Source organism: Stenotrophomonas sp. OVS01A, from assembly GCF_019969775.1.
GTDB lineage: Bacteria > Pseudomonadota > Gammaproteobacteria > Xanthomonadales > Xanthomonadaceae > Stenotrophomonas > Stenotrophomonas indicatrix.
Map to the genome: position 1 here is coordinate 1,531,475 of NZ_JAHXYV010000001.1, position 55,231 is coordinate 1,586,705.

General features: G+C 65.6%; 55 protein-coding genes (1 of these 55 only partly in view). 27 read left to right on the plus strand and 28 right to left on the minus strand.

The genetic code is table 11. The annotated features are described in order from the left end of the window. The 3 genes in view from LC407_RS07190 to LC407_RS07200 are tightly spaced (at most 50 nt apart) and all read left to right on the plus strand, a layout consistent with a single transcriptional unit that may run on beyond the window. Positions 1–5,339 carry the 3' portion of a glycoside hydrolase family 94 protein gene (locus LC407_RS07190; RefSeq protein ID WP_223482497.1) on the plus strand. 3,373 nt of this gene lie to the left of the window's left edge, so only the last 5,339 of its 8,712 coding nucleotides appear in the window; its start codon lies off the left edge, out of view; its stop codon occupies positions 5,337–5,339. Further along, positions 5,336–5,596 carry a hypothetical protein gene (locus LC407_RS07195; RefSeq protein ID WP_223482498.1) on the plus strand — a complete coding sequence of 87 codons (261 nt, stop codon included), beginning with the start codon at positions 5,336–5,338 and terminating at the stop codon, positions 5,594–5,596. The genes LC407_RS07190 and LC407_RS07195 overlap by 4 nt, the downstream gene beginning before the upstream one ends. Positions 5,597–5,646: 50 nt before the next feature. Further along, complete coding sequence (locus LC407_RS07200) at positions 5,647–6,132, plus strand: hypothetical protein (protein WP_223482499.1); 486 nt, start codon at positions 5,647–5,649, stop codon at positions 6,130–6,132. A gap of 71 nt (positions 6,133–6,203) precedes the next feature. On the opposite strand, the gene LC407_RS07205 is transcribed toward LC407_RS07200, so the two are convergent. The 3 genes from LC407_RS07205 to LC407_RS07215 form a co-directional block, all read right to left on the minus strand. Then, positions 6,204–7,073: a trypsin-like serine protease gene (locus tag LC407_RS07205; RefSeq protein WP_223482500.1), complete on the minus strand. Its 870-nt coding sequence runs from the start codon at positions 7,071–7,073 to the stop codon at positions 6,204–6,206. Positions 7,074–7,374: 301 nt separating this feature from the next. Next, complete coding sequence (locus LC407_RS07210) at positions 7,375–7,956, minus strand: hypothetical protein (RefSeq protein WP_139784898.1); 582 nt, start codon at positions 7,954–7,956, stop codon at positions 7,375–7,377. A gap of 69 nt (positions 7,957–8,025) precedes the next feature. Next, positions 8,026–9,198: a serine hydrolase domain-containing protein gene (locus LC407_RS07215; protein WP_223482501.1), complete on the minus strand. Its 1,173-nt coding sequence runs from the start codon at positions 9,196–9,198 to the stop codon at positions 8,026–8,028. 272 nt (positions 9,199–9,470) lie between these two features. Between LC407_RS07215 and LC407_RS07220 the strand changes: the two genes are divergently transcribed. Further along, positions 9,471–10,403 carry an ABC transporter six-transmembrane domain-containing protein gene (locus tag LC407_RS07220; protein WP_059064265.1) on the plus strand — a complete coding sequence of 311 codons (933 nt, stop codon included), beginning with the start codon at positions 9,471–9,473 and terminating at the stop codon, positions 10,401–10,403. 15 nt (positions 10,404–10,418) lie between these two features. On the opposite strand, the gene LC407_RS07225 is transcribed toward LC407_RS07220, so the two are convergent. The 4 genes from LC407_RS07225 to LC407_RS07240 are packed head-to-tail and all read right to left on the minus strand — an operon-like array spanning position 10,419 to position 13,299. Further along, positions 10,419–10,802 (minus strand): nuclear transport factor 2 family protein, encoded by a 384-nt coding sequence (locus LC407_RS07225; protein ID WP_223482502.1) that lies wholly within the window; start codon positions 10,800–10,802, stop codon positions 10,419–10,421. Positions 10,803–10,851: 49 nt separating this feature from the next. Further along, positions 10,852–11,538, minus strand: a complete 687-nt coding sequence (locus LC407_RS07230; protein ID WP_223482503.1) for a hypothetical protein — start codon at positions 11,536–11,538, stop codon at positions 10,852–10,854. Between the two features lie 43 nt (positions 11,539–11,581). Beyond that, the gene (locus tag LC407_RS07235) at positions 11,582–12,448 is read right to left on the minus strand and encodes an MBL fold metallo-hydrolase (protein ID WP_223482504.1); all 867 of its coding nucleotides are present in this window, start codon (positions 12,446–12,448) and stop codon (positions 11,582–11,584) included. Further along, on the minus strand, positions 12,445–13,299 hold the full coding sequence (locus LC407_RS07240) for an MBL fold metallo-hydrolase (RefSeq protein ID WP_025874531.1): 855 nt from the start codon (positions 13,297–13,299) through the stop codon (positions 12,445–12,447). The genes LC407_RS07235 and LC407_RS07240 overlap by 4 nt, the downstream gene beginning before the upstream one ends. Positions 13,300–13,398: 99 nt before the next feature. On the opposite strand from LC407_RS07240, the gene gcvA reads away from it, so the two are divergent. Continuing rightward, the gene (gene gcvA / locus LC407_RS07245) at positions 13,399–14,310 is read left to right on the plus strand and encodes a transcriptional regulator GcvA (RefSeq protein WP_202968387.1); all 912 of its coding nucleotides are present in this window, start codon (positions 13,399–13,401) and stop codon (positions 14,308–14,310) included. 14 nt (positions 14,311–14,324) lie between these two features. Here the strand turns inward: gcvA and LC407_RS07250 are convergent, their stop codons facing one another. Both LC407_RS07250 and LC407_RS07255 read right to left on the minus strand, forming a co-directional pair. Continuing rightward, positions 14,325–15,233 carry a methylenetetrahydrofolate reductase gene (locus LC407_RS07250; RefSeq protein ID WP_025874529.1) on the minus strand — a complete coding sequence of 303 codons (909 nt, stop codon included), beginning with the start codon at positions 15,231–15,233 and terminating at the stop codon, positions 14,325–14,327. Next, the gene (locus LC407_RS07255) at positions 15,233–16,147 is read right to left on the minus strand and encodes a LysR family transcriptional regulator (RefSeq protein ID WP_025874528.1); all 915 of its coding nucleotides are present in this window, start codon (positions 16,145–16,147) and stop codon (positions 15,233–15,235) included. Before LC407_RS07255 ends, LC407_RS07250 begins: the two co-directional genes overlap by 1 nt. Positions 16,148–16,322: 175 nt before the next feature. Between LC407_RS07255 and msuE the strand changes: the two genes are divergently transcribed. The 3 genes from msuE to LC407_RS07270 are packed head-to-tail and all read left to right on the plus strand — an operon-like array spanning position 16,323 to position 19,021. Further along, on the plus strand, positions 16,323–16,904 hold the full coding sequence (msuE, locus tag LC407_RS07260) for an FMN reductase (RefSeq protein WP_025874527.1): 582 nt from the start codon (positions 16,323–16,325) through the stop codon (positions 16,902–16,904). Between the two features lie 58 nt (positions 16,905–16,962). Beyond that, positions 16,963–17,940: a DUF1852 domain-containing protein gene (locus LC407_RS07265; RefSeq protein ID WP_025874526.1), complete on the plus strand. Its 978-nt coding sequence runs from the start codon at positions 16,963–16,965 to the stop codon at positions 17,938–17,940. Between the two features lie 40 nt (positions 17,941–17,980). Beyond that, complete coding sequence (locus LC407_RS07270) at positions 17,981–19,021, plus strand: methionine synthase (RefSeq protein WP_223482505.1); 1,041 nt, start codon at positions 17,981–17,983, stop codon at positions 19,019–19,021. A gap of 116 nt (positions 19,022–19,137) precedes the next feature. Here the strand turns inward: LC407_RS07270 and LC407_RS07275 are convergent, their stop codons facing one another. Then, a complete protein-coding gene (locus tag LC407_RS07275) occupies positions 19,138–20,142 on the minus strand; it encodes a PHB depolymerase family esterase (RefSeq protein WP_025874524.1) in 1,005 nt (334 codons plus the stop codon). Between the two features lie 87 nt (positions 20,143–20,229). Continuing rightward, on the minus strand, positions 20,230–21,633 hold the full coding sequence (locus LC407_RS07280; RefSeq protein ID WP_080148741.1) for a GntP family permease: 1,404 nt from the start codon (positions 21,631–21,633) through the stop codon (positions 20,230–20,232). 181 nt (positions 21,634–21,814) lie between these two features. Between LC407_RS07280 and LC407_RS07285 the strand changes: the two genes are divergently transcribed. From LC407_RS07285 to LC407_RS07300, 4 genes are all read left to right on the plus strand, one after another. Next, the gene (locus tag LC407_RS07285) at positions 21,815–23,989 is read left to right on the plus strand and encodes a TonB-dependent receptor (RefSeq protein ID WP_223482688.1); all 2,175 of its coding nucleotides are present in this window, start codon (positions 21,815–21,817) and stop codon (positions 23,987–23,989) included. A gap of 11 nt (positions 23,990–24,000) precedes the next feature. Continuing rightward, positions 24,001–24,879 (plus strand): alpha/beta hydrolase, encoded by an 879-nt coding sequence (locus tag LC407_RS07290; protein WP_218787535.1) that lies wholly within the window; start codon positions 24,001–24,003, stop codon positions 24,877–24,879. Further along, positions 24,876–25,361 carry a MaoC family dehydratase gene (locus tag LC407_RS07295; RefSeq protein ID WP_223482506.1) on the plus strand — a complete coding sequence of 162 codons (486 nt, stop codon included), beginning with the start codon at positions 24,876–24,878 and terminating at the stop codon, positions 25,359–25,361. Before LC407_RS07290 ends, LC407_RS07295 begins: the two co-directional genes overlap by 4 nt. 69 nt (positions 25,362–25,430) lie before the next feature. Beyond that, positions 25,431–28,763 carry a PAS-domain containing protein gene (locus LC407_RS07300; protein WP_223482507.1) on the plus strand — a complete coding sequence of 1,111 codons (3,333 nt, stop codon included), beginning with the start codon at positions 25,431–25,433 and terminating at the stop codon, positions 28,761–28,763. A 7-nt stretch (positions 28,764–28,770) separates the two neighbouring features. Here LC407_RS07300 and LC407_RS07305 read toward each other — a convergent pair whose 3' ends face one another. Further along, positions 28,771–29,445 (minus strand): response regulator transcription factor, encoded by a 675-nt coding sequence (locus tag LC407_RS07305; protein WP_223482508.1) that lies wholly within the window; start codon positions 29,443–29,445, stop codon positions 28,771–28,773. 88 nt (positions 29,446–29,533) lie between these two features. On the opposite strand from LC407_RS07305, the gene LC407_RS07310 reads away from it, so the two are divergent. Together LC407_RS07310 and LC407_RS07315 are read left to right on the plus strand one after the other, a co-directional pair. Next, positions 29,534–31,378 (plus strand): D-(-)-3-hydroxybutyrate oligomer hydrolase, encoded by a 1,845-nt coding sequence (locus tag LC407_RS07310; RefSeq protein WP_223482509.1) that lies wholly within the window; start codon positions 29,534–29,536, stop codon positions 31,376–31,378. 25 nt (positions 31,379–31,403) lie between these two features. Continuing rightward, a complete protein-coding gene (locus LC407_RS07315; RefSeq protein ID WP_223482510.1) occupies positions 31,404–33,065 on the plus strand; it encodes a fatty acid--CoA ligase in 1,662 nt (553 codons plus the stop codon). A gap of 26 nt (positions 33,066–33,091) precedes the next feature. On the opposite strand, the gene LC407_RS07320 is transcribed toward LC407_RS07315, so the two are convergent. Beyond that, positions 33,092–33,544, minus strand: coding sequence for a MerR family transcriptional regulator (locus LC407_RS07320; RefSeq protein WP_080148736.1), 453 nt, complete (start codon positions 33,542–33,544; stop codon positions 33,092–33,094). Between the two features lie 174 nt (positions 33,545–33,718). Here LC407_RS07320 and LC407_RS07325 point away from each other — a divergent pair, with 174 nt between their 5' ends. Both LC407_RS07325 and LC407_RS07330 read left to right on the plus strand, forming a co-directional pair. After that, positions 33,719–34,654 carry an NAD-dependent epimerase/dehydratase family protein gene (locus LC407_RS07325; RefSeq protein WP_223482511.1) on the plus strand — a complete coding sequence of 312 codons (936 nt, stop codon included), beginning with the start codon at positions 33,719–33,721 and terminating at the stop codon, positions 34,652–34,654. A 16-nt stretch (positions 34,655–34,670) separates the two neighbouring features. Further along, complete coding sequence (locus tag LC407_RS07330; protein WP_154880411.1) at positions 34,671–35,366, plus strand: type 1 glutamine amidotransferase domain-containing protein; 696 nt, start codon at positions 34,671–34,673, stop codon at positions 35,364–35,366. A gap of 61 nt (positions 35,367–35,427) precedes the next feature. Here LC407_RS07330 and LC407_RS07335 read toward each other — a convergent pair whose 3' ends face one another. After that, positions 35,428–36,009 carry a TetR family transcriptional regulator gene (locus LC407_RS07335; RefSeq protein ID WP_223482512.1) on the minus strand — a complete coding sequence of 194 codons (582 nt, stop codon included), beginning with the start codon at positions 36,007–36,009 and terminating at the stop codon, positions 35,428–35,430. 144 nt (positions 36,010–36,153) lie between these two features. On the opposite strand from LC407_RS07335, the gene LC407_RS07340 reads away from it, so the two are divergent. The 3 genes from LC407_RS07340 to LC407_RS07350 are packed head-to-tail and all read left to right on the plus strand — an operon-like array spanning position 36,154 to position 39,161. Further along, positions 36,154–37,251, plus strand: a complete 1,098-nt coding sequence (locus LC407_RS07340) for an alkene reductase (RefSeq protein ID WP_223482513.1) — start codon at positions 36,154–36,156, stop codon at positions 37,249–37,251. Between the two features lie 46 nt (positions 37,252–37,297). Then, positions 37,298–38,086, plus strand: a complete 789-nt coding sequence (locus LC407_RS07345; protein ID WP_223482514.1) for an SDR family oxidoreductase — start codon at positions 37,298–37,300, stop codon at positions 38,084–38,086. A gap of 52 nt (positions 38,087–38,138) precedes the next feature. After that, entirely contained in the window at positions 38,139–39,161 is a 1,023-nt protein-coding gene (locus LC407_RS07350) for an NADP-dependent oxidoreductase (RefSeq protein WP_080148734.1), read from the plus strand. Positions 39,162–39,227: 66 nt separating this feature from the next. Here the strand turns inward: LC407_RS07350 and LC407_RS07355 are convergent, their stop codons facing one another. Next, positions 39,228–39,386, minus strand: a complete 159-nt coding sequence (locus LC407_RS07355) for a hypothetical protein (RefSeq protein ID WP_223482515.1) — start codon at positions 39,384–39,386, stop codon at positions 39,228–39,230. Between the two features lie 239 nt (positions 39,387–39,625). On the opposite strand from LC407_RS07355, the gene LC407_RS07360 reads away from it, so the two are divergent. Beyond that, the gene (locus tag LC407_RS07360; protein ID WP_223482516.1) at positions 39,626–40,030 is read left to right on the plus strand and encodes a hypothetical protein; all 405 of its coding nucleotides are present in this window, start codon (positions 39,626–39,628) and stop codon (positions 40,028–40,030) included. A gap of 99 nt (positions 40,031–40,129) precedes the next feature. On the opposite strand, the gene LC407_RS07365 is transcribed toward LC407_RS07360, so the two are convergent. From LC407_RS07365 to LC407_RS07390, 6 genes are all read right to left on the minus strand, one after another. Continuing rightward, positions 40,130–40,489, minus strand: a complete 360-nt coding sequence (locus tag LC407_RS07365; RefSeq protein WP_100436328.1) for a hypothetical protein — start codon at positions 40,487–40,489, stop codon at positions 40,130–40,132. 80 nt (positions 40,490–40,569) lie between these two features. Next, positions 40,570–42,144, minus strand: coding sequence for a CocE/NonD family hydrolase (locus tag LC407_RS07370; protein WP_223482517.1), 1,575 nt, complete (start codon positions 42,142–42,144; stop codon positions 40,570–40,572). 124 nt (positions 42,145–42,268) lie between these two features. After that, positions 42,269–43,540 carry a carbohydrate porin gene (locus LC407_RS07375; protein WP_223482518.1) on the minus strand — a complete coding sequence of 424 codons (1,272 nt, stop codon included), beginning with the start codon at positions 43,538–43,540 and terminating at the stop codon, positions 42,269–42,271. Continuing rightward, positions 43,537–44,934, minus strand: a complete 1,398-nt coding sequence (locus LC407_RS07380; RefSeq protein WP_033831150.1) for a cytochrome c — start codon at positions 44,932–44,934, stop codon at positions 43,537–43,539. Before LC407_RS07380 ends, LC407_RS07375 begins: the two co-directional genes overlap by 4 nt. Next, entirely contained in the window at positions 44,931–46,571 is a 1,641-nt protein-coding gene (locus tag LC407_RS07385) for a GMC family oxidoreductase (protein ID WP_032974706.1), read from the minus strand. Before LC407_RS07385 ends, LC407_RS07380 begins: the two co-directional genes overlap by 4 nt. Positions 46,572–46,617: 46 nt before the next feature. Next, on the minus strand, positions 46,618–47,151 hold the full coding sequence (locus LC407_RS07390; RefSeq protein ID WP_223482519.1) for a sorbitol dehydrogenase family protein: 534 nt from the start codon (positions 47,149–47,151) through the stop codon (positions 46,618–46,620). Between the two features lie 247 nt (positions 47,152–47,398). Here LC407_RS07390 and LC407_RS07395 point away from each other — a divergent pair, with 247 nt between their 5' ends. Further along, positions 47,399–47,641: a hypothetical protein gene (locus tag LC407_RS07395; RefSeq protein WP_223482520.1), complete on the plus strand. Its 243-nt coding sequence runs from the start codon at positions 47,399–47,401 to the stop codon at positions 47,639–47,641. Positions 47,642–47,694: 53 nt separating this feature from the next. Here LC407_RS07395 and LC407_RS07400 read toward each other — a convergent pair whose 3' ends face one another. Then, a complete protein-coding gene (locus tag LC407_RS07400; protein ID WP_051501596.1) occupies positions 47,695–48,141 on the minus strand; it encodes a DUF1579 family protein in 447 nt (148 codons plus the stop codon). 151 nt (positions 48,142–48,292) lie between these two features. Continuing rightward, positions 48,293–48,748 (minus strand): BLUF domain-containing protein, encoded by a 456-nt coding sequence (locus LC407_RS07405; protein ID WP_223482521.1) that lies wholly within the window; start codon positions 48,746–48,748, stop codon positions 48,293–48,295. Between the two features lie 175 nt (positions 48,749–48,923). Between LC407_RS07405 and LC407_RS07410 the strand changes: the two genes are divergently transcribed. The 5 genes from LC407_RS07410 to LC407_RS07430 all read left to right on the plus strand — a co-directional run bounded on the left by LC407_RS07410 (position 48,924) and on the right by LC407_RS07430 (position 51,271). Next, positions 48,924–49,193, plus strand: coding sequence for a hypothetical protein (locus LC407_RS07410; protein WP_223482522.1), 270 nt, complete (start codon positions 48,924–48,926; stop codon positions 49,191–49,193). Between the two features lie 145 nt (positions 49,194–49,338). Then, positions 49,339–49,836, plus strand: coding sequence for a DUF892 family protein (locus LC407_RS07415; RefSeq protein WP_032974702.1), 498 nt, complete (start codon positions 49,339–49,341; stop codon positions 49,834–49,836). A gap of 74 nt (positions 49,837–49,910) precedes the next feature. After that, on the plus strand, positions 49,911–50,198 hold the full coding sequence (locus LC407_RS07420) for a hypothetical protein (protein ID WP_059064233.1): 288 nt from the start codon (positions 49,911–49,913) through the stop codon (positions 50,196–50,198). Positions 50,199–50,302: 104 nt separating this feature from the next. Then, the gene (locus tag LC407_RS07425) at positions 50,303–50,557 is read left to right on the plus strand and encodes a hypothetical protein (RefSeq protein WP_051501597.1); all 255 of its coding nucleotides are present in this window, start codon (positions 50,303–50,305) and stop codon (positions 50,555–50,557) included. A 120-nt stretch (positions 50,558–50,677) separates the two neighbouring features. Further along, positions 50,678–51,271 (plus strand): isochorismatase family cysteine hydrolase, encoded by a 594-nt coding sequence (locus LC407_RS07430; protein WP_223482523.1) that lies wholly within the window; start codon positions 50,678–50,680, stop codon positions 51,269–51,271. On the opposite strand, the gene LC407_RS07435 is transcribed toward LC407_RS07430, so the two are convergent. The 3 genes from LC407_RS07435 to LC407_RS07445 form a co-directional block, all read right to left on the minus strand. After that, positions 51,241–52,053: a DNA-formamidopyrimidine glycosylase family protein gene (locus tag LC407_RS07435; RefSeq protein WP_223482524.1), complete on the minus strand. Its 813-nt coding sequence runs from the start codon at positions 52,051–52,053 to the stop codon at positions 51,241–51,243. The genes LC407_RS07430 and LC407_RS07435 overlap by 31 nt on opposite strands. Further along, entirely contained in the window at positions 52,046–52,810 is a 765-nt protein-coding gene (locus LC407_RS07440; protein WP_223482525.1) for a DUF72 domain-containing protein, read from the minus strand. The genes LC407_RS07435 and LC407_RS07440 overlap by 8 nt, the downstream gene beginning before the upstream one ends. A 124-nt stretch (positions 52,811–52,934) precedes the next feature. After that, positions 52,935–53,282, minus strand: coding sequence for a hypothetical protein (locus LC407_RS07445; RefSeq protein ID WP_025874492.1), 348 nt, complete (start codon positions 53,280–53,282; stop codon positions 52,935–52,937). A 464-nt stretch (positions 53,283–53,746) separates the two neighbouring features. On the opposite strand from LC407_RS07445, the gene LC407_RS07450 reads away from it, so the two are divergent. After that, positions 53,747–54,487, plus strand: coding sequence for a DNA/RNA non-specific endonuclease (locus LC407_RS07450; protein ID WP_223482526.1), 741 nt, complete (start codon positions 53,747–53,749; stop codon positions 54,485–54,487). Positions 54,488–54,568: 81 nt separating this feature from the next. Here the strand turns inward: LC407_RS07450 and LC407_RS07455 are convergent, their stop codons facing one another. Next, a complete protein-coding gene (locus LC407_RS07455) occupies positions 54,569–54,799 on the minus strand; it encodes a hypothetical protein (protein WP_099842541.1) in 231 nt (76 codons plus the stop codon). Then, on the minus strand, positions 54,796–55,227 hold the full coding sequence (locus LC407_RS07460) for a VOC family protein (RefSeq protein ID WP_032974687.1): 432 nt from the start codon (positions 55,225–55,227) through the stop codon (positions 54,796–54,798). The genes LC407_RS07455 and LC407_RS07460 overlap by 4 nt, the downstream gene beginning before the upstream one ends. Positions 55,228–55,231: the final 4 nt, after the last annotated feature.

A 55,231-nucleotide genomic window follows, 5' to 3' on the forward strand; every position in this document is an offset into this window, starting at 1 on the left:
GCGGCAACCTTGCCGGCCACCTGCTTACCCTGCGCCAAGGCCTGCTCGCGCTGGTGGATGCGCCGGTGCTGGCGCCGCACACGTTCGATGGCCTGGCCGATACGCTGGGCGTGCTGGAAGAGGAGCGGCAGCGTCATCGCGCCGACGATGCGCCGCTGGTCGAGGCGCTCAATCATCTTCGCCAGCGCTTGGCGTCTACGCGTGTCGACCGTCCCGTCGGGACGGCGCAGTCGCTGGCCCGTCTGCAGGAACTGGCCGGTCTGGCCGACGCCGTGCTGCTGCAATGGCCGGCACCGCCCTCGCCCGAAGACGGTGAGCTGCATTGGCCGGCGCTGTTCGCCGCCGAATGCCATGCCGCCCACGCCTCGCTTGCCGATATCCCTGCCGATGCCAGCGCGGCCGTCGATGCACCGGTGCCAAGCCTGCGTCAGTTGGCCGCCCTGCCCGGTACGGCCGGCGCGGACGCGCGCGCGCGCATCGAGCAGCTGCAGGACCTGGCGCACCGCGCCGGGCAGTTCTCGCTGATGGAATACGGGTTCCTGTTCTACCGTACCCGCAACCTGCTTTCGATCGGCTACAACGTAGACGACCACCGCCTCGACAACAGCTTCTACGACCTGCTGGCTTCCGAAGCGCGGCTGGGCGCGTTCGTTGCCATTGCGCAGGGCCAGCTGGCACAGGAAAGCTGGTTTGCGCTCGGCCGCATGCTCACCGAGGTCAACGGCACGCCGACACTGCTGTCATGGAGTGGCTCGATGTTCGAGTACCTCATGCCGCAGCTGGTGATGCCCAGCTATCCGGACACGTTGCTGGACCAGACCGCACGGCACGCGGTCGAGGCACAGATCGTCTACGGCCGTACGCTGAACCTGCCATGGGGCGTATCCGAGTCCGGCTACAACGCCGTCGATGCCCGCCTGAACTACCAGTACCGGGCGTTCGGCGTGCCCGGATTGGGGCTCAAACGCGGCCTTGGGCAGGATCGGGTCATCGCGCCCTATGCCAGCATGATGGCACTGATGGTGGCGCCGGAAGCGGCCTGCCAGAACCTCCAGGCGCTGCAAGAACTGGGCTTCTGCGGGCGTTTCGGCATGTACGAGGCGATCGACTACACGCCCACCCGGGTGCCGCCGGGACAGGATCACGTCCTGTTGCGTTCGTTCATGGCCCACCATCAGGGCATGGGCCTGCTGTCGCTGGATTACCTGTTGCGCGACCAGCCGATGCAGCGCCGCTTCCTTGCCGATGTCGAGTTCCAGGCGACCTTGCTGCTGCTGCAGGAACGTATCCCGCGCGTGGGCGTGTTCCATCCCCATGAGGTCGAAGCGCTTGGCGAGCACTCGGCACTGGCCGAGCACGAGACGTCCCTGCGCGTCCTGCGCGACCCGGGTGGCCCGCGCCCGGAAGTGCAGCTGCTGTCCAACGGTCGCTACCACGGCATGCTGACCCATGCCGGCGGCGGCTACAGCCGCCACGGCGACCTGTCGCTTACCCGCTGGCGCGAGGACGGTACCACCGATGCATGGGGCACGTTCTGCTATCTGCGCGACGTGGACAGCGGCGAGTTCTGGTCTGCCGCCTACCAGCCCACCTGCGTGGCAGTGGACAATTACGAGGCGATCTTCTCTGACGCCAAGGCGGAATTCCGCGGTGTGCGCCGCGGCTGCGAGAGCCACCTGCAGGTCGCCATCTCCGCCGAGGACGACATCGAGCTCAGGCGCCTGCGCCTGACCAACCGCAGCCGTCGCCCGCGCACGGTGGAGATCACCACCTATGCCGAAGTGGTGCTGGCACCCGCCGCGGCCGACGATGCGCACCCGGCCTTCAGCAACCTCTTCGTGCAGAGCGAGATCCTGGCCGCAAAGCAGGCGGTGCTGTGCACGCGCCGGCCACGTTCGCACGACGAGGTGCCGCCGTGGATGTTCCATCTGGTGGCGGTGCACGATGCGGAGGTGGTGGCGATCTCCTATGAAACCGACCGTGCGCGCTTCCTGGGCCGTGGCAACACGCCGCGGACGCCGCAGGCATTGACCACCGATGCCGACCTGTCCGGCACCGATGGCTCGGTGCTGGACCCGATCGTGGCCATCCGCGTCCGCGTGGTGCTTGAGCCCGAGCAGACCGTACAGCTGGACATGGTGTATGGCATCGGCGCCAGTCGCGGCGGTTGCGAAGCACTGGTGGACAAATACCGTGATCGCCGCCTGGCCGACCGCGTCTTCGACCTGGCCTGGACGCACAGCCAGGTGGTGCGCCGGCAGATCAACGCAAGCCAGGCCGAGGCCTCGCTGTACGAGCGCCTGGCCAGCCACGTGCTGTATGCCGGTCCGCTGCTGCGCGCCGGTGCAGGTGTCCTGCAGCAGAACCAGCGAGGACAATCCGGGCTGTGGGGCCATGCCATCTCCGGTGACCTGCCCATCGTGCTGCTGAAGGTCACCGACGCGGACAACGTGGAACTGGTCCGGCAACTGGTGCAGGCGCATGCCTACTGGCGCCAGAAGGGCCTCAACACCGACCTGGTCATCTGGAACGACAGCAAGGCCGGCTATCGGCAGGAGCTGCAGGACCAGATTCTGGGGATGGTGGCCGCCAGTTCGGAGACCGGCCTGCTCGACCGCCCCGGCGGCATTTTCGTGCGGCCGGTGCAGAACATGACCCACGAGGACCGCATTCTGTTGCAGGCGGTGGCACGGGCGGTCATCAGCGATGAAGACGGTACGTTGGTCGCGCAGGTGGGGCGTCAGCCGTTGCCTCCGCGACGGATCCCGGCCCTGGTGCCGCAAGCGCTGCAGCAGGAGCTGGCCCTGTCGATGGAGGCGACGCCCGGGCTGCCCATCGTTGCCGACCTGGGCCCGGAGCCCGGACTGCCGCCGAGCGCCGAGCACGACGAAGAAGTGGACGACCCGTGGCCTTTCCTTCCCTACCGCGGCACCGGCCGATTCGACAACGGCGCCGGCAGTTTCAGCGAGGACGGCCGCGAGTACGTGGTGGTGGTACGCGAAGGCGCGCCGACGCCGGCGCCATGGGCCAACGTGATCGCCAACGCCCGCCTGGGCACGGTCGTCAGCGAGAGTGCGCCGGGCTACACATGGTTCGAGAATGCACACGAATTCCGCCTGACGCCCTGGCTCAATGATCCGGTGTCGGACACTGGCGGCGAAGCCTTCTACGTGCGCGACGAAGACACCGGTCGTGTCTGGTCACCGATGCCGCTGCCGCGCCGTGGCACCGGCGCGTACCGTACGCGCCATGGCTTCGGCTACACGGTCTACGAGCATGTTGAAGACGGCATCGCCAGCGAATTGTGGGTCTTCGTCGACGTCGCCGCGCCGCTGAAGTTCTCGGTCCTGCGGCTGCACAACCTGTCGGGCCGGCCACGGCGGTTGTCGGCCATCGGCTACGTTGAATGGGTGATGGGTGACCTGCGCGCGAAGTCGCGCATGCACGTACTCACCGAACGCGACCCGCAGAGCGGCGCGCTGCTGGCGCGCAACACCTACAGCACCGACTTCGGCGGCCGGATGGCCTTCTTCGACACCGATGCCGATGGCTGCGGCTGGACCTGTGACCGACTGGAGTTCATCGGCCGCAACGGCAGCCTGCACGCACCGGCGGCGCTGCGTCGCGAGCGCCTGGATTCACGGCTGGGTGCGGGCCTGGATCCCTGCGCGGCGATCCAGGTGCCGTTGCTGCTGGCTGCAGGCGACCGCAGCGAAACGACGTTCCGCCTTGGCGCCGGGCGCAACCGCAAGGAAACGCTGGCGTTGGCACGAAGCCGCCAGGGCGCCCATGAAGCCATCGATGCGCTGGACGCCGTGCGCATCCACTGGCGCAACGTGCTGGCCACGGTGCAGGTGCGCACGCCAGACCCGGCGCTGGACGCACTGGCCAATGGTTGGCTGGTCTACCAGACGCTGGGCTGCCGCTACCTGGCACGCAGTGGCTACTATCAATCAGGCGGTGCGTTCGGTTTCCGCGACCAGCTGCAGGATGCACTCGCCCTCGTGCACGCTCGCCCGGACCTGACCCGCGAGCACCTGCTGCTATGCGCTGCACACCAGTTCACCGAAGGCGATGTGATGCACTGGTGGCACCCTCCGCAAGGTCGCGGCGTGCGCACCCGCTGTTCGGACGATTACCTCTGGCTGCCGCAGGGCGCATGCCGCTACCTGGAGGTTACCGGCGACGCCAGCGTGCTGGACGAAGTGGTCGGCTACATCGAGGGGCGCGCGGTGACACCCGAAGAGGAAGGGTATTACGACATGCCCACGCCTTCGACGCAGCGCGGCACGCTGTATGCGCACTGCGTGCTCGCGCTCGAGCGCGGTTGCCGCTTGCTCGGCGAGCGCGGCCTGCCACTGATGGGCAGCGGGGATTGGAACGACGGCATGAACCGCGTCGGCGACCAGCAGCGCGGTGAAAGCGTGTGGCTCGGCTTCTTCCTGCATGACACGCTCCGCCGCTTCATCGGGCTGGCCAACGCGCATGGCGATGCACCCCGTGCAGAGTGGTGCCAACAGCAGGCCGAAAGCCTGCGCCGGAACCTGGAACAGCATGCCTGGGACGGGGCATGGTATCGCCGCGCCTGGTTCGACAACGGCGCGCCATTGGGCTCGTCACAGAACGAAGAATGCCGCATCGATTCGATTTCGCAGAGCTGGTCGGTGCTGTCAGGCGTCGCCGCGCCTGAACGTGCCTCGCAAGCGCTGGATTCGCTGTACACGCACTTGGTGCGAAAGGACGCCAAGCTGATCCAGCTGCTCGATCCGCCCTTCGACCAGACCCCGGAAGACCCCGGCTACATTCGTGGCTACGTACCGGGCGTGCGCGAGAATGGCGGCCAGTACACCCACGCGGCCGTGTGGGCGGCCATGGCATTCGCACAGCAGGGCGATGCGGTGCGTGCCTGGGAGCTGGCCGGCATGATCAACCCGCTCAGTCACACGCTGGACCCGGAGGCGATCCAGACCTACCGCGTCGAGCCCTATGTGCTGGCAGCCGACGTCTACGCCGTACCTCCGCATGTCGGGCGAGGCGGCTGGACGTGGTACACCGGCTCGGCCGGTTGGATGTATCGCCTGCTGGTCGAATCGCTGCTGGGCATACGTCGGCAGGGCGATCGTCTTTCGTTGGCACCGTGCCTGCCCGATCACTGGCCGTCATTCGAACTGAGCTACCGCTTCGGCCGCAGCTTCTACGAGTTCGTGGTGACCCGCACTGCGCAGGACCAGCCGACGCTGCACGTGGATGGCGTGCTGCAGCCGGACCTCACCGTCCTGCTGCGCGACGACGGCCATCACTACCGTGTCGCGCTTGATCTGGGTGCGGCCCCGGGATGAACGTGCGCCCTGAAATAGAGGTGCAGCTTGATGCGCTGGCCGAGATGCTGATGCACTGGTTGGCGCGGTCGCGCCATCCAGCGCAGTTCTGGCCGCAGTTTGAAACGCTGGCTGCGGAGATTCTGGACCAATGCGAGCACGCAGAAAGGGGCCAGGCGCACGCGTGCATCCAGGCCATGCTCAAAAGCCACGCGCTGGAGCTTCCATCCTGGTACGAGCGTGATGACAGCCTGCCGCCGGGGACGCCAGGAGAGTGATGGCCAGCGCCCTGCGTTACGATGCCGGGCTAAACTGACCAGAGATACGCATGCTCGTCTCCACTCGCCTGTTGCTTGCCATCGCAGCTTCCCTGCTGCCGCTTTCCGGGGCGATCGCAGCACCGTCCACGCAGCCCGCCTCCACCGCCCCGGCCAGCAGCTGCCAGGACGACGCGTCCCGCTGCCCCGCATGGATGCCCTCACAGGCCGAGATGCGCAACACCATCGCCGACCACTTCTGCGAGCTGGCTGACCAGGGGCGCATCCAGCCTCGGGTAAAGCCGTTGGTCCGCGTCGAATCCTCACCACTGAACTGTGGTGCGCTGGGAGAGCAGGCCGGCTCGAACTTTGTCTGCGGCGGTGAAATGCGCTTCGTCGGCAAGGGCGGCGAAATGGACACCATCACGTTCAGTCCCACGCTTCGCCGCGAGGAGGATGGGCGCATCGCGTTCTACGTGGGCAATGACGAGGAAGGTGAACAGGTGTGGCGGGTGCCCGCCCCGCGGGCCACCTCAGCGACATGCGCGGGGCGCTGAGCGCTGAGCGCGGCACATCTGCGCGCGCTCCGCTTCAGACCAGGTTGTGGGGGATTTCACGATCGAACCTGTTACGGGCGTCCATTTCCAAGTGAGCCATTGGCGTGTCCGGTTTTACTGGGCGGCAGGCTATCGTCCCCCTGCCGCATGACGGCCTCGATCCAGTCGACGTAGCGTGACACGCGAACGTTGTGGACCATCTGGCCATAGAAGCCCGCTTCAAGGGCATGCTCGGGTACGGCCGTGATCCAGGACCCCAGTCCCACCAATTGCCAGGTGCCGTGGTCGTTGACCACAAGCGGACCACCGCTGTCTCCACTTCCCAGTACGCCCTCAAGCGGCAGGCCCTGCGGCGGCGGATCGAACCGGTACCAGAGATACCGCTGATTGCCGCCGGTAATCGTGTTGTGGGCCCGCCGCAGGGATGTACGGTGCGGCGCATCCGGCAACTGGCCAACCGCACCGTTGCCGGTGGCGCCCTTCCCTATCAGGACGGTGACCTGCGTGACCTCTGCTGAACCCCGATACAGCGCCACGGGCGTGGCATCGGTCACTGGCGCGGCAAGCTTGATCAGCGCGATGTCATCCGAGGCCGCCAGGAAGGCATGGATCCGGGAAGGACTTCCTGTTGCCATCGCCTCCTTGCCCAGAGCCTCGGGCATCCTCCGGTAGCCGGGATGCAGGAATACGCGTTCAACGCCATACGCGTTGCCATTGATCGCGATCGTTGCTCCCATCCCTTCCATCGGCGCTGCATGCGCTGCGGTCAGCACCCAACGCGGGGCGATGAGAACGCCGTGCCCCTCTCCTGGCATGTCCGCCAGCGCCGGGAAGTCAGATCGTTCGATGCGGTACCTGCCATCGTCGACATCATCACGGATGACGATGGCCCCGGCAGCGAACGGGAGCGCGGCAAGCAGCAGAAAGAGCCAGCGATTCATCGAAAGCATTCATCCTTGGGGTCGATCGATCCAGCCTAGCCAAACGCATCGACACTGCTGATGGACGCGCGACCAATTCCCGTGGTGGCCGACGAAGGGGTGGAAAGCACGTCTGAAACCGGGGAGCGCCGAGACGTTTAGTGTTCACCGCGCAAGGCGAGCCTGGCATTCCTGCGGATCGAACAGCCCGTACGTGCGCAGGATTTCGAGGTTGGTCCGCGCCCTTGAATCCCTCTGTTCACAGCCCCGGAGCGAAGATCGGAAACCGGGAAGGGGCCCGTCCATGAGAACGTCGCGCACTTCACCGGGTGAAGTACAGGCACCCGGCCACGGCGATCGGCATCGGGTCGGCCTCGATGCGCTGGGCCACCAGTGCCATCACTTCAATGCCATCGCCCTGGGCTTCCGGTGCTGACTGGACCACCCGCATTCCTCCGGGTTCGCCCTGCGTCCCCGGCCCATCGAGGGAAAGCGATTTGGTGAGGTCTGCAGCAAGGGCTGCATCGAAGACAGCCACCACGGAACTGCGCGACAGTATCAGCCGCGTGGACGGATGACCGAAGACCAGAGCCGGTGCTGGAAGCTTCATTTCCGCGACAACGCCGGGCATGTCGCCCAGTGCATTGCTGTAACCCCCACCCTTGCCGGCGATCGGCTGCCAGCCACCCGATGGCTTCCCGCGGGTTGCGATGTCACGCAATTGATGGGCCAACGCCCGGAATGCGGTGCGATCCGCCTTGCAGGACACAAGCGCCAGCGCCTGATCAATTTCATCCTGCCTGGGAACGGTGCTGCGGATCGATTCTGCTGCCGGGGCGTTCGGCGCAATGACAAGCCCCAAGCCTGCGAGCAGTAGAATCCTGTTCAACGTACGGGTGATCAATGCGCAATGCTCCTGCCTGGGGTGCCAACACTGTTCGGCACCACACCGGACAGCTGGGAAACACCCTCTCTATCGGGAAACATCATTACCAGCGAGAGCTTCCCGCGCGGCGATTTTTTCGACCAGCGCATCGATCGCAGCCTCCATGGCGCGCGCCGTCTGGTCGCCGCTCTGGTTGGTGATGATGAAGATGCCAAGATCGTACTTGGGCACGATGTAGATGTAGCACTGCGACCGCGGTACGCCACCATGATGCGCATGGTAGACGCCCTTCAGCCGGTCACCGGAAACGATGTTCCAGAAGTAGCCGATGCTGAACTCCGAATCGAACGTGACCAGAGGGCGATGCGACTCCTTTACCACCGGCCCGTTGGCCAGCTGGAACCTTAGGTACTTCACCATTTCCGGGACAGTTGCCTTCACGTTCCCGGAGGCGCCCCACGGCAGCTGTGGCATCGGCGTGGTCGGCATCGGGTTGTCGCTGTGATAGCCGACCGCAAGCCGGGGCGCTTCGCTGTCGCTGAGTCTGATTCTGAGACCCGTCATCGCCGCGGAATCGCCAAGGAATCCGCGTAACAGCGACTCGTAGTCGCTGTTGTAGACGGTTTCCAGGATATGCGCTGTCAGTTCCGTTCCGGCACTGGAGTAGGCGTAGTCTTTGCCGGGTGCCCGGTCAATCTCGACGGCGTGCAGATCCTTGAAGAAGTCAGCCTTGCCGTAGTGCGCATAGAGGGTGTTGAGTTCGCTGGGCGTACGATGATCGGTGAAGTCCTCCAACACCGTGTTCGCACGTTCCGGCAGCATGTTCGGCAGGCCGCTGGTGTGCGACAGCAGATGGCGGATGCGGATGGGCTCGCCCTTGTACTGCAGGTTCGGATAGTCCCCCTGCAGGTACTGCCGGACGTCGTCGTCCAGGCTGACCTTGTGTTCCAGAACGGCATTGGCCATCAGGGTGCCGGCCAGGGTCTTGCTCAACGAACCGATCTCGTAGAGGGTCGCATCGGTTGGAGGGCCAGGCTTGCCGGTTTCCATGTCGCCGCGATGACGGACGAATTCCTCGCCCCGGTACACGACGCCGATCGAGGTCGAATGAAGTAGCGGCCGCTGGATCAGCGTCGCGGCAACTTCGTCGATCTCCGCCCCGAGATCCTTCGTTGCCGCCTTCTCGCTGGCGCAGCCTGCCGCCAACAACGCCGCGGATACGACCACGCTGCCGAGCCATCGCCTGTTTCGAACAGTCATCGGATTCGCATGCATGCGTAGGCGCTTGAAGGGAGGTGGGAAAAGGGCTCTTAAGATACCCGATGGCAGGGGCTCGATTGCCGATGGATGCCGAGCCTCGCCCGGGTCGAGCTCCCCTGCCCGATGCACGCCCGTCGCTGAACGCTGCCAGCATCTCCACGCAATCTCCATCGCTCCTCCATGTTCCCTCCAAAGGACTGCAGATACTGGCAGCGATCAGGGGAAATGCCTCCATCCATCCCCTGCCCCATCCTCGATCTGCCCAGGTCCCCATGAAGCCCCCACACGATCCGGCCGTCGCAGCCGGCAGCATCGGCCAGCAGAATGCGGCCGCCACCCTGAAAGCCATCCTGCGCACCTACCCCTGGCAGCTCACCGGCACCTTTTCGCTGGTGGCGCTGGAGAATGCGCTGCTGCTGGCCTATCCGCTGTTCGCCGGCTTCGCGGTGGACGCGATCATCCGTGGCAACGTCGGCCATGCCATTCCCTACGCCGGCGTGGTGCTGCTGTTCTGGCTGGTAGGCGCCGCCCGCCGTGCGGTCGATACACGCACCTTCACCCGTATCTACGCCGATCTGGCCGTAAACGTGGTGCAGGCGCAGCGGCGCCTTGGCCAGGCCACCTCCACCTCGGCGGCGCGCGTGGTACTGGCCCGCGAGTTCGTCGACTTCTTCGAGAAGCACGTGCCGATCATCGCCACTGCGCTCGTTTCCATGTTCGGCGCGGCGGCGATGCTGCTGGCAATCGAACCCCTGGTTGGGGCCGCCAGCCTCATCGCCCTGCTCGGTGCGCTGGTGTTGCTGCCCTCGTTCGCTCGCCGCAACGAGCAGTTGCACGGCCGCCTGAACAACCGGCTGGAGCATGAAATCCGGCTGGTCGACCGGGTCGGCCCGTCGGTACTGCGCCGCCACTACCGCACCCTGTCGCGACTGCGCATCCTGCTGTCCGATCGCGAGGCTGGTGCCTTCGTGGTGGTCGGCGCGGCTGCTGCGGTGCTGTTTGCCTTGACCATCGGCCGCCTCGCCACGACCGATGGCGTGACCCCTGGCCACGTCTATGCGGTGATGACCTACCTGTGGACCTTTGTCGGCAGCCTGGACGATGCACCGTCGATGGTCGACCAGCTGGCAAGGCTGAAGGACATCGGCCGCCGGGTGAGCCCGGGAATGGAGGATGCGGAGAACAACGTCCACCCCGGGCCATGAACCACCGCCGGCTGTCTAGGCGATTGTCTCCATTGCTGCGGGCAGAGCGACAACCGAGCCGCCCAGCACTTGCCAGACACCGGCCGTCTTGCCCCAGAAGCGGCAGTACCTGAAGCGGCCAGAGAAGGCTGCGCCATCGAAGGTTCCGGCCAGGGCCGCAGTGGTGAGTGCAACAGCGGTTTGATCATGCAGGGCAATCTCCACCGATTGCCATTCGGCCATGCTCAGCTTCTGGCGCCCTGAACGATGCAGGGCCAGATCATCCTGCTTGCCAAACACATCGCCCGAAAGCCCCACAAAGATCAGGGCGTCTGCAATCAGGCCATCCAGCGCGGTCACGTCGCTGGTGAGCATCGCGATGCGCAGCGCTTCTTCGAGCTGCCGTATTTCAGTGTCCATGCCGGCTCCATGGTAGTTGGGCGATTGCTGCGTCAGTGACAACCTGCCATCACTGCCGATGGGCTTCGGGCGCCAAGGTATGGATCACCCTGCCCTGCGCGTCCAGGAACTCGATGGCCCCGTAGCCTTCCGGCGTTACGGTCAGGCGCAGCCTGGCGCGGTCCTGTTGATCGTTCAGCGCGATGGCGGGGGTGCCATCGGCTGCCACCGCCATCTCGATGCGTGTTGGCGTCTGCACCCCCGGAATCAGGCGATTGTCCAGCCGCGGCTCGCGAATCAGCGGCGGCGCCTGGTTGATCGAGAACCGCACGTCGCCGTCGGGCGACACGCGCCAGCCAATTGCATCCATGGCCGGGTGGTCAAGCGCCAGTACGGCCATGCCGCCCTCGACGTCTGCGGTTCCGAAGCCACCGCGCTCGCTGCCCTTGTGGTCGTACAGCACCATGCCCGCCACATTGAAGGCTCGCTTGTACTGGATGCCATCGATGATGGGCGGTGGCGTCTGGCCCGAGAGCGTCATCCGGATCACTCCGTTCTCGTCGACGATATCGATCCGCCGCGCCGTGATGCGTTCTTTGTCGGGAGCATCCACGCGGGTCTGCGGCGAGGTGCTGACGATAACCTTCTGCAGCTGCCCGACCGAGGGGCGTTTGGGGCTGGTGGTTTCCGCCGCTAGGGCGGCCATGGAAAAAGAAGAAAACGCGATGGCGGTTGCAATGCAGTGTGCTCGATTCATGGGTTCTCCCAGGGCCAGGAATGATTCACGCGCGGATACGGGACTACGCCGGCCATGTCAGCCACGCGCCCGGCTCGACGACCTGCACGGCCACGGCACGGTCACCGGCTGCCTTGCGAAGCCGCCCGAGCGGGTCGTCCACTTCCGCATAGTTGTCCATTCCGCTGATGCCATAGTGAATGGGCACCAGCGTGCGTGCGCCGAGGATTGCCGCCGCTGCCACCGCCTGCTCCGGCGTCAGTACGCCAGGCTGGCCACTTACGGGCTCGCGCCAGCCGAACGTGGCGCCATTGATGGGGAGGAAGGCCGCATCGAACGGTCCGAACTGGCGCCCGATACGCCACCAATGGCCGTGCCATTGGGTGTCGCCGCCATGGAAGATGCGTCGGCCGCCCGCTGCTACCACCCAGGAAACCTGCGTATCGCCGTAGCCGTCCGATGCCGGTACCGGCGTTGCAGTGAAGTCGCCCAGCAATTGGGGCTCCCACAGCGCGCTCGGCCGTGCACGTGCGGCTGCGGGTAGCGGCATGGGCTGCAGGCCGGCTGGATATGCGAGTGTTCCCCCTTTGCTGAGCGCCGCCGCAACCGCATCTGCATCGAAGTGATCGGAGTGGGTGTGGGTGACCAGCACGTGGCTTTCGCCCAGCACATCGTTCACCGGCACCAGCCGGTCCGGCAATGCCTTGCCCCACGTTGCGGGATTCACCAGCGGATCAATCAGCAGCGTGCTCTCCGGCAACTGCAGCCGCACCCCGGCCCACGCCAATCGCTGGGCCCGCAGGCTGCGCATCTCCGCCGGTGGCGCAGCGGAACCAGCAGGGACCAGCGCAGCAGCGGCCACACCGGCGCAACGGGCAAGGAAGCGTCTGCGACTGCCCAGCGCCGGTGCGTTGACGGCATCGTGTTTCATGCGGCCTGCTCCCTTGCTGCCAGCGCAGCGTCCAGGGAGAAGATCGACTGCGCGACGATCGCCGTGAGATTGTGTCCATGCCATTCTCGTTCGAATGCCGTCGGCGTTACCCCCGACGCGATGCAATCCTCCAGTCTGATGGCTGCCATCAGCGCCGTGGTCTCCGTCGGCGCAGTTCGCAGCCGGATATCCACGACGATCTCCTGCATCCGCTGCAGGTAGTGGAGTGCATTGCCCAGCACCGCCGCATCGAAGACCCCGATATGCCCGCCGACCACCCTGCTGCGCCCGAACTGCTGGATACGGCCGATGGCGGCGCGCTGCAGCGCCGGGTCCGACCGGGAGAGATAGACGATGTTGCCGACGATGTTGTCGCCCACGCAGACCAGATCGGCGCTCGGCACATCCACGCTCATGTGGTCCATCGTCTTGCCGGGGTTGTACAGGAAGCGCAGCTGGTGGCGCCCCCAGCGCATGGCGAGATTGTCGAACACGATATCGGGATCGCGGTAGCGTGATGCCACCGGTTGGTTCTGCGAAAGAAAGGCATGCCGGTGATGGCGGTGCGCCAGGGTCAGCGCCTCCGGAAACAGCGTCATGCCACAGATGTGGTCGCTCATGAAATGGGTGGCGGCAACCAGTCGTACCCTCTTGCCCATCTGCCCGTGCAGTACGTCCCGCAACCAGGCGGCATCCTCCTCGCTGCCCAACGCGTCCACCAGCAGCACCTGGTCTCCGTTGACGAAGGCGGTAGCGACCGATTCAACCTGGTCACCGACGAACATCAGCACATCTGGGGCAAGCTCCTGAATTCGCACGGCGGGCTTTCCGGGTGGGAGGATCGGCATCATCACCAACTCATGCGGCACCCGGCAAACGAGTAGTTCTACGCTTCGCGTTAGAAAAATTCATGCGCTACGATGACAGGGCCCCTGCTTTGGATGGTGCCCGTGAAAGCCCGCCCCACTGCCCCACTGAATGCGCTGCGCACGTTCGAAGCGGCTGCCCGCCACCTCAGCTTCAATCAGGCGGCGCGCGAACTGTTCGTCACCCCGGCTGCGGTCAGCCATCAGGTCAAACACCTCGAGGCCTATCTGGGCGTAAGCCTGTTCCAGCGCAATCACCGCGCCGTGGCGCTCACATCAGACGGCGCGGCGCTGGCAACAACGGTCGGCGATCTACTTGGGCAGCTGGACCTGGCGTTGGAGCGCGCCAGGACGCGCGCACCACACGAGCTGCGGGTGACAACCATGGAGTCGTTCGCCGCGAAATGGCTGGCCCCAAGGCTGCACCGCTTTCACCATGCGCACCCCAATGTCCGGGTGCGCATCGACACCGGCAATGAACACGCCGACTTTCTGCGCGGAGGATTCGATGTCGGCATCCGCTACGGTGCAGGCAACTACACCGGCGTGCGTGCTGAGCTGCTGTTGAAGGCGCCGGTATTCCCTGTGTGCTCGCCCGCGCTGCTGGCCGGCACTGCTGGCCGGCTGCAGCGGTCTGATGATCTGCGCCACTGCACGTTGTTGCACGATGAAAGTGCCACGGACCGCCCCGGCGTGCCGGCGTGGTCACACTGGCTGGAGGCCGCCGGCGCCATCAACGTCAATGCCAGCGCCGGGCCGGTCTTCCCCAGCATCTATCTTGCGCAGGAAGCGGCGGTGGCCGGCCATGGCGTGGCGCTCGGCGTGGCGCCGCTGGTGGAAGACGATCTCCGCCAAGGCAGGCTGGTGAAACCCTTCAGCCTGGAGCTGGAGAACCGTTACGCATTCTGGTTGATCCGTCGCGAGAGGGCTCAGGACCGCCCCGATGTGCAGGCGTTCTGCCAATGGCTGGGTGAGGAGTGCAGTGATCGGCCATGACAGGCCCATGCGTGTCATGACGGTTCATCGGCAACAGGTGAGCGGGTCGTGTGCGCATCGCCTGCACGCATCCGGTAGTGCTCCACCCACTCCATGGTCGGTGCGATACCGCCGAAGGGAAACAGATGCGGGCTGACCTGCCCATGGGCTTCGGTCAAGCCCTCTGCCAGGCGGTCCACGAACACGTCCGGCCCGGCTCTTCCCAGCAGGCGGCCGATGGAGATGCCGTAGCGGGACAGCATCGAGGTGCTTGCAGCGACGCCGCACATGGCCGCATAGCGTACAAGCCGCGCGATGCTGGCCGGCCCGGGAACGCCCACCAGCACCGGATGGGTGATGCCACGGGCGCGCAGTTCATTCAACCAGGCCAGAACGATATCGGCGTCGAATGCGAACTGGGTGATGACCAGCGGTGCCATGCCTCGCTCTTCGATACGCTGGCACTTGTTTTCAAGCACGCGCCACCTCTCGGCGCTGGTCATCACCGGATGGCCTTGCGGATGCCCGCCCACCCCTACGACCTTGATGCCGGTGCGCTCGAGAATGCCGCTCTCGATGATCGATGTGCTGTCGGCGAACGGCCCGGCAGGCGTGGCAAGATCGCCTGCGATCACGAAACAGCGGTCAATGCCAGCGTCGATGACGGCACGCTCGATGAAGTGCTCCAGCGCCGCCCGCGAGCCGATGCGGCGTGCGGAAAGGTGCGGCATCGGCTCGAACCCCAGTTCGCGCACCCTGCGTGCCGCCGCCAGACGCGCAGCATCGTCCTCGCTCGGCAGGTAGGGAATGGAAATCGTCGTCCCCCGTGCAATGCGGGCGGCTTCGGCGCGCAGCGCAGGCATGGCCTTGGCACTGACTTCCAATGAGAAGGCGTTGACGAAGGTCTGCGCCAATGGCTCCATGCGGCCAACGCCTGCTGACATCAGCCGGCACCACGCAGGTTGCCGGCGCTTGTGGAGCTGTTCCGTGCCAGTTCGACAAACGCCTGCAGGTAATCGATACCGGTATCGGCCTCACGCGCGCCCAGGTAGATCTGCTTGGGAATGCCTTTCGCACCCAGACGCACCGGTACCACGTCCATGCGGGCTGCATATTCCTCCACCAGCCAACGCGGCATGGCGGCGACGCCGCGACCGCTGGCCACCATCTGCATCATGATGTCGGTGGTTTCGATGGCCTTGTGACGCCGGGGCGTGACCCCGGCAGGCAGCAGGAACTGGTTGTAGATATCCAGCCGCTCGAACGGCACCGGATAGCTGATGAGTACTTCCTGGCTGAGCTGGCGGGGCTTGACGTGCTCGACCGACGCCAGCGCATGGCCCTTGGCCACCACCAGCACCTGCTCGTAATCGAAGACGGGGACGAACTTCAGGCCCGGCTTCAGCAACGGGTCGGGCGTGACCAGCAGGTCGATCTCATAGCCGAACAGGGCGCCGATGCCGCCGAACTGGAACTTCTGCTTGACGTCCACATCGACGTCGGGCCAGCTGGCCAGATAGGGCGAGACGATCTTCAGCAGCCACTGGTAGCAGGGGTGGCATTCCATGCCGATGCGCAGCGCGCCACGCTCGCCCTGCGCGAACTGGCCCAGCCGTTCCTCGGCCAGGTCCAGCTGCGGCAGCACCCGGTTGGCCACCGCCAGCAGGTACTGGCCCGCCTGGGTCAGGCGCAGGCTGCGGCCTTCGCGCAACCAGACGTTGGTGCCCAACTGCTGCTCCAGCTTCTTCATGCTGTGGCTCAGGGCTGACTGGGTCAAGTTCAGCACGCCGGCGGCGGCGGTCAGCGAGCCTTGCTGTTCGACCTGCTGCACGATGCTGAGATGGATCCGCTCCAACATGACGATGAATCTCACTCATGGATTGGTGAAGTAATACCATTTTACGTCATGGGAAGGGCTGGCTAGCATCGGCTCATGCCTTCGGATCCCTGCCAGCGCGGCTACCCAGCCGGCACGCAGGACTGCGCCCCTGCAGGTCACCCCGAAGCAGCCCCTCCCCTGCTGAAGCGAAGAGATGACCCGCCCCCTCCGTATCGTCGCCGTTTCCGGCGGGCTGCAGCGCCCCTCAAGGGCCGCGACCCTGGCCGAGCACCTGCTGGACCTGATCGGCGAAGGCGTCCCCTGCGATCAGCACCTGATTGAACTGGGTGAACTGGCGCCACAACTGGCCGGTGCGCTCCGGCGCTCGCAGTTGCCCGAAACCGTGGAGCGGCAGTTGGCCGCTGTCGAGCGGGCCGATGTGCTGGTGGTGGTTACGCCGGTCTACCGCGGTTCGTACACCGGCCTGTTCAAGCACTTCTTCGATTTCATCGACCAGGACGCGCTGGTCGATACCCCGATCCTGCTGGCCGCCACTGGCGGCAGCGAACGCCACGCGCTGGTGATCGACCACCAGCTGCGACCGCTTTTCAGCTTCTTCCAGGCGCGAACCCTGCCCTTGGGTGTCTACGCAACCGACAAGGATTTCGCAGACGGCTGCGTGCAGAACGAGGCCCTGATGCAGCGGGCGCGGCTGGCAGTGCAGCGAGCGATGCCCCTGCTTGCCCTCTCCCATCGTGCAGCACCTGCCGTTACCGAGGCCGCTGCAGTCCTCTGAATGCCGAATGCCAGCGACCTGCATTCGGATGTCACCCCCGCAACCCGGAACGCCGCCCATGACGACCGAGAACTTCACCTTCAGCATCACCCGTATTCCTTTCAACGAGGACTACCAGCCCGCTGACGGCACGCGAATCACCACCAACTTCGCCAACCTGGCCCGCGGCGAATCCCGCCAGGAAAACCTGCGCAACACGCTCGGCATGATCAACAACCGCTTCAACGATCTGGCGCACTGGGACAACCCCAGCGCGGATCGCTACGCGGTCGAGCTGGACATCATCTCGGTGGAGATGCACATCGATGGCAGCGACGGCAGCGATACGTTCCCGTTGATCGAGGTGCTGCGGCCGACCATCGTCGACACGCGTACCGGCATGCGTACAGAAGGCATCGTCGGCAACAATTTCTCCTCCTACGTCCGCGACTACGATTTCAGCGTCGTGCTGCCCGCCAGCAACGAAGGCAAGGCCACCTTCGGCATTCCCGAGGACTTCGGCGATCTTCATGGCAAGCTGTTCAAGCACTTCCTGGCGTCCGACGCCTACCGTGCGCACTTCAGCAAGCCGCCGGTGATCTGCATCAGCGTGTCCAGCAGCAAGACCTACCATCGCACCGAGAACCACCATCCCATCCTGGGCGTCGAGTATCGGCAAGGCGAGTTCTCCCCCACCGACCAGTACTTCGACAAGATGGGGCTGCAGGTGCGCTACTTCATGCCGCCAGGCAGCGTCGCGCCACTGGCGTTCTACTTCCAGGGTGACCTGCTGGGCGACTACTCGAACCTGGAACTGATCGGCACCATCAGCACGATGGAGGCCTTCCAGAAGATCTACCGCCCCGAGATCTACAACGCCAATTCCGTAGCGGGCAAGGTCTACCAGCCCAGCCTGAAGCACCAGGACTATTCGTCCACCCGCATCGTCTACGATCGCGAAGAACGCAGCCAGCTGGCGGTCAAGCAAGGCCGGTTCACCGAAGAACACTTCATCAAGCCGTACCGCGCCGTGCTTGAGCAGTGGGCCGCCCGCTGATCCACCGCTTTTCCATTCGCCCCTCAGGACACAAGACGCAATGTCGACGAAGAAACTGCTCCCCACCTCCACCGCAGGCAGCCTGCCCAAGCCCTCCTGGCTGGCCGAGCCCGAAAAGCTCTGGTCGCCCTGGAAGCTGCAGGATGACGGCCTGACTGAAGGCAAGCAGGATGCCCTGCGCCTGTCCCTGCAGGAGCAGCAGCATGCCGGCATCGACATCGTCAGTGACGGCGAACAGACACGGCAGCATTTCGTCACCACCTTCATCGAACACCTCAGTGGCGTCGATTTCCAGAAGCGTGAAACCGTCCGCATCCGCGACCGCTACGACGCCAGTGTGCCCACCGTGGTGAGCGCTGTCAGCCGCCCGAAGCCGGTGTTTGTGGAAGATGCGAAGTTCCTGCGCAGGCACACCACGCAGCCGATCAAGTGGGCGCTGCCGGGCCCGATGACCATGATCGACACGCTCTACGATGCGCACTACAAGAGCCGCGAAAAGCTGGCATGGGAGTTCGCCGGGATCCTCAACCAGGAAGCCAGGGAACTGGAGGCGGCCGGCGTCGACATCATCCAGTTCGACGAGCCTGCCTTCAACGTGTTCTTCGACGAAGTGAACGATTGGGGTGTCGCCGCACTGGAGCGCGCGGTCGAAGGGCTCAAGTGCGAAACCGCGGTGCATATCTGCTATGGCTACGGCATCAAGGCCAACACCGACTGGAAGCAGACGCTGGGTTCGGAATGGCGCCAGTATGAAGAGTCGTTCCCGAAGCTGCAGACGTCCAGCATCGACATCATCTCGCTGGAGTGCCACAACTCGCACGTGCCGATTGACCTGATCGAGCTGGTGCGCGGCAAGAAGGTGATGGTCGGTGCCATCGATGTGGCTTCCAGCACGGTCGAAACGCCGGAAGAGGTGGCCAACACGCTGCGCCAGGCACTGCAGTTCGTGGATGCTGACAAGCTTTACCCCAGCACCAACTGCGGCATGGCGCCGCTGTCGCGTGACGTGGCACGAGGCAAGCTGCGCGCGCTCAGCGCAGGCGCACAGATCATCCGCGACGAGATTCTGGCCCGCGGCTGAGCACGAGTGCGCATGCGGGCGGACACGTTTGGATGGATGAGGCAAAGGCCGCGCGCCAGTGCGGGAGCCCACCGCTCCCACACTGGCGCCGCCTCCCCTACTCCTGCGCCCGAAACTCAGCGCTGCTGATCCTTCAGGAACAGCCAGGTAATCAACGTGGCATCCGGGCCCTTGGGGTCGGTGAACGGCAACCCGGACTGGCTGCCGCTCCAGGCATGCCCCATCCCCTGCACCACGTAATGCTGGACCAGCGTCCTGCCGCCATAGGTGTAAGAGTCAACCGTGTAGGCACGCCCACCCGGCACCTGGCCGTGGAAGGTGCTGGTCGGCACGTACTTCACCGAGTCGTTGTCCACGCCATCGTCAGCCAGGTCGTTGGTCTGCAGGAACTGGCGCACGGCCTGCTGCCCGTTGATCGGGTTCACCGTGGCGTCGGCGGTGCCATGGAAGACCAGCACCGGGATCGGCCGCGGCGACGGCGAGCCCGAGCACTGCCAGGCCAGCCGCCCGTTGCTGTCCGGTGAGTAGATGCTGCCGGCCAACAGCGCATAGGCGCTTCCGGAAATCGTGGTCGCGCCCTTGTACATGCCGCCGGAGTGGATCGCGCCCGCCGCGAACACATCCGAATAACAGGCCAGCATGATCGAAGTCATCGCCCCGCCGGCGGAAATGCCGGTGACGTACACCCGGTGCGGATCGATGCTGTAGCCCGCTTTCACCTTGTCCACGATGCCGGCCAGGATGGAGGCTTCGCCACTGTCGCGCGCCTGGTTGATCGGCAGTTGCCAGTTCCAGCAGCGTGCGGGGTTCGAGGTTACGTTCTGCCGCGGGTAGACCACGATGAAGCCTTCGGTGTCGGCCACCTCGTTGAAGCCGGAGGCCTCGCCCATCAGGTTCGGCCCGGTCACGCAGCCGTGCAGCACCAGCAACAGGGGCAGTGGCCGCGTTTCGTCGTAGCCGGCCGGCACCCACACCTGGTACTCGCGGGCACCGAACAGATTGCCGTACAGGCCAACGTCCCAATGCCCGGGTGGGTCTGCCGCAGAGGCGGCGCCCGTGGTGGCCAGCCAGGTGCACAGCAGCAGCATCAGCGCCTTGATTGAATCGATTCCAGATTTCATGACCAGATCCTCATGCGTGAGTCGTGGATGAAGTGGTACCGGAAATCCTCGTGGACCGACCTTCCAGAGGGTGCTGCGACGCCGCTGTCAAACCCAGCCGGTGGCGTAGTAGATGCCGATCACCACGAACACCGCGAGGGTCTTGATGATGGTCACTGCGAAAATGTCCTTGTAGGCCTGCCGATGGGTCAGCCCGGTGACCATCAGCAGGGTGATGACTGCACCGTTGTGCGGCAGGCTGTCCATGCCGCCCGATGCCATCGCGGCGACACGATGCAGCACCTCCATCGGGATGCCGGCAGCCTGTGCGTTGGCGATGAAGGTCTCCGACATTGCCGCCAGGGCGATGCTCATGCCGCCCGATGCAGAGCCGGTGACACCGGCCAGACCGGTTACGGTGACCGCTTCATGCAGCAGGGGGTCCTTGATCGCCCCCAGCGCGTTGGCCACCACCATGAAGCCGGGCAACGCGGCGATGACCGCGCCGAAGCCATATTCCGAGGCGGTGTTCATGGCTGCCAGCACGGCACCCCCGATCGCCGCCTTGGTGCCTTCGGCAAACTGGGTGACCACCGGGCGCCAGGCCAGCGCCAGCACCGACAGGATGCCAACCAGCAGCGCCCCCAGCACGGCCCAGATTGCGGTGATCTTCGCCACGCCCTGCACCACCGGCGCGGCGCTGCCCATGATCGACGGGACGAAGCTGTGCTCCGCACCGTACCAGTGCGGTATGCCCAGGGTGAACAGCTTGTTGGACACAAACACCAGCAGCAGCGGCAGCACGGCAATGGCCGCGTGTGCCAGATGCGTGCCTGCGAACGGTGCCGGCTCGTTCACCAGGGTGGCCGGGTCTCCGTAGCCCTCGCCACTGCGCACCGCCGCGCGACGGCGCCACTCCAGGTAGGCCATGCCCACCGCAAGCACGAACACACTGCCCAGCGTACCCAGCACCGGAGCCGCCCAGGTATCGGTGCCGAAGAACGTGGTCGGGATGATGTTCTGGATCTGCGGCGTGCCCGGCAATGCGTCCATGGTGAAGCTGAAGCCGCCCACCCCCAGCGTGGCCGGAATCAGGCGCTTGGGGATGTTGCTCTGGCGGAACATCTCGGCCGCGAACGGATAGACCGCGAATACCACCACGAACAATGACACGCCGCCGTAGGTGAGCAGGCCCGACACCAGCACGATCGACAGCATCGCCCGCTGCGGTCCGAACAAGCGGATCGCCGCACCCACGATCGAGCGGGAGAAGCCGGACAGTTCGATCAGCTTGCCGAACACCGCGCCCAGCAGGAACACCGGAAAGTAGAGCTTGAGGAAGCCAACCATCTTGTCCATGAACAAGCCGGTGAACATCGGTGCCACCAGCGAGGGATCGGTGAGCAGCACTGCGCCAAGCGCGGCGATGGGCGCGAACAGGATCACGCTGTAACCGCGGTAGGCCACCAGGATGAGGAAGGCCAGCGCTGCAAGTACGATCAGTAACGACATACGGCGCTTCCGGGTGGGGACGCGCCCAGTATCCGGATCTGGCGACCGCTGCCGACTGGACCTAGGTCCACTCGCCGGTGCGCAACCGCGCCGCTAGCCTAGCGTCCATGGGTGGCAATGGGCCATTCGCCGCGTACATGCCTTGGGGGAGGACCGAATGAAACGGAATTGCTTGAGCCTGATGATCGGCACACTGCTGGCCACCGGGCCGGTTCTGGCGCAGGACGCACCGCAGGGCGCGCCGGCAGCCGCCCGCACCGCTTCGGCCACCAACCTGGACAGCATCACGGTGACCGCACGCAAGCGCGAGGAAACCCTGCAGGAGGTGCCGGTTGCCGTCACCGCCTTTACGTCCGAAGCCCTGGACAAGATGAACGTCCAGGACATCAGCGACCTTGATGGACAGGTCCCCAACCTGACCATCTACGCGGCGCGCGGCGCCAGCAGCACGGTCACCGCCTACATCCGCGGTGTTGGCCAGTCCGACCCTACCTGGGGCGCTGACCCGGGCGTGGGCATCTACCTGGACGACGTCTACATCGCCCGTCCGCAGGGTGCGTTGCTGGACGTGTTCGACGTCTCGCGCATCGAGGTGCTGCGCGGTCCGCAGGGCACGCTGTACGGCAAGAACACCATTGGCGGTGCCATCAAGTACATTTCGCGCGGCCTGCCTACCCAGACCGAAGGCTTCGCCCAGATCACCGTGGGCAACTACAGCCAGCTGGACGCCAAGGCGGCGATCGGCGGCCCGATCGGCGGGGCCGACAGCGGCCTGCGCGCGCGCGTGGCGGTGGCCAGCATGAATCGTGACGGCTTCGGCGAGAACACCTTCACCGACCAGCCGGTCAGTGACAAGCAGATCAATGCTGCACGCTTCAACCTGGGTGCGTATGCGGGCGACGACTTCGACGTGCAGTTCGCATTGGACTGGATCGACGACCAGTCCGGCATGCGTGGCTCGAAGATGCTGGCACCCAACCCGTTCGTGCGCGCCTACCCGCCGATGGATGACCGCTACGACATCCGCTCGGGCATGCGCAACCTCAACAGCGTGGAGACCAAGGGCGCCTCGGCCACGGTGAACTGGCGGCCCAGCGAAGACGTTGCATTGAAGTACGTGGTGGCCAAGCGCGAGTCGGACAGCGACGCGAACATCGACTTCGACAGCACGCCGGTCAAGCTGGCCGATGTAGGTGGCACTTACCATGACGACCAGGTCAGCAACGAGGTGCAGCTGAACTACGATGCCGGCGGCCGCGTGCGCGGCGTGGTGGGCCTGTACCAGTTCAGTGGCGAGGCCGGTGGACAGATCCGCAACAACTTCTTCAACCTGCAGTTCGGCGACACCCGTGGCAAGGTGCTCACCGACAGCATCGCGCTGTACGCCGACTGGACGTTCGACCTGACCAGCAAGCTGAAGCTGGACGTCGGCGCCCGCTACACCGACGAGGACAAGCGCGCGATCGTGCTCAACCGCTTCTACTCCGATGCGACGTTCACCCGTCCGATCGCGGTCGCCGCCGATTTCGACAAGAAGACCAATTTCAAGAACATCTCGCCCAAGGTGTCGCTGGACTACCAGATCACCCCGGACATCATGGTCTACGGCCTGGCTACGCGTGGCTTCAAGTCCGGCGGCTACAACATCCGCGCCAATGCCGTTGCCGTGCCACGCTCGGCCGAGCCGTTCGATGACGAGACGGTCGACAGCTTCGAGATCGGCAGCAAGATGGCCTTCCTCGACCAGCGCCTGTTCCTGAACCTGTCGGCGTTCCACAACAAGTACAAGGACATCCAGCTGTCGGTGTTCACCGGCATCGATACCAACGGCGACGGTGTCGACGATGCCTTCTTCGGCGATTTCACCAATGCCGGCGCCGGCACCATCAACGGCCTGGAAATCGAGTACCAGTACCTGCCCAGCCAGCACTGGCTGATCTCCGGCAACCTGGCCTGGCTGGATGCCAAGTATGACGAGTACTTGGACCGCGGCGTCAACGTGGCCAAGCAGATGAAGTTCACCAACGCACCGGACTTCTCGGGCGCGTTGAACGTGGAGTACCGCACCGACCTGGCCAATGGCAGCAACCTGTCCGCACGGGTGAGCTACAGCTACCAGAGTGAAGTGTGGCCGACCACCGATCTGAGCCCGGTGATCCGCCAGGACGGCTACGGGCTGGTCAATGCCAGCGTGACCTGGAAGCTTGACGACGCCTGGACCTTCTCGCTGCAGGGTACCAACCTGGCCGACAAGGAATACCGCACCACCGGTTACAACATTCCGGCGGTTGGCACGCTGATTGGTTTCTATGGGCCGCCGCGCCAATATAGCCTCAGCGTCCGTTACGATTTCTAGGAAGCTTCTGCATGACACCGTCTTACGATGATCTGTACTGGAAAAGTGACGATGGCCTGCGCCTGCATGCGCGTGACCATGCTCCTGCAGGCGCGCAGCCGGCGCGCGGCACCGTGGTCTGCATCCCCGGCCTGACCCGCAATGGCGCCGACTTCGATGCGCTGGCCGCATCGCTGACTGCTGCGGGTTGGCGGGTGATCGCGGTTGACCTGCGAGGACGCGCAGGTTCGGAACGCGCATCGGACCCGTCCAGCTACAACCCGCGCACCTATGCCGACGACATGGTGGCGCTGCTGCGGTCGCAGAACATCGACAAGGCGGTATTCGTCGGCACCTCGCTGGGGGTGCTGGTCACCATCACCCTGGCCTCGCGTGCGCCCGGGCTGATCGCCGCGGCAGTTCTGAACGATGCCGGCCCCAAGGTGCCGCGCGAAGCGCTGGCGCGGATCGGCAAGTACGCCGGCAAGCCCGTGCCACCGATGGACCTGGCACAGGCCACGACCTATGTGGAATCCATCGGCAAGGCCGCGTTCCCGCGCTTCACCGCCGACGACTGGCGGGCGATGGCCGTACGCACGTTCCGCCAGCGCAGCGATGGCCTGCTGGAACTGGACTACGACCCGGCGGTGATCCGCACCACGCGGCCGTGGCTGCTGTGGCTGCTGCGCCCGGTGCTGTGGCGCGCCGTGCGTGGGCTGACCGCACGCGTGCCAGTGCTGGTGGTCCGCGGAGCGCTGTCGGACATCCTGCCTGCCGATGTCGCGCAGCAGATGGCAGCTACGTCGCCCAACGCCCGCCTCGTTGAGGTACCGGAGGTAGGCCATGCACCGATGCTGTCCGAGCCCGAGGCGCGTGACGCGATCCTGGCATTGCTGGAGCGCGTGCGATGAGTTCCGGCGTGTCGAGGGATGCGCTGCCTGCCGCCCTGCAGGCCCTGCACCAATGGGCGGCAAGCGAGCGGCTGAGCGGCAGCACGCGCATCGCGCAGTCGCGCATCGATGCTTTCGCCGAGGCCACCGGTGACCACAATTGGATCCACACCGATCCTGCCCGCGCACGGACCGGCCTGCCGGGCGGGCAGACCATCGCCCATGGGTTCCTTCTGCTCTCGCTTACCGTAGAGGACGACGTGGGGGCCCTGGCCGGTTTTCCCGGCATCGCCCACGTACTGAACTACGGCTTGAACAAGGTCCGCTTCCTGGCGCCGGTGCCGAGCGGTTCCGAGGTACGGGTGCGCTCGCAGCTGATGTCCTTGGAAGCGCGCAGGCCCGGGCAGTGGCTGCTGACCCAGCACAAGACCGTGGAAGTGGTTCCCGCCGGCGAGGCAGCCGTGGTCGCCGAACAGTTGTCGCTGATCGTGCTCCCCGACTAGCGCCGCACCGTCCTCCCGCGCGGGGCGGGCCGGCTGCCCGCCGGCCGCGGTTCTCTCTACACTGGAGCGATGTTGACGCCCTCCATCGTCCTGTTCGCCTGCATCGCGTGGACCGTGCTGCTGTTCGGCGTCGCCCTGTGGGGGGAACGCCAGGGGCATCGGCTGTCGAAGGTATGGCCAGCCATCTACGCGCTGTCACTGGGCGTGCACTGCACGGCGTGGACCTACTACGGGGCTGCCTCGCAGGGCGTGCAATGGGGCTTCCCGATTCCGCCGACACTGATCGGCATGGCCCTCATTTTTGCCTTCGGCCTGCCGTTCCTGGTGCGGCTGGGGCGATTGGCCAAACAGCACAACAGTGCCACCATCGCCGACCTGGTGGTCGCGCGCCTGCGCGCCGACCAAGGGCTGGGCATCACCATCACCCTGGTCGCGCTGTTTGGCATCATTCCCTACATTGCGCTGCAGCTGAAAGCGGTCAGCCAGGGTCTTGCCGCCCTGCTCGGTGATCAGTTCGCACCCGTTGGCTGGCAGCTGGACGTGTCGTTCTGGTTCGCGCTGACGATGGCGGCGTTCACCACCCTGTTCGGTGCACGCAAGGCGTCGGCGACCGAGCACAACCGCGGCATCGTGGTCGCGCTGGGCCTGGAATCGCTGTTGAAGCTGACGGCACTGCTGGCCATTGGCCTGTATGCCGCGCTATCGGTGCACAAGGCCGGCACGCCGCTGCTTGAGAAGATGGCGCACCTGCCGCCGCCGGCAGTGGTGCCTGATTACCTGACCATGGTGGCGCTCGGTGCCATGGCCGCGTTCACCCTGCCCCATCAGTTCCATGTGGGCGTGGTCGAGCTGCGCCAGTCGTCGGACCTGAAGACGGCGCGCTGGCTGTTCCCGGTCTACCTGCTGTTGATCGGCCTGCCGTCGGTGCCGATGGCACTGGCCGGTGCCGCGCAGCTGCCGCCCTCGATGACGCCGGATCTGTACGTGCTGGCCCTGCCGCAGGAGCGCGGCCATCACCTGCTGGCACTGCTGGCATACCTGGGCAGTCTGAGTGCCGCCACCGGCATGATGATCCTGTCCGGGCTGACCCTGTCGATCATGCTCGGCAACCACGGTGTGGGCTCGCGCCTGCTGAGCGGCGTCAATGGCTTCAACACCGGCGCGGATCTACGACCGCGGGTGCTGGCCTTCCGGCGCGCCGGCATTCTCGCCGTGTTCCTGATGTCGTGGCTGTACAGCCGTGCGATGAGCGGCACCGAGGCGCTCAGCGATTTCGGCCTGATGTCGTTCACCGCGCTCTCGCAGCTGGCACCGGCGGTGCTGCTGGCGGTGTACCGTCCGCGCACGCCCTCCCCGGCCATCATCGCCGGCATCGTACTGGGCTCGCTGGTCTGGTTGTGGCTGGTGCTGCTGCCCATGGTGCTCCCTGCCCCGCTGGCCTCGGCCGGTCCCGACGGACTGCACTGGCTGGCGATGTTCTCGCTGCGCATGCAGCCGGGCCATATCGCCATCAGCATGGGCGCCAGCCTGGCCGTCAACCTGGTAACCGTGGTGCTGGTGTCGCGCGCGGTGCGTCCTCCGATGCCTCGGCAGCGCGACGCGGTGGCTGCTGCATCGTTGCGCAAGACGGCTGGTCGCTTCCTCGGCCAGGAACGGGCACGGCAGCTGATGGACGGGCACGCCGGGCAGATGCTGGACGACGACCGGGTGACTGCCATCGAGCGCGAACTGACCGCCGTGGTCGGTGCAGGCATGGCGCGGCTGCTGGTGGAGGCGGCACGCGATGGTGGCGCTGCGCCGCTGGACGCTGTTACCCGTGCGGTCGGTGAAGCCACCCAGGTGCTGCGCTTCAACCAGCGCCTGCTGGAGGCTGCCCTGGAAAACATGAGCCAGGGCATCAGCGTGGTCGATGCGCAGCTGCAGCTGGTGGCCTGGAACAGCCGCTACGCCGCGCTGTTCAAGTTCCCGCCGGAGCTGCTGCAGGTGGGGCAGCCGGTGTCGAACCTGACGGCGTGGGCACTGGGACAGCTGAAGATCGGCGACACCCCTGGTGACTCGCGCGACAAGGCGTTGCAGCGGCGGGTGGTGCACATGCGGCGCGGCACGCCGCACCTTTCCGAGCGGATTTTCCCGGACAACACCATCGTTGAGATCCGAGGCAACCCGATGCCCGGTGGCGGCTACGTGGCCACCTTCACCGATGTCACCGCGTTCCGGCGGGCAGAGGACGCGCTCAAGCGCAGTAACGAAACCCTGGAGCGCCGCGTGCAGGACCGCACCGCCCGGCTTGAACAGGCCGTGCATGAAGCCGAGCGGGCCAACGTAGCCAAGACCCGCTTCCTGACCGCAGTCGGCCATGACCTGATCCAGCCCCTGCATGCGGCGCAGCTGTTGACCGACGCCATGTCGCAGCACATCGAATCGGAATTCCTGGACAGTTTCCTGCGCCAGATTCGCGGCGCGCTGGATTCCACCGACGATCTGCTGTCGGGCCTGCTGGATATTTCGCGACTGGAAGCCGGTGGCCTGGTGGCCGATCCGCGCCCGTTCGCCTTGTCGACCGTGCTGGAGCCGCTTGCGCAGGAGTTCGCCGTGCTGGCCGCGGCACGCGGCCTGCAGTTCCGCCATGTGCGCACCCGCGTGTGGGTGCACAGCGACCCGTTGCTGCTGCGCCGCGTACTGCAGAACTTCCTGGCCAACGCCATCCGCTACACCCGCCGTGGCGGCGTGCTGCTGGGCGTTCGTCGGCACGGTCAGGCACTGTCGATCGGCGTGCATGACAGCGGCCCCGGCATCGCGCCGGAGCAACAAGCCGTGGTGTTCGAGGAATTCCACCGTGGCGACCGCAGCAATGGCCAGGGCCTCGGTCTTGGCCTGACCATCGCGCACCGCATTGCCGACCTGCTGCATGCACCGTTGGGACTGCAAAGCGAACTGGATCGCGGCTCGGCCTTCTCCATCACCGTGGCGCGTGCAGCGCCGCCTGAGGCCCCACGCACTGAGCCCGCCGCTGGCAACAGCAGCATCAAGGGCATCCGCGTGCTGGTGGTCGACAACGATGCGGAGGCGCTGGAGGCAATGCGGCTGATGCTGCTTGCCTGGGGCTGCGATGTCATCGCGGCGCGTGATGTCGCTGCGCTGGGCGCGTCCGCACATGAGGCGGCACTGTGGCTGTTCGACTACCACCTTGATGAGGGCGATACCGGCGTCGCACTGTGGAAGCGCCTCGTCGCCGTGCATGGCGCGCGGCCGACGGTGATCCTCAGCGCCGATACCGGCAATGACACGCGCGAGGCGGTGCGCAGTGTGGGCCTGTCACTGCTGAACAAACCGTTCAAGCCGCTGGCGCTGCGCTGGGCGATCAACCATCTGCTGGCAACGGCCAGCACGGAAAGGACCTGACGAAGGATCAGGCGTCCTGCGCGTCTTCGATCTGCCGGGATGGGTCGGTCAACCCCATCTCGTGCAGCACGCGGATGGCCTGCGCGCGATTGCGTACGCCCAGTCGTCCCATGATGCGGGTCATGTGTGCCTTGACCGTGCGCAACTGCACGCCCAGCCGGTCGGCGATCTGCTTGTTGAGCAGCCCTTCGGCCACCAGGCTCAGCACCTTGTACTGATGCGCGGACAGGCTGGACAAGCGCGCGGCAAGATCGGCGTCCTTGCTGAAGGGCGCCACCCGCGCCACCGGCTCGCGCAGCAGCGCCGGTATCCAGCGCTCACCTTCCAGCACGGTCTGCAGTGCGGACTGCAGGTCGGTCAGGCCGGAGCTCTTGGGCAGGTACCCGGCTGCGCCCAGGTCGATGGCGCGGCGGATCACGTGCGGCTCTTCATTGGCCGAAACGATGATGATCGCCAGCCCCGGTTGCAACGCGCGTATGGTCGTCAGTCCGGCCAGGCCGTGGTTGCCCGGCATGTGCAGGTCCAGCAGCATCAGATCGATCTGCTGGCTCTCGATCGCTTCGAGCACGCCGTGCAGCGAATCGGCCTCGCTGATCTGCAGGTCAGCCACCGCCTCTTCGGCGGCGCGATGCAGCGCCGCGCGGAACAAGGGGTGGTCATCGGCGATGAGCAGGGTCGGCATGTCCAGCCGAGGTTAGCAAATCGCCTGCGCCTGGGCACGGGTACCAAGGTACGCTGGCGTGCGCCGCCCGGATGGTTAGGGTGGAGCAATGAACATCCACCGCCCCGTCATGCTGCTGTGCGCCGCGCTGCCATTGCTTCTGGGCAGCATCTCCAGCACCCACGCCGCCCCGCCCCGCCCCACTACCGCTGTTCCGGTGTTCGAGCAGTGGCGGGAAACCGTGCATCGCGGCAGCGACGAACTGCTGACCGCAGGCCTGGGCATCGACGCCCTGCGCTCGGCCACCGCGCCGGCGTTTGCCAACCCGGCCCAACCCACGGCCGAGGAAGCACGGCGTCGTGCGATCTGGAGCAGCTGGCGCGGCATCGCCGACCTGACACCCGGCGGCGGCTTTGGCGATGTCTACGGCAGCCTGCAGGCGGTACCCGGGCGCGAGCTCTCCGCCTATGCGCGCGTTCCCGGCGCGCGCCATCCCCACCGCGTGCTGGTGCAGGTGCCCGACAGCTTCGACGCCGCGCGGCGCTGCCTGGTCGTCGCGGCATCTTCCGGCTCGCGTGGCATCCATGGCGCGATCGCGGTTGCCGGCAGCTGGGGCCTGGCACATGGCTGCGCGGTCGCCTATACCGACAAGGGCGCCGGCAGTGATTACTACGATCTGGACGCCAAGGCCGGCTTCCAGGCAGACGGCACGCCAGCCAGCCAAGGCGCGTTGGCCTTCATTCCTGCGGGTGCGACAGCCACGCAGGGAATCGCCTTCAAACATGCCCATTCCGGTGACAACCCGGAAGCGGACTGGGGCCGCCATCTGCTGCAGGCGCTGCAGTTCGGCCTGCAGGCGCTGGACCGCGCCTATCCGCAATCGGCCCCGTTCACTGCGGCCAATACACGCACGCTGGGCGTGGGCGTATCCAATGGCGGTGGCGCCGTGCTGCGCGCGGCGGAGATCGAAGGCGACTGGTTCGATGCAATGGTGGCCGGCGAACCCAATGTCTCGGTGGCCGGCGCACCAGCGCTGTATGACTTCGTGACCCAGGCCGCGTTGCTGATGCCCTGTGCCCTGCTGACGGAGGACGATCTGCCACAACCGCCGATGCGGGCGCAGGCCGTGCCGGGGTGGACCCAGCGATGTGCCACGCTGAAATCCGCTGGGTTGGTGCAAGGCGATGACACTGCAGCACAGGCACGGTCGGCACGGCAGCAGCTGCTCGACGCGGGTTTGAGCGCCGATGCACTTCGCGCCGGTGCATTCTCCACCGGTTTCGATCTGTGGCGCGCCATCGCAGCGACCTACTCGTCAGCCTATGGACGCTACGCCACGGGTGAACACCCCTGCGCGTACAGCTTCTCGGCCGCCGGCACCGACAGCAGACCCCACGCGGCCACGGCCGAGGTTCGTGCAACCTGGTGGAGCGAGGGCAGTGGCATCCCGCCGGGCAGCGGCGTGGTTCTGGTGGACGGCAATGCCACCGGGGCGGCAGCTGATCCGCTGCGTGGCCTGCGCTGCTTGCGCGCACTTGGCGAGAGTGACAGCGCCGATGCCCGACGGGTACGCGCCGGCATCGCCGCAGCGACTGCCAAGGCGCCGCGTCGCGGCCTGCCGATCGTGGTCATCCATGGCCTGGACGACGGGCTGGTACCGATCAGCATGACCAGTGATCGCTACGTGCCACTTGCCCGCAAAGCCGGGGCGCAGATCGCCTATTGGCGGGTGAACAAGGCACAGCACTTCGACTCGCTGCTGGCCTTCCCGGACTACCGGAAGCGCTACGTCCCGCTGCTGCCCTACCTGTTCGCGGCGATGGACCAGGTGTGGGAACACCTTGAAGATCCAGCGCGAGCGCTGCCGCAGGATGCACTCATCCAGCCGAGCCCACGCGCGGAAGCGCCGCTGCTGCGCGAGCAGCTGTCCATTCCCGCGCCCCCCGGCCGCTGACGCGCCGCCCAATCAGGAAGATCACATGTCATTCGCCACCGCCGCAGACGCGCCCGCCGCCGAGCCTCATGCCTACCCCCTGCTGATCAAGCAACTGCTGCTGACACCTCTGTCAGTGCGACCACAGCAGGAAATCGTCTACGGCGACAAGGTCCGCTTCGACTACCGCACCCTGCAGGCGCGCATCGGCCAGTTGGCCGGGCTGCTGACCTCGCTCGGGGTAAAGCGCGGCGATACCGTGGCAGTGATGGACTGGGACAGCAACCGCTACCTGGAGAGCTATTTCGCCGTGCCGATGATCGGAGCGGTGCTGATGATGGTGAACATCCGCCTGGCGCCCGAGCAGATTGCCTATACGCTCAATCACAGCGGTGCGCGGGTGATCCTGGCCAACCGCGAGTTCCTGCCGGTGCTGGACGCCATCGAAGAGCAGCTGCCGGACGTGCGCACGCGCATCCTGCTGGATGATGATGAGGGCCCGCTGCCAGCGGGTTTCGTGACCGAGTATGAGGCCGGGCTGCGCGAGGCCACGCCCATCACCCGCTTCCCGGACTTCGACGAGAACACCCGCGCCACCACGTTCTATACGACCGGCACCACGGGCCTGCCCAAAGGCGTGTACTTCAGCCATCGGCAACTGGTACTGCACTCGCTTGCGGCGATGGCAGCCCTCGGCAGCGCGTCCAGCCAGGGGCGGCTGCACCGCGACGATGTCTACATGCCGATCACGCCGATGTTCCATGTCCATGCCTGGGGCATGCCGTACGTGGCCACGCTGCTGGGCATCAAGCAGGTCTACCCCGGCCGATACCTGCCGGGCGCGTTGCTGGCGCTGATCGCCCGCGAGAAGGTGACGTTCTCGCACTGCGTGCCGACCATCCTGCATATGCTGCTGGGCCATCCCGCCGCTGCCGATACCGACCTGCGCCGCTGGAAGGTGATCATCGGCGGCGCGGCACTACCGCGGGCCCTGGCGCAGCAGGCACTGGCCCGTGGCATCGACATCTTCGGCGGCTACGGCATGTCCGAAACCTGCCCGCTGCTCACCCTCGCGCAGATCGATGCCGACGCCGTGGACGGCCCGCACGAGGAGCTGTCCCTGCGCACCAAGGCCGGCATTCCGGTGCCGCTGGTTGACCTGCGCATCGTCGACGAACACATGAATGATGTTGCCCACGATGGCATCGCCACCGGGGAAGTGGTGGTGCGCACGCCCTGGCTCACCCAGGGCTATCTGCACAATCCGGACGCTTCGACGGCTTTATGGGCCGGCGGTTACCTGCACACCGGCGACATCGGCAACATCGATGGCAGCGGCTACCTGCGCGTGACCGACCGCATCAAGGATGTGATCAAGACCGGTGGCGAGTGGATCTCCTCGCTCGCCCTGGAGGACATCATCGCCCTGCATCCGGCGGTCAACGAGGTTGCGGTGATCGGCATCAGCGATACGAAATGGGGCGAACGACCGCTGCCGTTGGTGGTCCGGCAGCACGGCAGCGATGTGACCGAGGCGGAGATCATCGAACTGGTCGCAGCACGCAGCCGCTCCGGTGATATCTCCCGCTACGCGATCCCTGACCGCGTCAGCTTCGTCGATTCGCTGGAACGCACCAGCGTGGGCAAGATCAACAAGAAGAAGCTGCGCAGCCTGCATGATCTGGGCGCAGCCACCGACGCAGGTTGACGCTGCGGCCTGCGGCCAACGAAGGGTCACTTCATTCCTCTACTTGATCGCCCTGCGCTCCCGCCCCGCTGGCGCCGTGGAGGATCCAGCAGATCCATCAGCCTGAGCTGGTTGTCGGTGCAGGAAATGCCCTCAGGACGCTGGGTGACACCCTCGATGATGCCCAGCAGGCGCGCTTCGTTCTCCTGCAGTTGCAGGATCAAGCGCCGGATCTCGGCCAGGCGCCTGCCCAGCGACTCGACCAGGCCTTGGTGATCGCACGCCTGCGTGCCCCCAGGCAGGAAATGCCGGATCTCATCAAGTGAGAAGCCGACGCGTTGCGCGTTGTCGATGATCTGCAGCACGCCCAATACGTCCGGGGAATAGATCCGGTAGCCGTTGCTCCCCCTGGGCGGCGCGCTGATCAGGCCTTCGGCCTCATAGAACCGGATGCGCGATGGGGCCAGGCCCGTGGCCTTGGCCAGATCCCCGATTTTCATCCTGCCACTGCCCCTTGACCTTCAAGTTGACTTTAAACATACACTGCCGCGACCGTCAGCGTGAGAGGTTGCCGACGGCGGTCTGGCGAGCACCCGCGCGGCACTGAAATGCGGGCGCCCTGGGCTGAACTTCCACCCCGGGCGATCAGAGGCCCAGACGCCCAAGGAAAAGAGATGCAGACCATTCTGGGAGCAAACGGCCAGATCGCCCAGGAACTGGCGCGCGCGTTGAGGCGCACCTACACCGACGACCTTCGCCTGGTGAGCCGCACGCCGCGGCCGGTCAACACGGGCGACCAGCTTGTGCCGGCGGACCTGCTGGACGCAGAGCAGACGCTGAAAGCCGTTGAAGGCAGCGACATCGTCTATTTCACCGCAGGGCTGCCGCCGGATTCAGGGCTCTGGGAGCGGCAGTTTCCTTCCATGCTGAAGAACGCACTGGATGCCGCCGTCGCCACCGGCGCTGCATTTGCGTACTTCGACAATACCTACATGTATCCGCAGACGGCGGCTCCGCAGACCGAGGACACCGCGTTCGCGCCCGCGGGCAGGAAGGCACGCGTGCGCGCAGAGATGGCGCGCATGGTCCTGGATGAGATGGCAGCCGGGCGCATCGCCGTCACCATCGCCCGAGCACCGGAATTCTATGGCCCGGGCAGCACGCAGAGCTTCACCAATGCCCTCGTCATCGACAGGCTGAAGGCTGGCAAGTCGCCGCGCGTGCCACTGCGCGACGATACCCTCAGAACGCTGATCTGGACGCCCGACGCCAGTCGCGCGCTCGCACTGCTGGGCAATACGCCCGACGCGCAGAACCAGACGTGGCATCTGCCCTGCAGTGAGCCGAGATTGACCTATGCCCAGTTCGCCACCCTGGCCTGCACTGTGTTCGGCAGGCCGGACACCCATGCCACCCTCGGCAGGACTGCGCTGTACATCGCCGGCCTGTTCTCGAAAGGTGCGCGCGAGATTCGGGAGCTGCTGCCGCGCTATGAGCATGACAATCGCTTCGAATCCGGAAAGTTCAAGCAGCGCTTTCCCGACTTTCCCGTAACCAGCTACGACGCAGGACTGCGGCAGATCAAGCACGAATGGGAAACCGGAAAATGAGCCAGAGGCGTATCTGATGAACCGTCGCATCCTTCATGTTGTCACCAACGTCGCGCATTACGATGACCCCAGCCACAGGACCGGGCTCTGGTTGTCGGAACTGACGCATGCCTACGACCTGTTCGCCGGGCAAGGCCATGAACAGCACCTGGTCAGCCCACGCGGCGGGCACTCACCGCTTGAGCCGCGCTCGCTGAAATGGCCGGCGCTGGACCATTCGGCGAAGGCATGGCTGCAGGATCCGGCGCGCATGGCACTGCTGGACAACACGCTCGCCCCCGACAACGTCGACGCTGCCGCGTACGACGCGATCTACTTCACCGGTGGGCATGCGGTGATGTGGGATTTCCCGGACAGCGAGGGCATCCAGAAAATCACGCGGGACATCCATGAGCAGGGCGGAATCGTCTCGGCGGTCTGCCACGGCTATTGCGGCCTGCTCAATACCCGGCTGAGCGATGGGCAACTGCTGGTGCAGGGCCGGCGGGTAACAGGATTCTCCTGGACCGAGGAAATCCTGGCGGGTGTTTCCAGGCAGATGCCGTACAACGCGCAGGCGGAAATGTCCCGGCGAGGAGCCCTGTACGAGAAGGGACTACTGCCGTTCGTGCCGAAGGTGGTTGTCGATGGCAGGCTGGTCACCGGCCAGAATCCGCAGTCGGCCAAGGCGACGGCAAAAGCGGTTGCGGCGCTGCTGCGCACGTCCGGCTAGCACTGACCACTGCCTTTCAGCGCTGCGTCTTCCAGCACGTCCTGGCGCTGGAAGGCGCAGCTCAGCGGCTGGACGCAGCTGGCAACCGGGCCAGCAGATCCGCCCGGCATGCATCCAGGATTTCGTCCGCCAGCGGCGATTCGTCCGGGCAGGACCTCGACAGCACCAGCGCGCCGACCGCTTGAGCCATCAGCGCAATACTGCGCGCACGCGCCGCATCGTCCGGATCGCGCTGCGCCTGCCCCTCCTGCGTGGCACGTGTTGCCAGCCTGGCCTCGATGCCGGCCGCAAAGGCAGCCTTGACCGCGTCCGTCTGCCGCGCGGCGTCGGTGCACAGCGCCGCCAGCGTGCAACCCTGGCCGGGCCCGTCGCGGTGCGCGCGGGACAGGTACTCGCTCACGAATGCCTGCACATCCAGATCAGCCACCGCTGCAGCCGAGCTGGTCAGGCCGCAGGCGGCTGCTTCGGCCATCAGGTCGGCCTTCGAGCCGAAATGCTTGTAGAAGCCGCCATGGGTGAAGCCAGCGGCGGCCATCAGGTCGGCCACGCCAACGCCGTCGTAGCCGCGCTCGCGGAACAGCGTGGAGGCGGTTTCGACGATGTGTGCCCGGTTGGCCTGCGCCTGTGCCTTGGTGACCTTCATGAGCCTTCGCCCTTGGGAGTCCTGTCGCGTGTGGAGGGCACTTTAACACACATAGATTATATTCATCATCAAACCATTGACTTCAATGATGATGGTCATCATCATTGATCCAGACCCCTACTCCGTAGACGAGCCCACCCTCCCATGTCCGACGCCACGCTTTTCCAGCCCTATCCCCTCGGCCCGCTGACGCTGGCCAACCGCATCGTGATGGCACCGCTGACGCGCAACCGCGCCGGGGAGGGCCTGGTGCCCAGTCCGCTGGCCAGCACCTACTACGCCCAGCGCGCATCAGCCGGCCTGATCATCACCGAAGCCACCCAGGTCTCGGCGCAGGCGCAGGGTTACCAGGACACCCCGGGGCTGTACACGCAGGACCAGATCGACGGCTGGCGCACCGTCACCGATGCGGTGCATGCACGCGGCGGGCGCATCTTCGTGCAGCTGTGGCACGTCGGCCGCATCTCGCACGTCGACCTGCAACCCGGCAACGCCGCGCCGGTTTCCGCCTCGGCCCTCCGCGCGCAGACCAAGACCTTCGTCAACAATGGTTTCGTCGATGTGTCCGAGCCGCGCGCCCTGGAAATCGACGAGCTGCCCGCCATCGTCGACGATTTCCGCCAAGCGGCTGCCAACGCCATCGCAGCGGGTTTTGACGGCGTGGAGATCCACGGCGCCAACGGCTACCTGCTCGAACAGTTCATCAAGGACGGGGCCAACCAGCGCACCGACGCGTATGGCGGCTCGGTCGAGAACCGTGCCCGCCTCCTGCTTGAGGTGACCGCTGCGGTGGCGCGCGAAATCGGCGCTGACCGCACCGGCGTGCGCATTTCGCCGGTGTCGCCGGCCAATGCCATTTCCACCGTCAGCGATCCGCAGCCCCAGTACGACTACATCGTCGATCAACTCAGCGCGCTGGGCATTGTCTACCTGCATGTGGTCGAGGGCGCCACGGGTGGCCCGCGCGATGTGGCACCGTTCGACTTCGATGGGCTGCGCCGTCGCTTCAACGGCACCTACCTGGCCAACAACGGCTACGACCTGCAGCTGGCCAGCGCCCGTGTATCCGAAGGCAAGGCCGATCTGGTCGCCTTCGGTCGCCCGTTCATCAGCAACCCCGATCTGGTCGAGCGCCTCAAGCGCGGCGCAGCGCTGGCGGCACTGAACCCGGCCACGCTGTATGGCGGTGGCGCCGAAGGCTACACCGACTACCCCACCCTGGCTGAAGCGCACGCGCAGTAACGCGGCCGCCCGCATCCGACACGTCCCCCGTCCAGAGAAGCCCATCATGTCCGTCCTCCCTTCCGTCCTCATCACCGGCGCTTCCAGCGGCATCGGTGCCACCTATGCCGACCGCTTCGCGCGGCGCGGGCATGACCTCGTCCTGGTCGCGCGTGACAGCGCCCGACTGGAAGCACTCGCCGCGCGACTGCGCCAAGAGACCGGCGTGGCGGTGGACATACTGCCGGCCGATCTCATCCAGGCTGACGCGCTGGCCACGGTCGAGGCACGGCTGCGCGACGATGCGCGCATCGGCATCCTCATCAACAATGCCGGTATCGCCCAGTCCGGCGACTTCCTCGCACAGTCGGCCGACGCCATCGAACGCCTGGTCACCCTGAACACCACCGCGCTCACGCGCCTGGCCGCCGCCATTGCGCCGCGGCTGGTCGGTGCCGGCAACGGCGCGATCGTCAACATCGGATCGGTGGTTGGCCTTGCACCGGAGTTCGGCATGTCCGTGTACGGCGCGAGCAAGGCGTACGTGCTGTTCCTGTCGCAGGGCCTGAGCCAGGAACTGGCCCCGAAGGGCGTCCATGTGCAGGCGGTGCTGCCCGCTGCCACGCGCACCGAGATCTGGGAACGCGCCGGTATCGACATCACCACGCTTGCTGAAGTGATGGACGTTGGCGAACTGGTCGATGCAGCGCTGGTCGGCTTCGATCGTCGCGAAACGGTGACCATTCCGCCGCTGCACGTGGCCGAACGCTGGGACACGCTGGATGGCGCACGTCAGGCCCTGCTCGGCGACATCCGCCAGGCGCACGCCGCAGAGCGCTACCGCACCGGCGCCTGAGGCCGGCCTCCGTTGCATCCACCCGGCCCCATCACTGCAGGAACCGTCCGCCATGAAAGCCTTCATCATTGACCGCTACAGCAGCAAGGACGTCGGCCGCATCGCCGACGTGCCCGAGCCGCATGTGGGCGACGACGATGTCCTGATCCGGGTTCATGCCGCAGGCGTGAATGCACTGGACAGCAAGATCAGGCACGGCGAGTTCAAACAGATCCTGCCCTATCGCTTTCCGTTGATCCTGGGCAACGATGTGGCCGGGACGGTGGTGCGGGTCGGCGATCGCGCAGGCCGGTTCAAGCCGGGCGACCCGGTGTATGCCCGCCCGGACGATGATCGCATCGGCGGATTTGCCGAGTACATCGCGGTCAAGGCCTCTTCGGTAGCACCAATACCAAAGAACCTTGGCATGGTCGAGGCGGCCGCCCTGCCACTGGTGGCACTGACCGCCTGGCAGGTGCTGGTCGAAACCGCAGCATTGAAGAAGGGACAACGGGTCTTCATCCAGGCCGGCTCAGGTGGCGTCGGCACGATTGCGATCCAGCTTGCCAAGCACCTGGGCGCCTTCGTCGCCACCACCACCAGCACGGCCAACGTTGCCTGGGTGAAGGCACTGGGTGCGGACGTCGTCATCGATTACCGGCAGCAGGACTTCGCTGCCGTGCTGCGTGACTACGACGTGGTCCTCAACAGCCTCGGCAGCGACGAACTCGATCGATCCCTCGGCATCCTCAAGCCCGGCGGTCACCTGATTTCCATTTCCGGGCCACCCACGCCAGCATTCGGTGCGGCAAGAGGATTGGCCTGGCCGCTTCGGCAGGTGCTGCGCCTGTTGAGCCTTCGCATCCGCCGCAAGGCCGCGCGCAGGAACATCCGGTACAGCTTCGTGTTCATGCGTGCTGATGGGCAACAGCTGGAACAGGTCACGGCACTGGTCGAATCAGGCGCCCTGCGCCCGGTGGTGGACACGGTCTTTCCCTTCGAGGAAACCGGCAGAGCATTGGCCTACATGGACGGCGGCCGCGCCAAGGGCAAGGTGGTGGTGCAGATGGTGCACACACAGCACGTGCAGCCCTGAGGAGGCAGCATCGGGCCCGCTGCTTTCAACAGCACCGAAGCCCTCGCCCATTGCTGCTCCGCGCCGTCACCGCGGTGGCGCTGCAGGAATCGACGGAGCCGGCGTTTTGGGCGCGGTCGTGCCGGCGGCCGCATATTCAAGCGCCTTGACGCGGAACGGGGCGATGCATCCGGCAAGGCTGATGCAGATGGAAAGAGAAAGTGCGATCAAAGCCAGAGTCTTCATCGAGGTGCCAGGTTGCGGGGGGTGTGTTTTGCAGCGCCATGTTCAGGTGCTCGAGGCTGCAAGTCCATCTCCATCTGCCAACACTGGCCCGTACCATCAGGACCCATATCCTCCTCTGCCCGACGCCTGTATCCGGGCAGCACCGATCGTGCCCTTACCCGCCTCTGGGCGCGTGCTAGGCTGGCCCGGCAGAACCTGCGCACGATATCCCCGCTGCACTCCCCTCCGGGCCGACTTCGATGAAGAACCCTCGCCTGCCTGCCTCCCAGCCGAACAGTGCATTGGACAGTCCGTCGCCCGACCTGTTCGTCGCCCTGCGGGATCTGCTGCTCACCTACAAGGCCGATCTTCTGGTGGTACACGATGATGCTGGTCACTTCTACGCCAATTGCAGGAACGCTGACGCCAAGGGCAAGGCGCAGTTCTTCGGCGCGGTGAAGGCATCGGGCCGCAGGCATTCATTCCACTTCATGCCCGTCTACACCTTTCCCGAGCTTCTGGTGGGCATCAGCCCGGCCCTGAAGAAGCATATGCAAGGAAAGTCCTGCTTCAACTTCGATGCCTGGGACCCGGCTCTTCTGCGTGAGCTGCAGATGCTGATCGAACAGGGCGCGTCCCGCTACAGGACGGCCGGCAAGCTTTGAGTGCAACACGCGGTCCGCAGGTGTCTTCTGGTGTCCTCAGCTGGATCTGACAGGATGGCAGGAGGCCCCGCACGCTGCAGCACGGCACAACACGTAGTGTCAGATACAGGCCCAGGCCAGCCATCCGCCCAGTGGCAACACGGCCAGCAGGGCGAGCACGCCAAGGCAGCCGCCGTTGCTGTTGCTGGTGGTGGATGTGAAATCGCTCCGAGCGTCGCCGCTTCTCCGCTCGGACGGCGGCTGTGACTGCAGCCACTGGCGATGGCAGGCCTGGCAGAAGAACCGGGTTTTGCCATTGCGCCAGGCGTTGCTGGTGCGATCGTTGTGGTGAGCGGCGCTGCCGCAGCGACCGCACTTGAAGATCCGCGAAGGTGGCTGTCGCTTCTTGTTGAACAGGGCCAGCACTACCACCAGCGCGATGGCGGCTGCCGCTGTGCCGATCAGCGTTTCCGGCCCCATCGAATACTCCATGCGTCATGAATGCGAACAGCGTAACCAACGCAAGCAGGCGCCCGCAACGACGGGCGCCCGCTTGCAACTCAATGCAACGGCACCTTCAGCACCGATGGTGCGGACGCGGGCGAACTGAAGGTCACCGCCCCGCCCAACTGGCTGATGCCTGCATAGCGCAGGTCCACCGTATCGACCACCAGCGTCAGCCGGCTGCCCGCCGGAATGTTCCAGCTGCTCGCTTCCAGGCGCAGATCGAGGGTGGTCGCCTGGCCGGGCGCAACGCCTCGCAGGGTGTAGGGCTTGTGGCTGATCAGCTGACCATTGCCCAGCACATCTTCCGCGTACAGATAGGCATACAGCGTGGTGTTGGCGCGGCTGGGGGTAACGGTCACGCGCACTTCCGGCGCGCCGTCCAGGCGGCGTGCGTTCCAGTACACCGGCCCCTGCCAGACGCCGGCAGCGTTGCGCCCGATGAAAGGCACGTACGCACCCGGCGGCAGGTTGATCATCTGCAGCGAGCCGGACACCATCGCCACGCCGGAATTGGCGGCGGTCCCCAGGCCGCTGCCGATGCGGTAGTTCCAGCCATTGCTGCGCCCATTTTCAACCAGCCCCCCGGTGGGCAGAAGCAGGCCACCGGGTGCGGTCAACGCGTAGCTGACCGCACCACTGTTGGTCGCCTGCCAGTTCGGGTAGCTGCTCCAGCTGCCCTTCTGCGACTTCAGCTGCACCGCCGGCTCGCGGTCGATGCCGTTGGCCACGCCCTTGAGGTAATGGTCGAACCAGTCACCCGCCGAGTCGTAGACCTCGTTGGGAATGCCCAGTGCGCCCAAGGCCTCGTTGAGGGCATGGTCGCCGTGGCGCAGTTGCAGCTGCTTGGGGCCTTTCAGCTGGTTGAAGAAATCCACCAGCTGACCCGGCGGGAACAGGCTGTCGTTGAATGCGTTGGCCAGGAACACGGCCGGCTGGTTGGCGTTGATCTCGCTGATGCTCGCAGCGGGGCTGCGGATGGCGGCCACGGGCAGCAGCGATTCCACTGCACCCTGGTAGTTGCCGACCACCACGTTGCGGTTGATCGTGGCCAGCTCTGCCCCGGGTCGGCCGGTGACCAGGCCGGCGGCCACCAGCAGCGCGATTCCCTGTGCGCTGGGGGTGTCGTTGGCGTACAGCGACGCCTGCAGGTCGGCCCATCCGCTGAGGGCGGCCACCGCCTTGATGCGGGGATCGCGTGCCGCCGCCAGCAGGCTGGTGCCTGCGCCGTAGGAGATGCCCGAGACGCCGATCCGAGCCGGGTCGGCCTGGGTGTTGTCCAGCGCCCAGTCGATCAATGCGCTGACATCCTCGACCGTGGCCGGCCCGGCAATATCGATGGCCCCGCCGGACTCCCAGAAGCCGCGCGAGCTGTAGCTGAGGACCACGTAGCCGCGCTTGGCCAGCGACTGTGCCACCCCTACGTACTCCACGCTGGGAACGGCCCAGCTGCTGGGCATCACCAGCAGCGGGTACTTGCCGCCACCTGCGTCCTGGGGTTCGATGACAAAGACCCCGAGGGGCGTGCCGTCCCAGCTGGGAAGGGTGCGGTGGGTGGTCTTGACCGTGGCAGCCCAGGCGGTGGGCGCCAGTCCGGTCAGCAGGATCAACAGCAGCAATACCTTGCGCATCGTCGTCTCTCCCCGTCGTTGTTGGTGCAACGGGCAGGACCGTACCAGTGCGAATGGTGGCTTACACCTTGCGTTGCAGCATGGGGCGCACGTTCGGCACCCCATGCTGCGGGCCCTGACGCGCCTACAGCGTCGCCTGCGCCTGCAGGGTGAACACCCAGCTGTCGGGTCGGCTGGCATAGGCGCCGGGCCGTGCCACGTACTGCACCGCCGGCCGCAGCACCAGCCACGGGGCGACCTGCACGCCGTAGTTCAGCTCGACGAACTGCTCGTTGCTCTGCACATCCTTTCCGGTCAGCTGCTGATGGCGGGCGAGCCGGTCGGAGATGTCCAGCCGGTTCCACGCCAGGCTGAGCACATCATCTTCGCGCGATGCGATCACGCCACGCCAGCTCACGCCCGCTTCCCACGAGTAGCGCATGAGCCCTGTTTTTGCGTCGGCACGGGTAGCCACGCCGAACACCGAAATGCCGCGCACCGTGTCACCCTCAGGCTTCCACACCCGCTGTGCGGCCTGCACGTACGAACCGCTGCGATGCGAAGCGCGAGGAGCCGTCGGGTCACCGATGTCATCGGCGTTGGAGGTATCCAGGTAGTAGCCGACCTTGTAGGTACCGCCATAGTCCTCTCCGGACTTGCCATGGCTGTAGCCCAGCTCGACCGGCAGGAACAGGCCGGTCTTTCCCTTCGTCGAAACATGGAAGCCACTGTTGGCCTGCTTGCGCGTCGGGTTGACGTCGTAGATGCCGGTCTGCGCGTACCAGCCTGAAGGATCATTCCACTTTACCCGCAGACCCCATTGGCCTGTCGGATTGTCCAGCCAGCCAGAACTGTAGATCGGGCCCAGCGGATGCCCGCACTGGCCGTTGTTGTTGAAGTTGCAGGTGTAAGGCAAGCCACCGAAATCGTTGCCCATCGAGTAGAAGCCACCCTTCAGGCTCAACCGCTTGCCCAGCAGAAAACGCTCGTAGGAGAGCTCGTTGAAACGCAGGTTCTGGCCCTGGCCATAGAAGGCCTGGTTCTGGATGTAGGAACCGGTGGATCGTTCGTTGATGGCGTTGCCGAAGCGATCGGAGAACACCACGCGCAGGGTGCCGTCGAAGCCGAATGCCTTGCCGGTGTCGATCGTCGCGCCCAGGTCGATGTGCTCGGCGGTGGACCAGCCACTGCCCTTGTACCCATCGCTGTTGACGCCGCTGCCGATCACGATGCGTGCGCTGGGGGTAACGCCGTGGTCCTGCAGCCAGAGGCGCGCTGCCCAATCCGCGCTCAGCGGCGTCTGCGCGACACTGTCGACCGATTTGTGCTTGGCGGTGGCACCTGATTCGGCAGCCGACACCGACCCGTTGACGATGAAGGCAAGCAGCCCGATGCCGGTCAAGGATACGAAATTCATGCGGCCGCCCTCCGCGCCTTCCGGGTCTTCCAGGCGCGTCGCACCAGCAGCACGATGCCTACCAACGCCAGCACGGCAAGGATGAGCATCGGCAGCCACAAGCGTGCAATCTTCGCCAGAAGTGGCTTCTCGCCGCCGGCACGGGTCAGCGCAACCTGCGCCTCGGTGACCTGGTCGCCCGGCCCGAACTGCGTGCGCACGTAGGTCGCAACCGCTGCGATATCGGCGTCACTCAGGTCCTGTACGAACGAGCCTTTCGAGAAGTGCGGCATCAACGCGTGTTCGCCGTGCACATCGCGGTCAATGCCGCCGATGATGGTGGCGATCAGGTTCTGCGGGCGGGTCATGCCGACGGTGGTGTTGTGCACCAGGGAGGGGTAGTACCCGTCCCTGCTGCCCTCGCCGCGCGAACCGTGGCAGCTTGCACACAGGCCCGAATACAGCACACCGCCCGAGGCCAATGCAGCACTCGTTCCGCGTACCGGCTGCTCACCCGGCGCCGTGGCGGCGTCTCCCCACGCGAAGGCGGCCCGCGTGGCATCAGGGTCGGCCACGGCCGGCACCGTGCGCAGGTACGCGACGATGGCGGCGATGTCCTCGTCCTGCAGCTTGGACAGGCTGTTGCTCACCGCTTCGGCCATGCCGCCGCCGGCCTGCGCCTTACCGGCGACGCGGCCGGTCTTCAGGTACTGGGCCAGCTCGGCATCGCTCCAACCCCCGATACCGCTGGTGGGGTGGGAGGTGATGTTGGGGGCGTACCAGTCACCCAGCGATCCGCCGGCGAAGGCCTTGCCACCCACTTCCTGCATCATCAGCCCGCGCGGACTGTGGCAGCTGGAGCAGTGCGCCAGACCCTCCACCAGATAGGCGCCGCGATTCCACTGCGCGCTCCTGCCCGCATCGGGGGTGAACGTTTCCTTGTCCAGGAACAGCAGGTTCCACACCGCCATGGACTGGCGGATGCTGAAGGGAAACGGCAGCTCGGTCGCGTGAGCTTCCTCATCGACCGGCGCCACCTCCTTCATGAAGTAGGTATACAGCGCGTGGATGTCCTCGTCGGTCAGCTTGGCATAGGAGGTATAGGGCATCGCCGGATACAGATGGGCGCCGTCCTTGCGCACGCCTTCGCGTACCGCCTTGGCGAAATCATCTTCGCTGTAGAGGCCGATGCCATGGCTTCTGGAGGGCGTGATATTGCTTGCCCATATCTCACCCAGCGGCGAGGCAATCGCGTAGCCGCCTGCGTAGGGTTTGCCCTGCTTGGGGCTGGTGTGGCATGCCACGCAGTCCGCAGCGACCGAGAGGTAGCGCCCACGTTCGGCAACCTCGTCTGCGCGCGCGGATTGGCTGGCTGCAGCCAGCATCATCAGCAGAAGCGAGCAGAAGGTCTTCATGCGGCACGCTCGATGGCATCTGCTGCCTTCAGCGCAAGCGCGGCCATGGTCAAGGTGCTGTTGACCACGCTGGCCGACACCATCGGGCCGCCACCCGGGAGCCACAGGTTGGGATGATCGTGTGCGCGGCAATCGCCATCGACCACCGAATCGCGCGGATCCGCGCCCATGATGGTCGAGCCCATGATGTGGTTGTTGGCGTTGAGCGCCGTGGTGATGACGAATTCCTCGGCGTTGAACAGCGAGCCGATGTGACGCAACTGCTTGCAGGACTCGTCATAGCCCTTGCGGGCGTAGTCGCCCAGCGAGTAGTGGATATCCGGGCAGGCCAGGCCGTGGCCATCCACTCGCGTCTTGGACAGCGTCAGGCGATTGCTGGGATCCGGCAAGGGTTCCAGGCTGATCGAAAGATCCACGCCGAAGACCGCACGGCGGCGGATCTCCGCATCCAGCGCGTCGCCGACCAGGCCTTTCTTCAGCGCCTGGTCGGTGGCGATCGCCACCCGGCTGATGTTGTTGAGGATGATCTTGGTGGCCGAGTACTGCGAGCGGAAGGCGCCGTCGCGCGGGCCAACCATGCAGCTGGACTGCGCCGGTCCACGGCCCAGCCAGATCGGCCTGTCGGCAATGAACGAGCAGTGGAAACCGGAATGGTCGAGCATGTTGCGCCCCACCTGGTCGGAACTGTTGGCGATGCCGTTCGGGTTCTGCTCATTGGCGGCGAGCAGCAGCAGACGCGGCGTCTCCAGTGCATTGCACGCAATCACGAAACTACGGCCGGTGGCCTTGTGGCTGACCTTGTTGTTGTCATACCAGTGGATGGCCGTGACCCGGTTCTGCGCGTCGGTATCGATCTTGTAGGCCACTGCTTCGGCCAGCACCTGCGCACCCAGTTTCTCGGCCGCTTCGATGGTATGGATGCCGTTGTACATCGCGCCGATCGGGCAGATCGGCTGGCAGTTGTTGTTGCCGCAGCAGGCGGGCCGGTCGTTCCAGGGCGTGACCATGCGACCCTGCGGAATGGGCACCAGGTTGTAGCCGTGCGGATTGACCACCTCGGCGAACACCTTGTCACCGTTGCCCCAGGGAATCATGTCGGCGAGGTAGGGCCTGGATCGCTCGGAGGGGCTCTGCTTGTCCGGATCATTCGGCCCGGAGACGCCCATCGCCTCCTCGGCGCGGCAGTAATAAGGCTCGATGTCGTCGTAGCTGATCGGCCAGTCGCGCCCCACCCCGTAGGTGCTCTGCATCCTGAAGTCCACCGGCAGGTGGCGCCAGCAGGAGGCGGCCCAGTGCCAGGTGGTGCCACCCACGGCCTTGATGAAGCCCTGATGGAAGCTGCTGGCATCGGGGCCGGTCAGGCCCACGTAGTCATTGGCCGGGAAGTACAGCGGCGCGGTGGCAAGCGGTGACTGCGGATACGGCCCCTGGAAATCACTGCCGATGCGCCGCTCGAAGCTGACGTTGCGCCAGTTTTCGACCACGTCGGAACGATGCAGGCGGGGGCCCGCCTCAAGCACAAGAACCGATTTTCCGGCACGAACCAACTGGTGGGCGATCAATGCGCCGACGACGCCCGAACCGACGATCACAACATCGGCATCGGCGTCGCCATCACGGAAAACCGGAGCTTTCATGAGGGGAATCCATAACAATTACGGGAAAAGAGCTGGAAGCGCAGGCTCAGCCGTGCGCGCGTACCGCCGCCGGCGGTTCGGCCGTCCACCATGCGGGACCGCCTTGTGCATAGGTGGGCGGGAACAGGCCATCGTCCACCGGGCGCTGCATCAGCGCATCGCGATAGGAAACGGTGATGGCCTGCGGCCCCTTGCCTACGCTGCCGGTGTACCAGGCAGTGATGATGGCCAGCGCTGTCGGCCGTGCATCGCCAACAGCCGCCAGCAGCGCTTCAGCGCCGTGCACCTGTTGCGCCTTGGCCGCGAGTGCGGGGAACTGGGCGTGCATGTCGGGATGCAGCTTGGCGAAGGCGGCTTCGATGCGCGCGGCGGTTGCCGGATCAAGGTCGGACTTCCCGGTCAGTGCCTGGGAGAGCTGCAGAAAGCGCCCATCCGTCCGTTTCGCTGGCGTGGCACCGGCATGGGTTGCTGGCGCCTTGCCGTTGCAGGCAACCAGCAGCGAAGCGGAGCCAACGGCCAGCAGGAAGGTTCTGCGCGTCAGGCCTTGCCCACTCCCTTCCAATCCCTCGGGAACACTCATGATGTGGACTCCTGATGCGTCACTTCTTCGGCTGCCCCTGACCGCGACGCGGGGGGCACCTACCCGGGCAACTTTAACGCACCTGAACGTCGTCGCGGAGTGAGCAGGAAGAGCCGAAGCGCGGCGAAGCACCCTTCTTCCCGGCACCAGCAGAGGCAGATTTCAGCCGGTGCGCTGCCGCCCCCGTCACGCCCGCAAAACGCGCTCAACGCTAGAAACAAGGGGTTTCCTACTCTGGAGAGTGGCCATGCGGGTACTGTTGCTGTGTGCCGTGGCGACGATGGTATTGTCGGCCTGCAATCAAGGCGAACCGACCGATAAGGCACAACATGCCGATGCGGTTCGGCAAACCCCGCCAGCGGCCAGCGCGCCGGCGCGCAACGTGCCCGGCGGCGGCAGCGGCACCGCCGCCTCCGAAGACCAGGCCTCGGGGCCGGAGGCCGAACGCGGGAAAGAAGCCGCGCCGCCGCCACCGCCGCCCAAGCGCTAGGCGCAGCCAGCCGCGAAGCCCCCGATGCGGGGGCGCCCGCGGAACAAGCGAATCTACTCGGCCCTTTCAAGCACGATGCGGACGAACGGTATCCAGTCATCGCCGACCCGATGCTCCCATTCCCCGGTCAGCAACTGCCGGTCGCTGCTGATCACGCCGTCGAACCGCTGGGACTGGCCCTGGATGGTGTACCTGCCGCCATCAAGTCGTGAAGTGAAATCGCTGGTGCCACCATCAGCGTCGTAGCTGCGGCTGAAGAAACCACCGGATTCAACATCGACGCCGATGATTTCCGTGGAGCGCACACGCTGCCCGTCCATCATCGCGTCGACCTCATGCACCAGGAAGTGACCATTGGGCATCCACGTGTAAACGTCCGATGCGAACGACACCCCGCCCGTGCTGCCGTCGGGTTGCAGCGCGATGAGGGTGGTCTCCCACGCTCCGGCAAGAACGTCCAGCCGGCGGTGGTGTCCGCTGTGGAAAGTTGCTTGTGTCATGGCGACTCCGTACTGGGTGAGGTCCAGGGACCGATGCTGGCGAAAGGCTGCAATCGAAGCCTGCCGCTTTCCGTGGCCTCCGGCAATACGGCTGCCACCTCGTCGGGTGCCATGCCCTCCACCATCCATTGCGTGCCGATGCGGAGTGTACTCACAACGCTGCGGCATAGGGTTCAACCAGGGCGCGCAGCAGCTCCATGCCCGTGGCAGTAGTGGTGGGCGCAGCGGTGCCCTCGCGCTGGACGAAACTGGTCCAGTCCGCGCCGGCCACCCGCCACAGCTCCGTCGGTTCCACCGGCAGCCAACGCATGGGCCAGAAAGGCAGGCGTCTCTGCCCCACCCTGCCGCGCTGCAGTTCGATCAGGCCGCTGTGGCTGCTGGCACCCAGCACCCGGGAATATGCCACCTGCAGGCCATCGTCCGGGCCTTCCATGTATTGCACAAAGCGCGCGCCATCGAACAGTAGTACGCCAGTGACGCCGGCATCACGGTTGAAACGTGCTGCGTCATCCACGATTCCGCACAGCCTGCCCCCGGTCTGGCCCAGCCGGCTGGCAGCAATATCCGCTGCCGCCTCGCTGGTATATACAACGGCTCTGATGGGCACGTTCGACCTCCCTGCAGTGGGCTCCCAACCGTAGCAGAAGGCCGGTTGAGGCAGCGCAGCAGGCGCAGCCTGAAACAGAACAATTCAGTGAAATGTGAAAACGAACCCGAAAAGGATTCACGCCATGCACTGCTGCCCCATGGCATGAAACAGGTCCGCCCGCGAGATCGACTTCATGCCTGACACCGGACTCTTCTACGTCTTTTCAGTGGACTACGCGACCGATGCACGAGGCTGCATCGATCAGGTCACCGCTATCGCCTTCCGCTGCAACCAGTGCCACCACGTGTCCCGCGCCGACGCGGAGCTCAAGCGGATGACGGGGGGCACGCTGCTGACCTGCGGAAGGTGCGGGTCGCACCAGGCCGTCAGCAATGCGCGCCTGGTAGACCGCGAACACCTGGCGGCAACCGGCCAATCTGCAGCAGCGGCCGCCCCCCGCTGAGCTTGGTTCCGACGCGCACAGTGCCCGGCGTGAGGGGAATGCATGCATCTGCGCGCTCGATGCGCATCCGCCGTTCACTGCATCTACCCCGCACCCCAACACCGGCCGGGATAGCCTCGTCGCTCCTTCCCTGCTGGAGCGCACCATGGCCATCAAGACCGCTGAAGACCTTTTCATCCACGAACTGTCCGACATCTACAGTGCCGAGAAGCAGCTGACCAAGGCCCTGCCGCGCCTCGCCCGGGCCGCAGAGAACCCCGCACTTGCCGCTGCGTTCGAGACGCACCTTGAGGAGACCCAGGGCCAGATCGAGCGCATCGACCAGGTGGTGGAGGTGCTGGGCATCCGCCTGAAGCGGATCAAGTGCGCGGCGATGGAAGGCCTGGTGGAAGAAGGCAAGGAAGTCATCGAGAGCATTGAAAAGGGCCCGGTGCGCGATGCAGCACTGATTGGCGGCGCGCAGAAAGTCGAGCATTACGAAATCGCTTCCTACGGCACCATCGCCGCGCTGGCCAAGCAGCTCGGATACAAGGATGCTGTGCCGTTGCTGCTGGAAACGCTGGAAGAAGAAAAGGCCACGGACGAGAAGCTGACCCTGCTGGCCAAGAGCGGCGGCAACGCCAAGGCCGCCCAGGCCGCGTGATCGCAGGTGCACCGCAGATCAGCCTACGCGTCGCTCCCTCAGGGGGGCGGCGCGCTTCTGCACGAGGATCACGTATGCACCCTGATCTTCTTGGTTGGACCGCCACAGCCGTACTGATGGCCACACTGGTCCGGCAGATGGTCAAGCAATGGCACTCGCCGCACCCGGAAACCGTATCGAAGTGGCTTTTCATCGGGCAGATGACCGCGTCTACGCTGTTCACGATCTACAGCGCGCTGCTGGGTGCCACAGTGTTCGTGGTCACCAACCTGCTGTTGCTGGCAACCGCGCTGATCGGACAGCTGCTGGCGTGGCGCCGCAACCGTGCAACGGCTTCGAGCTCATCTGGAAGGACGCCTTGATTGTTGACGTTGCGTCTACACCGGCTTGATGCGGGTACTCACGCGTTCACGTTTACCGTTGTCGTGCAACCCGCACCATGCGGTCCAATCAATGAGGAAATGTCATGCAGCGCGATCAGAAAGACCTGCCCCATCCGGATGACCACACGGCCGCGGTGCCTGCTGGCAGCGCTGGACAGGCCAAGGCCCACAACAGTGCCAATCATGATCAGGCGTTGACGGAGACGTTCCCGGCCAGTGATCCGATCTCTCCCTTCGTCGCCGCCGCCACGCCGGATGAGCAGGCGCAACGGCTTGGCAAGCGCGTGGCGCCCGCTCGGCACGACAAGGGTGAGGGGGACGACGGAGCTGGCCAGTGATCGGGCCTGCGCTCCCGCCGAGGGGGCCGGGCAGCCCGCGCCCGTCAGGCGGCTCCGGCGCGCTGGTGCGTGGTGCCGAAGACGAACAGGCAGTGGAGGCCTGACACCTCGGAGCCCGCCATGGAACAGCCCACCGCCCTGCTTATCATCGATCTTTTCAGCCTGTTCGACTTTCCACAGGGGCGGCAACTGGCTCCGTACGCCGTACATGCAGCCCAGCGCACCGCCCGCCTGCGTGCTGCATTCGACGCGCACCGCTCGCCGGTGATCTACGCCAATGACAATTTCGGCAACTGGCAGCGCGACTTCCCGCAGCTGGTCGAGGCCTGCCGGCAGAAGGGCGGAGCCTCGGCGCGGATCGTCGAGTACCTTGCCCCCAGCGAGGAACACTACTTCATCCTCAAGCCGAAGCACTCCGCCTTCCTCGCCACGCCACTGCCGGTGCTGCTGGCCAAGCTCGGCACCCGGCGGTTGGTGCTGGCCGGCATGGCACTGGACGCGTGCGTGCTGGCCACTGCCATCGATGCCAACTCGCGCGAGTACGCGACGGTGGTCGCCCGGGAAGCGGTCGCCGCCCTGCCCGACCGCCGCCAGCCGGCCCTGCAGACACTGCAGCGATCGGGCGCCGTCGAAGTACTCAGCAACCGTCAGATCATCGCTTCGCTGTCATCCACGTCCTCATATCAACGCACGGGCCTGGCACCACCGCGCTGAACCGGGCCTCTCGCCAGCGTGCGCTTCTTCGCCGGCGGCCGCGGCGTCCGAGCGCGATAATCGACCTGGCATACCGGGCAGAAGAAGGTGCGCCGATGCGTGGTGCCCATGTAGACCTTGCTGACCGGACCACCACAACAGGGACACGTCCGCCGGGTGTGCACCTCCCAGTGCTTCTTCAGCTCGAAGCCGCGCTTCCAGCGCAGGAAGTCGAAACTGTATTCGCGGGCCTGCTTGACCAGTTCGGCAAGCTTGCGCGGCGGAAGATCACCAACAGGGTTGGCCGGGTGGACCCGGATGCGGAACAGCACCTCGTTCTTGATGATGTTGCCCACGCCGGAGAACAGCGTCTGGTCCAGCAGGGCATCGCAGACCAGGACATCGGGCATCGACTTCAGGCGACGGCGGGCAAGCCGGGGGTCCCACAGGTCGCTCATCACGTCGGTGCGCCAGTCGTAGACCTCGTCCAACGGCTGATCGATCAGCTTCACCGAGCAGGTGTAGAAGTTCAGTTCGCCGTTGTCAAAGCGCAGCGATACCCGCGCTGGCGTCTCCTTGCGTTCGTCGATGCGCCAGCTGCCGAACATCATCAGGTGGATGCGCAGACTGACGTGGCTGAACTCCAGCAGGAAATGCTTGCCCCAGCTGCGCACGGCCCGTACCCGGCGTCCCTCCAGGCAGGCCAGGTCGAGCGTGCTGTTGCCACTGACGCCACGGACGGTCTTTCCCTTGAACCTGGCGGCGGCCTCGCGCAGCAGCACGATGGAAGGACCTTCAGGCATTGGCGTGCTCCAGCATCGACTGCAGTTGCAGTGCATTGGGCACGGCGTGGCCGTGCGCCGTGTTGTCAAGGATGATCCACGCCTCCCCCGCCTGGGCGGCCTCTACTGCGGCGGCCACCAGACTGCAGAGCTGCGGTTGCTGGTAGGCGCTGTAGTAAATGCGCGGCTGCCCGTGCCACCGCCAGTAGCTCCAGTGCCTGGCTCCGCCCGGCTGATCAGCCCCTGCAACCCGGGCGGGATCGGCCGCGACCCGGGCAATGCCGTGGTCATCCAGCAGCGCGTCGGCCTTGTCGTCGAACCAACTCGGGTGGCGTGGTTCGCAGGCGACCCGCACGGCGCTGCGCCGGCGCAGCGCCCGGAAGAAGGCCGAGGCCGTGCGGCCATCGTAGGCCAGGCTCGGCGGCAGCTGCAGCAACAGGGCGCCCAGCCGATCACCCAGATGCGCCGCCGCGTGCAGGAACGTGTCGAGCAACGGCGCAGCACCGCGCAGGCGCGCGTCATGGGAAATGGACTGCGGCATCTTCACCGAGAAACGGAAACCGTGCGGCACGCTGGCCGCCCAGCGCGCATACGTGGCGGGCTGATGTGGCCTGTAGAACGACGAATTGATCTCCACGATCGGAAAGCGCGATGCATAGCGCTGCAGCGCACTGTCTCCCGCAGCAAACGCGTGGGCGATGTCCGTGGGCAGCGACCACCCTGCGCAGCCCACGGCGACCGGGTGGCCCGGTCGCGGATGACGGAGTTCACGTGCCATGGCGCTACGGTGGCGACAGGCCCGTAGCAACATGGTGAACACACGTTGGCTGCGGCGTGAAGCCTGTGCCGCCGGGCGTGGCGGGCCTGCAGCCGGCCGGTTGCCGTGTATCGGCCATCGCTGCTCAGAGGCTGGCGTTGACCATGGCGCCTGCCGGTTGCTGTGGCATCGGCATGGAATGCCCGTTGCGCGGTGCAATGCGTTCGTGGGTGGCGGCCAGGACCTGGTTCACCCGATGGAGCGTGCCACGGCCACCGGGCTCGATACCGATGATGTAGACGAAGCGGCCGTCACAGCGCGACTGCGCCGATTCAAGCCCCTCGGTTTCAGAAATCACGCGCTTCAGTGCCTTCTCCCAGGCCCTGCCGGGGGGCGACGCCAGTTCCACCACCACTGCGGTTTCCCCGCAGTCCAGCGGCATCACTTCCACGCGCAGAATGCGCGGCGCCCGGTTGGTCTCGGTGCTACCCATTTCCAGTCCTCCTCGGCCAATGACGGCGGAAGTATCCACGTCCGGCGCCAAGGCGCCGTCAAGAATGGATGGCCGTTGCGTGCAGGCCTCGACCGCCTTCGCGACGTGCTGCTGGAGGCGAGCTCCTTCGCCCTGCTCTGCCCAGCGACAAAGCGGTCTGTGGAGAGCGGCCACGCCACTAACAGGTCTTCTTTTCATGCATGGGCACCCTGATCTGACAGGAGCCCAGTGCTTGCGCGCAGTCACACCTTCGCACTTTGGTCGTTGACCTGTTGACGCCAAAAAATGACGCTAACGACACCGCGACAGCTTTCCTGACGCCAGTGCGCGGTCGAGATCCCAGGCAATACCGGCTACGGCCGGGTCGCATCCCCAATACCTGTCACCGCATCGTCCTTCACACGGAATGGCCTGGCCTGCCGTGGTGGACGGCTGCGCCTTGCCCATATCCATGGAGATCCGCAATGCGCCTTGCCACGTTCTTCCTTGCCCTTGTTTTCAGTGCTTTTGCCGGGGCCGCACATGCCCAGGTCGTGACCCTCAACAAGGGCGGGTTCGTATTGACCTATGACTGCAGCATCCACAGCGCGACCCGGTACGAATACACGTTGGTGGCTGACACCGGCTCGGCGGCCCGCCCGTCCAGCTTCTACAAGGACCCGGACCTGCCGGCAGGCTGCCTCGGCCAGACCAGCACCGCCTCCTATGCCAGCGTGCGGTCCGGCTATGACCGGGGACATCTGGTGACGTCCAATCACATGGACTACGACGCCACTTACATCCGCCGCGCCAACTACATGACCAACATCGTGCCGCAGGTGTCCAGCTTCAACCAGGGCATCTGGGTGAAGGCCGAGAACGTGGCCGAATGCTACCGGGACATCGCCCCGGTCGACGTCTATGGCGGCGTTGTCTATGGCGATGCGTCCAATGACCATTTCCTGGCCAGCCATGGCATTCCGACCCCGGAATTCTTCTGGAAGACGATCATCACCAAGGATCCAAACACCGGCACCGCCAAGGCCATCAGCTGGATCATTCCCAATGAAACGGGTCTGGGCAGCCTGGACAGTTATCTGGTCACCATCGCGGATCTGGAAGAGCTGCTGGGTGCCAGCTACGTGGCGATCAACGCGCCGGCGTCGCTGAAGAACATGCTGCCCAGCGCCAGCTGGCCGCTGCCGAGCGGATGCGATCTGAGCTGAGCGCCGGATGGCCCGGCAGAGCCTTCTCCGCCGGGCCTGCGCTGCGTGAGGACCCTGCCTGATCTGCCTCTGCGCCCCGCGTCAGGGTGCGACGCCGGCGCGCGCGGCATCCGGCCTACGGCGGTAATGCAACGCAAACAGATACAACCCGGTGAACAGCTGCAGGAACAACGGCGGCAGCGGCGAGTAGGTCAGCCAGTCCGGTGGTTCGCCCTGCCCCATCCAGCGCGCCACGAAGTTGGCGATCACTGTCAGGGTGAAGACGATAGACGTCCAGCGGTGCACGGGACGCGCCCAGCTGCCGGCCCTCACTGCGGCGTCCTCGCGGCAGTCTTCGCAGGGCGCTCGATCATCTTCCAGCCATTGCCGGACGGATCACGGAATCCGGCATCCACTGCACCATAGCGCTCCACCGGCTCCTGGGTGAATTCCACCCCACGTGCCAGCAGCCGTTCGTAGCTGGCGCGGCAATCGTCCACCGCCAGAACCAGCGGCGGCATCGCACCCTTGGCCACCATCTGCTGCAGGGTCAGCGCAGTGGCCGCATCGTGTACCGGCGGCCCCGGTTTGAACAGGCCAAGCTGGAAACCGCCCTCGCCGCCCGAATGCACCGTGAGCCAGCGATAGTCGCCGTTGCCGACATCGGTATGCACCTGGAAGCCGAGTGCGTTGACGTAGAAATCGAGTGCCGCATCCTGGTCGTGCACATACAGGCCGACCACATTCACCATGCCAGTCATAGGA

Bases quoted from the DNA above. Each gene is read 5' to 3' on its own strand.
- LC407_RS07195 (WP_223482498.1), top strand. From the start codon at position 5,336: ATGAACGTGCGCCCTGAAATAGAGGTGCAGCTTGATGCGCTGGCCGAG.
- LC407_RS07200 (WP_223482499.1), top strand. From the start codon at position 5,647: ATGCTCGTCTCCACTCGCCTGTTGCTTGCCATCGCAGCTTCCCTGCTG.
- LC407_RS07205 (WP_223482500.1), bottom strand. From the start codon at position 7,073: ATGAATCGCTGGCTCTTTCTGCTGCTTGCCGCGCTCCCGTTCGCTGCC.
- LC407_RS07215 (WP_223482501.1), bottom strand. From the start codon at position 9,198: ATGACTGTTCGAAACAGGCGATGGCTCGGCAGCGTGGTCGTATCCGCG.
- LC407_RS07220 (WP_059064265.1), top strand. From the start codon at position 9,471: ATGAAGCCCCCACACGATCCGGCCGTCGCAGCCGGCAGCATCGGCCAG.
- LC407_RS07225 (WP_223482502.1), bottom strand. From the start codon at position 10,802: ATGGACACTGAAATACGGCAGCTCGAAGAAGCGCTGCGCATCGCGATG.
- LC407_RS07230 (WP_223482503.1), bottom strand. From the start codon at position 11,538: ATGAATCGAGCACACTGCATTGCAACCGCCATCGCGTTTTCTTCTTTT.
- LC407_RS07235 (WP_223482504.1), bottom strand. From the start codon at position 12,448: ATGAAACACGATGCCGTCAACGCACCGGCGCTGGGCAGTCGCAGACGC.
- LC407_RS07240 (WP_025874531.1), bottom strand. From the start codon at position 13,299: ATGATGCCGATCCTCCCACCCGGAAAGCCCGCCGTGCGAATTCAGGAG.
- LC407_RS07250 (WP_025874529.1), bottom strand. From the start codon at position 15,233: ATGTCAGCAGGCGTTGGCCGCATGGAGCCATTGGCGCAGACCTTCGTC.
- LC407_RS07255 (WP_025874528.1), bottom strand. From the start codon at position 16,147: ATGTTGGAGCGGATCCATCTCAGCATCGTGCAGCAGGTCGAACAGCAA.
- msuE (WP_025874527.1), top strand. From the start codon at position 16,323: ATGACCCGCCCCCTCCGTATCGTCGCCGTTTCCGGCGGGCTGCAGCGC.
- LC407_RS07265 (WP_025874526.1), top strand. From the start codon at position 16,963: ATGACGACCGAGAACTTCACCTTCAGCATCACCCGTATTCCTTTCAAC.
- LC407_RS07270 (WP_223482505.1), top strand. From the start codon at position 17,981: ATGTCGACGAAGAAACTGCTCCCCACCTCCACCGCAGGCAGCCTGCCC.
- LC407_RS07275 (WP_025874524.1), bottom strand. From the start codon at position 20,142: ATGAAATCTGGAATCGATTCAATCAAGGCGCTGATGCTGCTGCTGTGC.
- LC407_RS07280 (WP_080148741.1), bottom strand. From the start codon at position 21,633: ATGTCGTTACTGATCGTACTTGCAGCGCTGGCCTTCCTCATCCTGGTG.
- LC407_RS07285 (WP_223482688.1), top strand. From the start codon at position 21,815: ATGATCGGCACACTGCTGGCCACCGGGCCGGTTCTGGCGCAGGACGCA.
- LC407_RS07290 (WP_218787535.1), top strand. From the start codon at position 24,001: ATGACACCGTCTTACGATGATCTGTACTGGAAAAGTGACGATGGCCTG.
- LC407_RS07295 (WP_223482506.1), top strand. From the start codon at position 24,876: ATGAGTTCCGGCGTGTCGAGGGATGCGCTGCCTGCCGCCCTGCAGGCC.
- LC407_RS07300 (WP_223482507.1), top strand. From the start codon at position 25,431: ATGTTGACGCCCTCCATCGTCCTGTTCGCCTGCATCGCGTGGACCGTG.
- LC407_RS07305 (WP_223482508.1), bottom strand. From the start codon at position 29,445: ATGCCGACCCTGCTCATCGCCGATGACCACCCCTTGTTCCGCGCGGCG.
- LC407_RS07310 (WP_223482509.1), top strand. From the start codon at position 29,534: ATGAACATCCACCGCCCCGTCATGCTGCTGTGCGCCGCGCTGCCATTG.
- LC407_RS07315 (WP_223482510.1), top strand. From the start codon at position 31,404: ATGTCATTCGCCACCGCCGCAGACGCGCCCGCCGCCGAGCCTCATGCC.
- LC407_RS07320 (WP_080148736.1), bottom strand. From the start codon at position 33,544: ATGAAAATCGGGGATCTGGCCAAGGCCACGGGCCTGGCCCCATCGCGC.
- LC407_RS07325 (WP_223482511.1), top strand. From the start codon at position 33,719: ATGCAGACCATTCTGGGAGCAAACGGCCAGATCGCCCAGGAACTGGCG.
- LC407_RS07330 (WP_154880411.1), top strand. From the start codon at position 34,671: ATGAACCGTCGCATCCTTCATGTTGTCACCAACGTCGCGCATTACGAT.
- LC407_RS07335 (WP_223482512.1), bottom strand. From the start codon at position 36,009: ATGAAGGTCACCAAGGCACAGGCGCAGGCCAACCGGGCACACATCGTC.
- LC407_RS07340 (WP_223482513.1), top strand. From the start codon at position 36,154: ATGTCCGACGCCACGCTTTTCCAGCCCTATCCCCTCGGCCCGCTGACG.
- LC407_RS07345 (WP_223482514.1), top strand. From the start codon at position 37,298: ATGTCCGTCCTCCCTTCCGTCCTCATCACCGGCGCTTCCAGCGGCATC.
- LC407_RS07350 (WP_080148734.1), top strand. From the start codon at position 38,139: ATGAAAGCCTTCATCATTGACCGCTACAGCAGCAAGGACGTCGGCCGC.
- LC407_RS07355 (WP_223482515.1), bottom strand. From the start codon at position 39,386: ATGAAGACTCTGGCTTTGATCGCACTTTCTCTTTCCATCTGCATCAGC.
- LC407_RS07360 (WP_223482516.1), top strand. From the start codon at position 39,626: ATGAAGAACCCTCGCCTGCCTGCCTCCCAGCCGAACAGTGCATTGGAC.
- LC407_RS07365 (WP_100436328.1), bottom strand. From the start codon at position 40,489: ATGGGGCCGGAAACGCTGATCGGCACAGCGGCAGCCGCCATCGCGCTG.
- LC407_RS07370 (WP_223482517.1), bottom strand. From the start codon at position 42,144: ATGCGCAAGGTATTGCTGCTGTTGATCCTGCTGACCGGACTGGCGCCC.
- LC407_RS07375 (WP_223482518.1), bottom strand. From the start codon at position 43,540: ATGAATTTCGTATCCTTGACCGGCATCGGGCTGCTTGCCTTCATCGTC.
- LC407_RS07380 (WP_033831150.1), bottom strand. From the start codon at position 44,934: ATGAAGACCTTCTGCTCGCTTCTGCTGATGATGCTGGCTGCAGCCAGC.
- LC407_RS07385 (WP_032974706.1), bottom strand. From the start codon at position 46,571: ATGAAAGCTCCGGTTTTCCGTGATGGCGACGCCGATGCCGATGTTGTG.
- LC407_RS07390 (WP_223482519.1), bottom strand. From the start codon at position 47,151: ATGAGTGTTCCCGAGGGATTGGAAGGGAGTGGGCAAGGCCTGACGCGC.
- LC407_RS07395 (WP_223482520.1), top strand. From the start codon at position 47,399: ATGCGGGTACTGTTGCTGTGTGCCGTGGCGACGATGGTATTGTCGGCC.
- LC407_RS07400 (WP_051501596.1), bottom strand. From the start codon at position 48,141: ATGACACAAGCAACTTTCCACAGCGGACACCACCGCCGGCTGGACGTT.
- LC407_RS07410 (WP_223482522.1), top strand. From the start codon at position 48,924: ATGCCTGACACCGGACTCTTCTACGTCTTTTCAGTGGACTACGCGACC.
- LC407_RS07415 (WP_032974702.1), top strand. From the start codon at position 49,339: ATGGCCATCAAGACCGCTGAAGACCTTTTCATCCACGAACTGTCCGAC.
- LC407_RS07420 (WP_059064233.1), top strand. From the start codon at position 49,911: ATGCACCCTGATCTTCTTGGTTGGACCGCCACAGCCGTACTGATGGCC.
- LC407_RS07425 (WP_051501597.1), top strand. From the start codon at position 50,303: ATGCAGCGCGATCAGAAAGACCTGCCCCATCCGGATGACCACACGGCC.
- LC407_RS07430 (WP_223482523.1), top strand. From the start codon at position 50,678: ATGGAACAGCCCACCGCCCTGCTTATCATCGATCTTTTCAGCCTGTTC.
- LC407_RS07435 (WP_223482524.1), bottom strand. From the start codon at position 52,053: ATGCCTGAAGGTCCTTCCATCGTGCTGCTGCGCGAGGCCGCCGCCAGG.
- LC407_RS07440 (WP_223482525.1), bottom strand. From the start codon at position 52,810: ATGGCACGTGAACTCCGTCATCCGCGACCGGGCCACCCGGTCGCCGTG.
- LC407_RS07445 (WP_025874492.1), bottom strand. From the start codon at position 53,282: ATGGGTAGCACCGAGACCAACCGGGCGCCGCGCATTCTGCGCGTGGAA.
- LC407_RS07450 (WP_223482526.1), top strand. From the start codon at position 53,747: ATGCGCCTTGCCACGTTCTTCCTTGCCCTTGTTTTCAGTGCTTTTGCC.
- LC407_RS07460 (WP_032974687.1), bottom strand. From the start codon at position 55,227: ATGACTGGCATGGTGAATGTGGTCGGCCTGTATGTGCACGACCAGGAT.